This is a genomic window from Allobosea sp. NPDC055332 (assembly GCF_053645455.1).
This window is the reverse complement of record NZ_JBSHMO010000003.1, coordinates 110,470-165,729: the sequence shown is the minus strand read 5'-3', so window position 1 is coordinate 165,729 and position 55,260 is coordinate 110,470. Positions and strand designations below refer to the sequence as shown.

Below are 55,260 nucleotides of genomic sequence, written 5' to 3'. Positions count from 1 at the left end.
GCGGCGGTAGAGCGCATAGACCAGGAGCAACATGCCGCCGCCGATCGAGAACCACCAGAAGGTCATCGGCACGACCGAGCGCTGGGCCTTCTCGCTGGCGAGCCATTGCACCACGAAGCGCATGGTGAACAGGCCCTGCGCGACCACGCCGAGCAGGACCCACCAGTCGACATTGTTGACGAAGACGTCGTGGAAATAATTCCCGATCATGTTCTGCAGGTCGATCAGCATCAGCGCGCCTCCGTCGCGATCTGCGGCACACGCTTGCGGCGCCGGATCAGCCACCAGACGCCGGCGAGGTCGAGGATGCCGACCCAGAGCCGGTCGAAGAAGCCGTAATTCGAGACACCGGTCAGGCGCTGGCGGTCGCGGACCTCGTGATGCAGGACGGCGAAGCCCTCGCGCACGACGAGCGCTGGCATGAAGCGGTGCAGCGCGTCGAAATAGGGCAGTGCCAGATACATCTCGCGCCGGAAGCATTTCAGGCCGCAGCCGGTGTCGCGCGTGCCATCCTTGAGGATGGCGCCACGGACCTTGTTGGCGATGCGCGATTGCATGCGCTTGAAGCCGGTGTCCTTACGGCCGACGCGCTGGCCCTGGACGAGGCCGGCGGATGGGCCGGCGGCCTCGAGCTGCGCCAGCATCGCCGGAATGAAGACGGGGTCGTTCTGACCATCGCCGTCGAGGGTCGCGACGATCGGAGCGTTCGCCGCCCTCACCCCGCTGCGCACCGCCGCCGACTGCCCGCAGGACTGCGCATGACGGACAACCCTCAGCCAAGGCCGCGTCGCGGCCAGCTCGGTGAGCGCCGCGGCCGTGCCGTCGCTCGAACCGTCATCGACATAGATCAGCTCGAAGCTGCCGACGGCTGCGCAGGCGCTCTCGATGTCGCGGACGAGCGGGGCGATGTTGCCCTCCTCGTTCCGTACCGGCACGACGATGCTGATGCGGGGCTGGCCGGCTGAAGGCACGGATTCGGTCACGGATAGAAGTCTTTCTGCATTGCGGCGCGCAAACTGCGTCAAGCGCCGCGGCTGGGCAAGCGCCGATCACTCGCGGACATAGACGCTCATCTCGATGCGCTTGCCGCCATTGAGGTTGAAGCCGGAGATCGTGGTCAGCAGGCGCGGCACCTGTCCCGAGGCGGAAAGCGTCTGGCGGAACCCGTCGAGGAAACGGCCCTCGACCAGCGCCACGCGGCAGCCGGGCTCGCGCAGGAAATTCGCCGCCACGCTTCCATCCGCCCCCATGCGCAGGTCCGTCCCAACCAGGAAGACGAGGCTCGGCTCGCGATAGCCGACGGTCATGACCTGCGGATTCGGGCAGCTCGCGGCCTGCACCGCCTCAGCCAGCCGTGGCGACAGCTTGAGGCCGCGCAGGCTTGGCGAAGCAAGGCCAAAGACACCGGCACTGAGCAGCAGGCTTGCGACCACACCGCGCCAGAGCGCGCCCTCGAACGCGCCCTGGCGGAAGGCCAGGAAGCCGCGGAAGGCGACGATCAGCGCCAGAGCCAGCACTGGCAAGGCGAGCCAGGGCAAGGTCTTGTCGAGCGTCCAGGTGCCGTAGAGCACCACACCGACGAGCGCTGCCGGCACCAGCACGACGAGGAAGGCGGTCAGGTCAGAGCCGCGGCGAAAGCGGTTGATGCCGCCATTGACCAGAGCAAGCAGCAACAGCGCCGTGATCGCCGGATAGAGCGGCAGCACATAATGCGGCAGCTTGGTCGGCACCGCCTCGAAGACGAGCCAGGACGGCACGATCCAGGCGAGCAGGAACAGGATCTGCGGCTCACGGCGCTTCACCCAGGCGAACGGAATCGCCATCGCCGCCATCGCCGCCGACGGCCAATAGGTGCCGAACAACAGCAGTAGATAGAGACCGGGGGGGCCCCAATGCTTCTCCTGGCCCTCCCCGACCTTGCCGAGCATGTCCTTGCCGACGCTCTCGGCGAAAAAGTCGCCGCCGGTCTTGAGCGCGATTGCGACGAACCAGGGCAGCACCACGACGAGGCAGAGGAGCAGCCCGCGGCCCGGCTTCAGCGGCACGAACCAGCGTAGCGAGCGCTCGCGAAGGCTGAGCACGAGCACCGCCAGCCCCCAGACCATCGGCACGATCGGCCCCTTGATCAAAAGCCCGAGCGCCGTCGCCGACCAGAACACCAGCCAGTTGTGACGACTCGGCACGAAGGCGAGCGAGCGGGTCCAGTCGAGCCAGGCACGGGCGAGCGCGCCCATGGTCGCGACCGCGCAGGCTGCCAGCAGGGCGTCGGTCTTGGCGATGCGGGCCTCGACGCCGAGCAGCACGGCGGCGGCCATCAAGGCTCCGCCAAGCAGGGCCAGGCGTGCGCCGACGAAGGCGAGCAACGCCCAATAGGTCAGCAGCACGGTCGCGATCGCGCCGACGAGCGAGGGCAGCCGGTAGAGCCAGATCGTCGTGCGCGCCTGCGGCACGCCGAGCGCCTCGCCCGCCGCAACGCTCGCCGCCTGCAGCCAATAGATGCCGACCGGCTTCTTGTGCCTGGCCTCGTCCTGGAAGCGGATGTCGACGAAATCGCGCGTCTCCAGCATCTGCTTGCTGGCCTGGGCGAAGCGCGGCTCATCGCGATCGAAGGGCTGCAGGCTGGCGAAGCCGGGCAGAAAGGCGGCAAGCGACAACAGGGCAAGCAGCAGGCAGGCGCGCCGATGGCTCGCGGACGCGAAGCTAGCGAGCCGGTCGAGACCGGAGCCGAGCGAGAACATCGACACTCCTTGCGGCCGAACCTTGCGAAGCCCGCATCCTGCGGGTGCGGGCTGGTGGACAGGCGATCAGGTTGGCCGCGGCGCGTTTACGGCCTCGCACCGTTCGCGGCAAGCGCACAGGTGCAATCCGCTTCGACGCAGGCATGGCGCGAAGGCATGTCGGGCCGGCAGTTGAGGCCTGTTTGCGTCCCAATCATGGCGGAACCGACCTGGGAACCCCACATCCTCAGCCGGGTTTGCCTATGCAGATCGCGCGCCGATGTCCGGCCGTTCCGGACAGGCACCAGAAAAGGCATAAGCACAATGAAGATGCCGATCGCCGTTCACACCGACGAAGACTATGAGCGGGCCCAGCAGCGCGTGGCCGAACTCAATGCCGCTCCGGACAGCAAGGACAAAGAACGCGAACTGGAAGCGCTGGCGGACGCCATGCTGGCATTCGAATTGCGCCGCGACGAAGCGCAGGAGTGACAGGGCCAGCCGAGAGGCTGCCGGCCCTCTTCGTGCTCACTCTACCGCTGCGGCTCAAGCCGCCAGCCGACGGCGCCGTCAACCATTCGTTAACCAGAAAATGCAAGCTTGCGTGTCATCCGGGACCTGGGAGACACGCCATGCTGGTGCTGTTGGGAGTATCGCTCGGGCTTGCCTTGTTCCTGTTCGACATGATCCCGGTGCTGGAGTTCGGCCAGCTCACAGGGCAGATCGCAGGAAGTCTCCTGCTCTCATCCACACTCAAGACATGCGCGCTGATCGTCGCCTTGAGCTGCCTCAACGAGTTGATCGCGGATCGCCGGCATGTCTCCGACATGTAGCCTGGTCGGCTGATAACCGGCCAAAACCTGCACTCGGCCAAGTGGCGGCCGAGACAGCGTGACGCCGCCGATAACGGAACCACTCAACCTGCCAGCATGCAATCCGCCAGGCTGTAGCAGTGGCTCGCCTGATAGGCGTTCCGACCCCGGTTCATATGCGTCAGATTGAAAGTCCGAATGGCCCCCAGGACGCGGGGAGCCGCCAGGAAACTGCGGATTGAGGCGGAGCCCCGCACATTGACGCCGAACATGTCGGCGCCGCGCGGGAAGAAATAGCTGACATCTTCCGGCGTCGTGACGCAGTGCTCGAGAAAGGCCTCGTCCACATGGCCCTGTGCGGGTGAACGGTCCGTGGTGAAATCCGAAAGGTGCACCAGGAATCTCGCGCGAATGCCCTCGCCGTCCGCATAGAGCGTGAACAGCTCCATCCAACTCGCATTGACGCGGGTTAGTGGCTTGTCGGACGTCGACGGCAGACAGGAAACCGACCAGTAGTGACGCTCGCTCCTGCGCGGGATGGGGATGCAGTTCTGGCCGTAGAGCCTGAGAATCTCCAGAACGTCCTGCGCCTGCGGCCGACGAAGCAGCTTCTGAAAACGCGTGACGTATTTGAACCGCAGTTCGAGCGACTCCGAGCGCTCGTCGGCGTCGCGCGGGTCGATCTTGCCCTCTATCCAGCTGCGCTGCTGCTCGGGATCCAGGAATTGGCGCAGGCCAGTGGTGCCGCGGCGAGGAAGCGTGCTCAGGTCAGGTGCCATGTGAGATCCATCTGTGCCGGACAGACGCAGCTTTCGGGAACGTTCTTTATCGCAGCGTGCCTGGTCGAGGCATGTCCGCAGCATCGCCCGGGCAGGTGGCGGATCCGAGCTACGCGACGTGCCGGCGCGCCAGAAACAGCTGCTCGAATTCACCCGCAGGAAGCGGCCGGCCGAAATGGTAGCCCTGCCCTTCCTCGCATCCCATGCCCTTAAGGCAATTGGCGGTTTCGATGTCCTCGATGCCCTCGGCGATGATCGACAGGCCGAGGGAACGGCCAAGATCGATCGTCGCCCGCACGATTGCGGCATCGCCACTGTCATTCAGCAGCTGGCGCACGAAGGTCTGGTCGATCTTCAGCGTATCGAGCGGGAACGCCTTGAGGTAGCTCAGGCTGCCATAGCCGGTTCCGAAATCGTCGAAGGCGATCTTGACGCCGCGTGCACGGATCTCGCGAAACGTCTTCCGGGCCGTTTCGGCATCCTCGATCAGAATGTCTTCGGTGACCTCCAGCTCGAGCAGATCCGGGGCGAGCCCGGTTTCGTCGAGCAGCGCGGCGACCGCGTCCTGTAAGTCGCTGCCCTGCAGCTGCGAGGGCGAGAGGTTGACGCCGACCCGGATCGGCGTGCCCGCCTTCTGCCATCGCCGGGACTGCCGGCAGGCCGTGGCAAGAACCCAGTTCGCGACCGCATCGGACAGGGGCGAGTTGTTGAGCACCGGGATGAATTGCCCCGGCGGCACCAGCCCGCGCACCGGGTGGCGCCAGCGGATCAGTGCTTCCGCTCCGATCACGCTCCGGTCCGACAGGAGCACTTGCGGCTGGTAGAACAGCTCGAACTGGTTCTTCTCGAGGGCGACACGGAGCTCTGCTTCAAGTGCCAGTTGCGACGCTATCCTGTCGCGCATGGTCGCTGCGAAGCCGATCGGCTGCTCCTCGCGGGTCGATATGGCTGCCTCGAGCGCCAGATGGGCGTTTCCGATCAAGTGATCGGCGCTCCAGCCTGGTTCGGCGACAGCATAGCCGATGCGCACCGTCACCCGCTGGCGCCATTCGCCAAAGACGAGCGCCGTGGAGCCAAAGTCACGCGCGACGTCATCCGCCACCGCTGCGGCAAGCTCGCTCGGCACGGTCAAGGCGAACTCGTCATCGGCAAAGCGGGCCGCCTGGGCACCGGGCGGCATCAGCACGCGCAGCCGCTCGGCGAATGCGACGAGGACCTGGTCGCCAAATTCGCGGCCATGAATGTCGCTGAGCTGATGGAAGCGGTCGATGCCGATCAGCAGCACCGCCGACGAAGGCGTACCGCCCTTCCCGAACTCCGTCGCAAGGCGCTCCGCGAGGGTATGGCGATTGAGCAGGCCGGTCAGGTCGTCATGCTCCGCAAGATAGCGGATTCGTTCCCGCTCCCGTTGCTTGACGGTGATGTCGCGCAGGACGAGGCCGAGCTGCCGCCCCTCGGTCCCTTCCCAGCTGGAGACGCTCGCTTCCAGGGCGAAGCGCTCACCGCTGCGCCGGAGGCCGACCAGGTCGAGGACGTGATCGTCCGCAGCTTGCATCGCGGCAGCATCGCGCAGACGAGCAAGCTGGGCCGGTGCGAGATCGCCGGAGTCGGCCAGGCAGGCGGTGAAGGGCTTGCCGAGCGCATCCTTTTCCGGATAGCCGAAAATCTTGGCCGCGCCCGGGTTCCAGAAGACGATACGCCCCTGATCGTCGAGGCAGACGAGCCCGTCGCCCAGCGACATCGCGATGCGTTGGAAGCGGCGCTCGGCGATGCCGCGCAGCAGCCCAAGCAGGTCGATTTCATGAAGCGCGATGGCGACCAGATAGGCGCCGAGCAGGAGGTGCCAGCTGCTCGTGTCGACGATGACCGGCCAGTTCGCCTGAATGAGCAGCGCACTGGTCTCCAGCGCGGTCGCCGCCCACAGCACGACGGCAACGCGCATCCCTGCGCTGGTTCGCCGCCAAAGCAGAACCATCCCCGCGAGAATGGCGAGCACTCCGGCGAGCGACAGCGGTAGGCCGGTGCTCTGCAGGTCGCGGCCCTGCAACAGCGATTCGGCTGCCAGAAGCTGCAGCATGGAGCCTGGAATGACGCGGCCATTGGGAACGTTGAAGCGGTCGCCCAATTCGACGGCCGTTCCGGCGACGATGACCTTGCGCCCCTTGAGCCGCGCCAGCGCCTGCGGCTCGCCATCGAGCACCGCCGCATAGGACACAGTCGGAACCGTATCGGTCCTGATGCTGAAATCGATACGGAACGGCGGCCCCTGCTCATCATGGCGACCGACCAGCATCGCGCCGAACGACGGCAAGAACTCACCGATGCGTGCGCCAAGGCCATAGCGGCGCACCAGCCCGTCCGTCTCGGGCAGGACGTTCACCACCGCCGGCCAGCTGTGAGCAGCGAACTCGGGCAGGGGCCGGTTGACGTGCAGTGTCAGCCCGCGATTGAGGTCGCCAGCCCTCTGCTGAAAGGTCGCCAGCACGACGGAGCCACCGGCCTTCGCCAGTGCCTCCGCGAAGGCCGCATCGTCGGCCGGATTGGAGCGGGCGCTGAAGTCGACGTCGAAAAGGATCTCAGTGGCGCCTGCCGCCTCCAGCTGCTCAATCAGCCTGGCATGGTGGCGGCGCGGCCACGGCCAGACACCAATCCGCGCCAGCGAAGGGGCGTCGATCTCGACCAGCGCGATGGTCTCGCTTGCCGGGCGCTTTGGCCACAGGAAACGTTTGTCACTGATAAGATCCGCGAGCGCTGTGGGCAGGCCGACGAGCCAGGCCAACCCAAGCAAGCCCAATGCAACGAGGTGGGGCCGATACAGGGTCACGTCCGTCTGCCACCCCACCGGGTATCGCGATAAATCGACCCGACCTTAGCGCAGAAATGCTGACGATTCCGTCAAGAGGATCAGCGCCCGCCCAGCCTCACTCCGGCGTTCAAAAGGCCGAGGTTCAAGCCGATATTCAAGCCACCATTGCCGTTGCCATTACCGCCGGCATTGCCGTTTCCGTTGCCATTGCCGCCGGCATTGCCATTCCCGTTGCCGTTGCCGCCGGCATTACCATTCCCATTGCCGTTGCCGCCGGCATTGCCATTCCCGTTGCCGTTGCCGCCGGCATTGCCATTCCCGTTGCCGTTACCACCGGCATTACCGTTTCCGTTGCCATTGCCGCCGGCATTGCCATTCCCGTTGCCGTTGCCGCCAGCATTGCCATTCCCGTTGCCGTTGCCGTTGCCGCCAGCGTTGCCGTTCCCATTGCCGTTGCCACCGGCATTGCCATTTCCGGCGCCGTTCCCATTGCCGCGGCCGTTGCCGGTAATCGTCGCAGGACCGCCGCCCCCGCCATTGCCGGAGGCCGCAACACCGTTGGCGTGACCGTTCGCCTGGCCGTTGATGCTTGCCGAAGCCTTCGCGCCAACCGCTCGGGCGGCCTCCGGATTCCCGGTACGCTGGCCATTGCTCGCGGTGCCGACGGCCGGAGACAGCTCTCCGGTCGACCAGAACGTGGCCTGCCCGCGCGCAGCAGAGGCGGCTCCCTCGCCGGCGTTACGGGCCAGCCCCTTGGTCACTGCATGGACGTTGACCTTGGCCTCGCCCAATGTCGCGCCGATGCGCACCGTCCCGCCACTGACGGAAACGGCTTTACCAGAACTTTCGCCGCCACCGGCCCGGCGCTCCTCCCGGCTTGCGCCCGCTGGCGCCGGCAGGCCGTCGCGCGGGACGGAAAGTGGGCGGATCGAGGGGTTACGCGGCGCACCTTGCTGGGTCGGGTTGAATTGTCCGGTGCCCGAGAGCCTGAGGCCGGCTACGCCGCTTCCGGCGGCGCTGGCGGCCTGGCCGGGCTGAACCAGCACGAACTGGCCTGAACGGAAGTCGCTCACCTGGACCTGGCCGCGCTGAACGTCGACCTTGGCGTTGCCCAAGGTCACCGTGACACGGAACTGCGTGCCCTTGACGACGGCGGCCAGAAAGGGGGTCTCGACCTCGAAATGCTGGACGTTCCGCTTTTCCACGTCGAGCAGGATCGAACCCGCCTGCTGGAGGATCGTCGAACGGCCCGAGCCGGCCGTCGTCGGCACCGCGACCTGCGAATTCGCGGAGATCAGCATGCTCTCCGCCCCGCGCACCAGGAGGACACGGCCATTGCGCCCGGTCCGGATCATGTCGCCTGGCTTCAGCGTCGTGGCCTGGCCGAGCGACACCTGCTGCACGCCGGAGCCGGCGATCCAGGCTTCGCCCGAGACCTTGCTGACCTGCCAGATATTGTCCTGGGCGGAAGCCTCGTTCGGGCCCAACGCATGCAAAAGGGCCAGAAGGCCCGCAGCGAAGAGGGTGCGGGTCGCTCGCAGCATGGGTGGGCGGTCTCCGTCCTGGAGGTCGTGCAAAGCCGGCTACCCTGCCTTCTAGCAGGCAGTTCTGAACGCTGGCTTAGCGCAATGCTCTGAAACAGGAGGAGGCGTTAAGTCCCGATTAACCATGTCTCTTTACGGTTTTTGAGCGGGGAAGGCTGGGCAAAAAAGCCCATCAGACGGATGCATGTTCGACATGGCATGGCGGCGAGTGGGCGAGCTGTCCGGCGGTAGTTTGCGGGAGGCAATGCTCCTGCTTTTCATGTGCTCTCCGGTCTTGATCGGGCCTGCTTATGCCCAGGGCGACCGCCGCCCTCCACCGATCCAGCCTGCCGATCAGGGTCTCGAGCAGAAGCGGGTCGAGCGGCTGCAGGAAACCCGGACCGAGATTTCCGTCCCGACGGCCAGATCCGCGCCCGATCAACCGGTCGGCGAAGAGCGGGCGCTGTTCACGCTCGCCGCAGTCAGGATCGAAGGCGGCAGCCCACTTGGCCCCGGCGATATCGAGGCCGCCTATCAGGACCGGCTCGGCAAGCCGATCTCACAAGCAGGTCTCGTCGCCCTCGCGGGCGAGATCAGCAAGCTCCATCGCAGTGCCGGCTATCATCTGACACGCGCGATCATTCCGCCCCAGGACATCAAGGGCGGCATCGTCACGATCCGGATCATTACTGGCACCATCGCCGAGCTCGTGGTGCAGGGTGACGAGGCCAACCGCTTCGGTACGCGCCGCATGCTGGCGCCGATCGCCGAGGAATCGCCGGCCAGGCTGGCGACGCTCGAACGCCAGCTCCTACTCGTCAACGACCTGCCGGGCGTGCGCGTCAAGGACACCACGCTGGAGGAGCTCGGCACCGGCACCGGGCGATTCCGTCTGACCGTGATCCTCGACAGCTGGAGCGTGTTCGTCTCTGCCGGCGTCGACAATGCCGCTTCGAATGCCGTCGGCCCCTGGCAGGCCTATTTCGGCGCCGCGCTCAATTCGCTGATCGTTCCCGGCGATACGCTGGCGGTGAACCTGTCGTCGGTGCCGAGCTCGACGCAAGAGCTCCGCTACGGCCGCATCTCCTATGACGCGCCGCTCGGCAGCGATTGGCTGCGGGTCGGCGTCTCGGCCTCGCGCAGCGTCGTTTGGCCCGGCGATCTGCGCCGCTTCGACCGCGTCCGGTCAGATGCGGAGAATCTGGAGGCCAGGGCGACGGTCGTCGCGCTGCAGACGCAGCGGCAGTCGCTCTCGCTGACCGCCAGTTTCGGCATCAGCAACATCGTCGAGGAGAGCGTCTTCGGCATCAACTATCGCGATCGCCTGCGGATCGCGAGCCTGACCGCCGATTACCGCCTCCGCGACGATTGGCAGGGCACGACCTACGCCACGCTCGGCCTGCGCAAGGGCCTGGGTATCGACGGCGCCTCACATCGCTACGACCCGTTGCTGTCGCGTTTCGACGGCTCGGGCGCCTTCTATGTCGTGCAAGGTGCGCTGACGCGCTATCAGGGCCTTGGCGACAGCTGGTCGATGAAGCTTGCAGCCTCCGGCCAGGTCAGCTCCGAGGCATTGCTGATCTCGCAGCAATTCTATCTCGGCGGCGGGGCTTTCGGCCGCGCCTTCCAGAGCGGCTGGCTTGCCGGCGACAACGGCATCGCCGGCTCGGCCGAGCTGCGCTACGATTACCGGCCCGGCCTGGCCTTCCTCAAGAACATTCAGCTCTTCGGCTTCGTCGAGGGTGGAGCCGTTCGCAGCTATGCGGCACCGAAGGACATCGTCCAGTCGCTCGCTGCGGCGGGTGGTGGTGTGCGCCTGCAGCTCAACGATTCGGTCGAAGCCGGCATCACCGTCGCGGCGCCGCTGAGCTACAACTCACCCAGCAAGGGCGCCCGTGGCGCGGCCGTCCTGCTCTCGCTCTCGACAGTCCTGAAGGCCTGTCCCGAGCGGAGTGAATGGCGCTGCGGGTAAGCGGCGGCCAATCGCTCAGGAAGCCAAGCTTGGGGCTGGGTCAGCGCCATGTGCTTCGCGAAAAGGCATCGTTTCCCCGAGCGCAGGGCGACGCACCGAGCGGCAAGGAAAGGGGTTGGAACGCAACAGCATGCCTTCCCACTCTCAAAGGATACGGAAAATCGCGTAAGCCTTTGATAGATATGGCGAGCCCGACAGGATTCGAACCTGTGACCAGCAGCTTAGAAGGCTGCTGCTCTATCCAGCTGAGCTACGGGCCCTGAAGGAAGCGGCAGGCTTTGGACCTGCCGATTCGCTAAAGCTTCAATGCGTCCACTGGCCAACGCGGTTGAACTTGAAATTATCGGAATAGGCCATGCCGCGGCGCTTGGGCGCGTGCGGCTGCTCGAGACGATAGGCAATGCCGTTGCGGGTCGCATAGGCGACGGCTTCCTCGGCGGTGTCGAACCAGAGCCGGAGCTGGCTCTTCATGTCGCCGGACGAGGTCCAGCCCATCAGCGGCTCGATCTCGCGTGGCCGCTCGGGCTCATACTCCAGCAGCCAGCGACCGGTCTTGGCCGTGCCGGATTGCATCGCGTTGCGCGCCGGCGAATAGATGCGTGCCGTCATGCTTCCCCTCGCCTTCCGGCAAAGCCCTGTCGAGATTGGTCGGGGCACCAGGATTCGAACCTGGGACCCTCTGCTCCCAAAGCAGATGCGCTACCGGGCTGCGCTATACCCCGCCGCCTCGCAAGTGCAATCAATCACTCGCAAATCGGTTCCGCCAGCCATCTCCGAGCCGGCGGATGCGGAACGCAATATCACCAACCGCCCGGTTTGGGAACACGCAGTTCCACTGGGATCGCCCCGGCCGCTCGAATGGACATCCGCGCAACCGCGATCGCCGGGCCGTGGCGAGGTGGCAGCTGTCGCGCAGTCTGCTTCAGCCCATCGCCTCGCGCTGCTTCAGGAGTTCGGTGAGCAGGTCCTGCTGCTCGTTGAGCCGGTTGGCGAGGCTCTCCTCGACGGCTGCCCCGGACGCTCCGGTCGCCTGCTCCATCAGTTCGGAAATGTTCCTGCGGACGATCGCGATTCGATCGTCCAGCGCCACCCGGTCAGCATTCCCCGGCATGTCCTAGTCTCCGTCCTGCCGCTCACAACGCGATCATAGCCGGATCGAGAACACTAGGCGACCGCTCGCGAGGGCGATCGCCGGTCAGAGCGCCTGTTCCCCGCGGCTGGCCGATGCTGCACGTTCCACTGTGCCCGAACGTTGCGGCAAGGTTTCGCCAGGCGATGACGGCGCTCCGAAGATTCGTGTGCCTGCCGCCTGCCCTGCCTCGAACAAGGGGCGCATCTCGTCAGGATCGAAGCGCAGCGGATCCGTCGCCTCCGGCACCGTCTCGGGCAGTGCGACCAGCCGAAACCGCGCTCCCGCCGCCGTGGCCTTGGCCTGCGCTTCCTGCACGGAGCTGTAGAGCAATTGCCGGATGAGCTGGGAGACGCCGCGGCGGGCCAGAGCCAGCGTCGTCGCAGCCGAGCTGCTGACGGCGGCGTCACGGCTGACATGACCGTTGGCGAGCACCCATATCACGCTGCCGCGCCCTGTCCTGCCGAGCATGAAGCTCTCGAATGGCACCGGCGCCTTGACGCCGCCGTCGCTGTGGATCGAAACGGCGCCGCTTCGCCTGTCGCGAATGCGCACCGGCTCGACCAGGCCGGGCACCGCGGCCGAGGCGACGAGGATGTCGACGTAGTGGCTGCGCCGGTCCCCATCGGAGGCCGCGATCGCGCCCATGTCCCAGAACATGGTCTTGCCCGCCGTCATGTCGGTGGTCGCGACATAGAGGCGACGGCCCTTACGGTGCTCGGCCGCAACCTGATCCAGCATGTCGTCGCTGATCAGTTCCAGCAGCAGGCGGCGCAATGGCGCCGGATCGTAGAGGCCGGTGCCGACCAGGGTCTTCAAGCCGTTGGAGCGGAAAACGTCGCGCGTCCGTGTCGTGGTGTAGACCCGCTCCAGCAGATGGTCCCAGTCCGGGCCGAGGAACGCTGCGCTAGCCTGGAGCGCACCTGTCGAGGTCCCGGTAACGACATCGAAGACAGGACGCCTGCCACTCCGGGACCACGCTTGGAGCACGCCAGCCCCGAAGGCGCCGTCGGCGCCGCCGCTGGTCAGAACCAGGACATTGCGGACCGGCGCCCGCCTGGCCGGTTCAGCCGGCGCCGAAGCGGTGGAGGCATAGCGCCCGGCGCTGACGACCGGCTCGCCGGCGTCGAGAACAATGTCGCCCTGGCGGCAGGCAGAGAGGGCGAGCAGAGCCAGCACGGCCGAACGTCGCAAGAGCGCCCTCGTCCAGTCCGCCATCGACAGCCTCCGAGAGCGATCATCTTGACACCGTCAGGATCACGGTTGTCCGCAGCAATTGCGGCTGCGTTGTGACGGATTGCAAAGCCCGTGCCGCTCAGCGCTTGAACAAGGGATGTTCGACCTTGTCGCCCGGCTTGATGCCGAGCTTCTCGGCGATGCCGGCATTGACCTCGAGCACCGAGAGCACCGGTTCGCCGGAGGGGATGGTCCGGGTCGAGAGCGGCTCGGCCCGCTCGGCGATGCGGGCGACCGTGCCGTCGGCGCGGATGAAGAGCATGTCGAGCGAGATGTAGGTGTTCTGCATCCACATCGCGACCGGCTCGACCTGCTTGAAGTCGAAGAGCATGCCACGATCGGCCGGCATGAACTGGCGGTGCATCAGCCCGCGCGCGCGCTGGTCCGGCGTGCGCATCACCTCGACCTGGAAAGCGTGGCGGCCCGAGGCGGTGACGATGGTCAGCGGCTCGAGACCGCCGGCGGGCACATTCTGCGCCTCCGCCGGCTTCGGCACGACCGCAAGGACACCCAGGGCCAGCGCGACGACGGAGGCCAAGCGCAGGAAACGTTCCACAACAGACATCATCGCGCCTCGCGCCAGACAAGCCACCCTGACGCCAGCCTTGCCGCGGCCTCGTGGCGGTTATGCGGCCAATGGCACGAAGCGGTACCGTTTCGTCAAGCTTTTCGCCCAACTCGCGCCTGCGCCATCTTTCTTTCGTCATCGCCTTGCGGCAGGGTCGGCGCCGACTTCCGGCCAAGGACGGGTCTGCTGCCCCATCAGCGAATCCGGCTCTGGCGCCGCCAATCGGAGCTTGGCCCCATTTTCGCCTTGCGGGCCTCGATGCATGCTTCAGGAGATCACCATGACGATTTCGCCCGGCCGACGCCTCGCCAGCTTCCGGCCGTTGTCCACGACCGCCCTGCTGCTTGTCCTCCTTGCCGGCCCTGCCTCCGCCGCCGATCTCCAGCTCGACAACATCAAGCTCGACCTCGGCAAGTTCGTGCTGTCGATCCCGAAGCTGGAGGTGAAGGGCACCTCGCTCGACCGCGACGGCTTCCTCGCCCTATTCCAGGGCGGTGGCGAGAGCGCGATCGCCCGGCTCGGCAAGCTCGACGCCAGTGAGATCAGCGCTCCGACCCTGGTGATGGAGCAGAATTTCGGCCCGCAGAAGCAGGTCACGACCTATCGCAACATCAAGTTCTCCGACATCCGCGAGGGCCGGATCGGGCGCGGCGAATCGAGCGACGGCGCGATCAAGATCGAAGGCGGCGCCACCGGCCCGGTCAGCGGGGAAATCAAGCGCACCAGCTTCGAGACGCTGGACCTGATGCAGATCGCGCGCGTCTTCGCCGAAAAGGCCAAGCCCGGCGAGACGGCGCCGCTGCAGCCGGTCATCGGCAAGATCGAGCAGGACGGCTATTCGCTGGACCTCGGCGAGCAGGGCAAGATGACGGCCGGCAAGGCCTCGCTGCGCGGCTTCAAGGCACGTGTCGCGTCCGAGCCGATGGGCGAGCTCATGACGCGCATCGCCGTGCTGAGCGACGAATCGGAGAAAGCCGCGCGCAATCTCAACAGCAAGGAAGACCCGGCGATCAGCGAAGCGCGCGATCGCAAGCTGCTGCTGGCGATGGCCGATATCTTCGACGCGTTCGACTATGGCAGCGGCGAGCTCCGCGACATCGTGATGGCGCTGAAGTCTCCGCCGAAGCCCGGCGCCAAGCCCGAACCGGTGGACATGCGCATCGCGCGTGTCGCTTTCGGCGAGGACACGCCGGAGAAATCGGGCGTGGTGATCGAGGGCCTGCAGTTCGAGGGCGGTGGCGCCAAGGGCGTGATCGCCTCGCTTGGCTATTCCGGCTTCTCGTTCGAAGGGGTGTTGCGGGAGGTCAAGGCTCTCGGTGACGCCGCCGTCGACCTCAAGACACTCGATTTCCGCCGCTTCATCCCGAAGCTCGGCACGGTCAAGATGAATGGCGTGCAGATGAGCGTGCCGCAGGACGGCAAGCGCGGCCGCCCGGCCGGCGCGCCGATCCAGGTCGGCCTCGGCAGCTTCGAGCTCAAGGCCGGCGACCAGGTCAACGGCATCCCGACCGACATGGCGCTGAGCCTCGACAAGATCACCTTCCCGATCGTCGAGAGCGCCGACAATCCCGCCGCCAAGGACCTGCTGGCGATGGGCTATCGCAATCTCGATCTCTCGGCGAAGCTCGCCCTCGCCTGGCAGGAGGCGAGCAAGGAGTTCGCCATCCGCACGCTCTCGCTCGGCGGCGTCGGCATGGCCAGGCTCGACGCCACCGGCATGCTCGGCAATGTCGGCAAGGAGGTCTTCTCCGGCGACATCGCCCTGGCCCAGGTGGCGCTGCTCGGCGCGACCGCCAAGAATGTCGAGCTCAAGCTGCAGAATCTCGGCCTGGCCGAGAAGCTGATCGAGAACGAGGCGAAGAAGTCCAAGCGCAAGGTCGAGGACGTGCGCCGCGAATACGGCATGATGGCGAGCCTCGGTCTCGCCGCCATCCTCGGCCCGTCGGACGGCGCCAAAGCGCTGGCGAACGCAGTCGCCCGCTTCGTCGCCAAGCCCGGCACGCTGACCGTCAAGGCGACGGCGAAGACGCCGGCCGGGCTCGGGCTCGCCGACGTGATCACGCTCGGCGAGCCGACCGAGATCTTCGAGAAGATCGACGTGCAGGCCACCTCCGAGTGAGGCGGACCGCTTGAGCTCCCGCGACATATCGAGCCCGGACGCCGACTGGCGCCCGGGTGCGCTCGCGATCTGGTGGGCCGGCCTGCCTGCCGGCCCACGTAGCTTCTTGCGGCGCTGGGTCAATCCGAACAATCAGACGCGCATCCATCTGGCGAAGCTCCTGGCGCGTCGGCCCGGGCAGGTCACGGTCGGTGCCTTCACCTATGGCCGGCCCAAGGTCCGCTTCCCCGAGAGCGGCGCGCGCCTCTCGATCGGCCGCTACGGCTCGATCGCCGACGGTGTCGAGATCCTGCTCGGCGGCAATCATCGCACCGACTGGGCGACGACCTATCCCTTCCCTGCTTTGCCGAATCTCTGGCCGGCAGCGCGCGAGATGAGCGGCCACGATGCGACGCGCGGCGACGCCACGATCGGCCACGATGTCTGGCTCGGCTCGCAGGCGATGATCATGTCCGGCGTGACGATCGGCCATGGCGCGGTCGTCGCAGCCCGCGCCGTGGTGACGCGAGACGTGCCGCCCTATGCGATCGTCGCCGGCAACCCGGCCAGGGTCGTGCGGCTGCGCCTGCCGGAGGCGCAGGTCGAGGCCCTGCTGGCGAGCCGCTGGTGGGAGCTCCCGCCGGAGCGCGTCTCCCAGCTTCTGCCGCTGCTGATGTCAGAGCGCATCGACGAGCTCGCAGCGGCGATCAGGCCGGCTTCAGCAAGCGGCGCTTGAGACCGAGCGCCGGCTTCTCGACGAGATACCAGGACAGCGCCGCGACCAGCAGCGTCACGATGAGCGAGGGCGCGAACAGCGTCAGCGCCCCGACCGTCGGAAAGAGCGCGACGAAGGCCTGCTGCACCGGCCAGCCATAGAGATAGACGCCATAGGACAGGTCCGCCGGCGGCTCGCTGCGCCAGCGGGCGAGCGGCGGCGCCAGCGCCAGCACCAGCACGCCCCAGGCGGTGACGAGATAGAGCAGTGCCTTGTAGGCCGGCGTCGCCTGGGACAGGGCCACGACGACGAGCGCGGCGACGAGCCCCGGCAGCGACAGCGGCACCTTCTCGCGCCAGAGATAGATGAGGCCGCCGGTCAGGAAGATCAGCGGCAGGCGCAGCGCCGTCTCGATGCCCTTCGGCCCGTCCGGGGTGAGAATCTCGCGCAGAACCGTCGCGACGACCAGCGCCGCCCAGAGACCGAGCACGATCCGGCGATGCGCCAGCAGGCCGACGAGCCCGATGACCAGCACGCCGAGATAGCAGAGGGTCTCGTATTTCAGCGTCCAGACCGTCCCCATCGGAAAGGTCAGCGGGTTGTCCGAGAAGACGCCGGGCAGAGGCGCCGAGCTCTTGAAGCTGGTCAGCGTGCCGTTGATGAAGCGCCAGAGCTGCGGGTCGGCGAGATAGCTGCGCAGATCAAGCTTGGTCAGCGCGCTGCCCATCAGCAGCGCGACCACGAGCGTCGCCGCGATCAGCCCTGGCGCGATGCGCAAGCTGCGGGCGACGACATAGTCGCGCCAACCGCGCTGCTCGTAGCTCATCGTCACCAGGAAGCCGGAGATGGCGAAGAAGCCGTTGACCGCGTGCTCGCCGAGCGTGAAGCCGGTCGAATGCGCCAGCAACTCGTCCTCGACCTTGCCGGTGGTGACGCTGAGCGCATGCGAGACGACGACCGCGAGCGCCAGCAACAGCCGCAGCAGGCCGAAATGGTTGTGGGGGAGGCTCAGCCCGTCGGCGGCGCTGGCGGCACGCAGGAAGCCCGTCACGCGATGATCTCCGCCTCGTTCAGCCCCTGCCGGGTGAGCGCGCTATGGCCGGCGCGCGCAGCGAGCGCACCGGCGACCGAGCCGGCATGCGCATGCATCTTGTCCTGATTCAAGATCAGGCCATAACCGATTGCCTTGGCGGCGTTTTCGATGGTCTTGCCCAGGCCCGGCACGGGCAAGCCCCATTTGCGCGCCATGTGGTATTCCGACCAGGCGAGGTGCCAGCGCGCCGTAAAGCGCCGCTGCGGCGACGGTGCACTGGAGCGGCCGCGGCCATGGCGGGCGCTGGCACCGTCGACATGGACCAGCGCATGCCCAGCCTCGCGCAGGCGTCGGCAGAGATCGTCGTCCTCGTAGAACAGGAAGATCGCCGGGTCGAAGCCGCCGAGCGCCAGGAAGACCTCGCGCCGCAGCAGGAGGCAGGCACCCGACAGGAAGGGCAGGCAGGCATCGCCTTCCGGCAGCACGATCCGCGAAGCCCGATTGAGGTGGGGCGGCGACAGCAAGGAGCGCGGCTGCAGGAAGACGCGCCCCGAGGGCTCGACGAGACGCGGCGCAAAGGCGGCCGCATCCGGATAGGCTTTGGCCGCCGCAAGCAGGGCCGCGACGGCACCCGGCTGCACTTCGAGGTCCGGGTTGACGATCAGGACGAAGGGTGTCGTCGCGGCGCGTGCACCACGGTTGTTGGCGCGGCCATAGCCCTCGTTGCGCACATTACGCAGAACCTTCGCACCCTGCTGCGCCGCGACCTCGGCGGAGGCATCGGTGCTGGCATTGTCGACGACGACGGTCGCGACCCCCTCGCCCACCAGCGCGGCGAGGCAGGACGGCAGCACCCCGGCGCTGTCGAAACTGACGACGATGGCGGTGACGTCGGCGGCAGAAAAGCTCATGGCCTGCATCTGCGCGGGATGAGCGGCGCGAGGCAAGAGGCGATCAGCGCCGAGCTCCAAGGCGAAGCTCCTGCTGGAGCCGCTCACGCTCATGCGCCTCGCAGCGGCGCGGCGCGTTATAGGACTTCACCGCATAGCTCGCATTGGCAGAGACGAAGCGGCCGCGCTGCTCGGCCGGCAGCCGCGCGATGATGCGGCCGCGATCGACCCTCAGCCCGCAATCATAGGCGCGAGAGACCTGCGCCGCCGTGAACTCGGGCGTGCCCGGCACTGGCCCTGCGGCGACGCAGCCGGCGAGGCTCGCAGCCGCGAACGCGACGAGGCTGGGCTTCAACGCGGTCATGGACGATCAAGGTTCCTCGAAGCGGCCGGCGCGGACATCCTTCATCCTGCCGCGCAGTGCCGCCCGCTCTTCGGCGGTACAGGGCTGCGGACGGACGCCCTGGTTGATCATCTCGGCCTCGGAGACAGAGACATAAGCCGAGCGGGCAGCCGCGAGCTGCTCATCGCTCGTCCCACGCTCTTTTTCGGAAGCGAGGAAGCGGTCAAGCGTCGTGCGCTGCGGCGCGCCGGCCTTACAGGCGATGGCGCGCGAGACCGTCGTCGCCAGCACGGAGGCGCGGCCCGCGGCGGAATCGGCATGGCCGGCGACGCAGGCGCCGAGCGGCAGCGCGACGAAACAGGCGAGCAGCAGCGCTCGCCCGGCAGGCAGGAAGGCCATGGGTCGCTCAGCCTTCCTTTTCGGACAGGTTCACGCGCAGATGCGCTTCGCGCAACTGCTTCGGCGTCGCCGGCGACGGCGCGCCCATCAGGAGGTCGACGGCCTGCTGATTCATCGGGAACAGCGCGACCTCGCGCAGGTTGGTCGCCCCGGCGAGCAGCATGATGATGCGGTCAACACCGGCAGCCATGCCGCCATGCGGCGGCGCACCGTACTGGAAGGCCCGGTACATGCCGCCGAAGCGCTCGATCACCGTCTCCTCGCCATAACCGGCGATCTCGAAAGCCTTCACCATCGCCTCGGGGCGGTGGTTGCGGATGCCGCCGGAGGCGAGCTCGTAGCCGTTGCAGGCGATGTCGTACTGGAACGCCTTGATCGTCAGCGGATCATCTTCGACCAGCGACTTCAGGCCGCCCTGCGGCATCGAGAACGGGTTGTGCGAGAAGTCGACCTTCTTCTCGTCCTCGTTGTACTCGAACATCGGGAAGTCGACGATCCAGGCGAAGGCGAAGGCGTTCTCGTCGATCAGCCCGAGCTCGGAACCGACCTTGTTCCGGGCGCTGCCGGCGAACTTGTAGAACTTGTCGGGATCACCCGCCGCGAAGAAGCAGGCGTCGCCAGCCTTGAGGCCCATCTGCTCGACGATCGCGGCAACGCGCTCGGGGCCGATGTTGTTGGCGATCGGGCCCTGTCCCTCGCCGCCGTCCTTGACCATAAGATAGCCGAGGCCGGGCTGGCCCTCGCCCTGCGCCCAGGAGTTCATCCGGTCGCAGAAGGCGCGCGAGCCACCGCCCGGCGCGGGGATCGCCCAGACGCGGTTCTTCTCGCCCTCGAGGATGCGGGCGAAGACCTTGAAGCCCGAACCGCGGAAATGCTCGGAAACGTCCTGCATCTCGATCGGGTTGCGCAGGTCCGGCTTGTCGGAGCCATACTTGCGCAGCGCCTCGGCATAGGGAATGCGCGGCCAGTTGCGGGTGACGGACTTGCCCTCGCCGAACTCCTCGAAGACACCGGCGATCACCGGCTCCATCGTGGCGAACACGTCCTCCTGCTCGACGAAGCTCATCTCGACGTCGAGCTGGTAGAACTCGCCCGGCAGGCGGTCGGCGCGTGGGTCCTCGTCGCGGAAGCAGGGCGCGATCTGGAAATAGCGATCGAAGCCCGCCATCATCATCAGCTGCTTGTACTGCTGCGGCGCCTGCGGCAGGGCGTAGAACTTGCCCGGATGCAGGCGGCTCGGCACCAGGAAGTCGCGCGCGCCCTCAGGCGAGGACGCCGTCAGGATCGGCGTCTGGAACTCCGAGAAGCCCGACGACTTCATGCGCTGGCGCAGCGAGTCGATTACCCTGGTGCGCAGCATGATGTTGCTGTGCAGCTTGTCGCGGCGCAGGTCGAGGAAACGGTATTTCAGGCGGGTGTCCTCGGGATATTCGAGGTCACCGAAGACCGGCAGCGGCAATTCGGCCGACGGACCGAGCACCTCGAGCGCCGTGGCGAAGACTTCGACGGCGCCGGTGGCGAGGTTGGCGTTCTCGGTGCCGGCGAGGCGCGGCTTGACCTTGCCGTCGATGCGGATGACCCATTCCGAGCGGGCCTTCTCGGCATCGGCGAAGGCGGGCGAATCCGGATCGACCACGACCTGGGTCAGGCCGTAATGGTCGCGCAGGTCGATGAAGAGCACGCCGCCATGGTCGCGGATGCGATGGCACCAGCCGGAGAGGCGCACGGAGGCGCCGATGTCGCTCTCGCGGAGCGCGCCGCAGGTGTGGGAACGGTAGCGATGCAGGGTCACGGGTTCAGCTTTCCGGGCGTCCATGCGGCCGAAGCGGGCGCGCAAGCGATTTGGCGCCGTAACCACACGCGCGCGACGCGGTTGTCAAGAACGCCCGCGACATGGCGCATCGTCATCTGCTAAGAGCGCCGGCCATGAACCTGATCAACACGACCGAAGAGCTGGCCTCGGCCTGCTCCCGTCTCGCCACGCACCCGTTCGTCACGGTCGACACCGAGTTTCTGCGCGAGACGACCTATTATCCGAAGCTCTGCCTGATCCAGATCGCTTCGCCGGACGAGGCCGTGATGGTCGATCCGCTGGCGGAAGGGCTCGATCTCGCTCCGTTCATGGCGCTGATGACCGACCAGAACGTGGTCAAGGTCTTCCATGCGGCCCGGCAGGACCTAGAAATCGTCTGGATGCTCGGCCGCGTGCTGCCGACGCCGCTGTTCGACACACAGGTCGCGGCCATGGTCTGCGGCTATGGCGACTCGGTCGGCTACGAACAGTTGGTCAACGACCTCGCCAAGGCGCGCGTCGACAAATCCTCGCGCTTCACCGACTGGTCGCGCCGCCCGCTCAGCGAGGCGCAGCTGGTCTACGCCGAATCGGACGTCACCCATCTGCGCGACATCTACCTCGCGCTGCAGGCTGATCTCGCCGCCAGCGGCCGCGAGAGCTGGGTCGCCGAGGAAATGGCGGTCCTGAATTCGCCGGGAACCTATGAGGTCAAGCCCGAGAACGCCTGGCAGCGGCTCAAGGGACGCTTGCGCAAGCCGAAGGAGCTGGCAGTGCTGATGGAGCTCGCCGCCTGGCGCGAGCGCGAAGCCCAGCATCGCGACGTGCCGCGCCAGCGCGTGCTCAAGGACGATGCGCTGATGGACATCGTCCAGCGCGCCCCGCGTTCGGCCGAGGCGCTCGGCGAACTGCGCTCGGTGCCGAACGGTTTCGAGCGTTCGCGTGCCGGCGGCGAGGTGCTGGCCGCAGTCGAGCGGGCGCTGGCGATCGACCCGCGCAGCCTGCCCCGGCTGGAGCGCGAGCGCGGCCGGCCGGGCAACGGCGCCGTGCTCGACCTGCTCAAGGTGCTGCTCAAGGCGACCGCCGACGCCGAGCGCGTCGCGCCGAAGATCATCGCCTCCAGCGACGATCTCGAGGAGATCGCCGCCAATGACGAAGCCGACGTGCCGGCGCTGCACGGCTGGCGCCGCGAGATCTTCGGCGAGAGGGCGCTGGCGCTGAAGAACGGCTCGCTGGCGCTCCGGATCGTGCACGGGCGGGTGACGGTCGGCTAAGGGACCGCTGCCGAGGCGGTTGTCCTCGGCTATTCCGCAAGCGGGACTTGTCCGCCTGGAGGGAGCTGGGGTCTGCTGCGGTCGTTTGAGCGCTGGCAGGTGGCTGGCAGATTCTCGGGGGCGACGTGTTCATCCTGTTCCATCAATTGCCGCTGACGGCGATGTTCCTCGCCGTTCTGGCATTGAGCGTCGCGGCCTGCTGGCTCCTGATCGGCCTCGTGCGCTTCGCCGTTCCGCGTCTCGGCTACCGGCTCGGCGAGCCGCTGCCGATCCGCGATTCGATCATCAACACCTGCGGAGCGCTGTTCGCGCTGATCGTCGCCTTCTCTGCCGCCGGCATCTGGAACGACGCCGTGTCGGCGCGAACCGCCGTGCAGCGCGAAGCGGATGCGGTCGAGACCGCGCTCACCTTGTCCGTGGTGCTGCCAGAGGAGACCCGGTCCGAGTTTATCGGCGGGCTGCAGGCCTATCTGCGCGAGGTCGTCGCGGTCGACTGGCCGGCGATGGCCAGGAGCATGCCGCTCAGCGATGTGGTTTTCGACCAGTCGGAGAAGCACTTGCTCGGCGCCATCCAGCTGGTCTCGCGGCTGAATGTCACCGCCGCCTACTCGCCGTTGCTCAACCAGCTCCTAGAGACCCGCCACGCCCGGCTCGCGCGACTGTCCGCCTCGGTCGCCGGCGTCACCTGGGCGCAATGGTGCGCGATGTGGCTGATCTCGACGACGACCCTGCTCTCGATCATCATCTGCAACAGCCACGCCTTGCGCATGCAGATCGTGGCCGCGCATCTCTATGTGCTGGTCGTCTCGGCCGCCTATTTCGTCATCCTGGCGCATGACCGGCCGTTCGTCGGCCGGATCTCTATCCAGCCGACGGCGTTCCAGAGTTTGATCACGCGCTAGATCGGGTCCTGGCGTTCAGCGGATATCGATCTCGCGCCCGAGCAGCTTGGCGAGCTGCTTCAGACGCCCGGTCACACGCTCGCTCGCCAGCGACTTCAGATCGTCAGGCAGGCGCAGGACGAGCCGGCTGTCGATGCAGGTCAATGGTGCCCGCGGCAGGATGCCGGGCATGCCGGCCGAGATCAGATAGGCGACCCTGAAGGCCGCTGCGAGGATGTGGATGCGTTCGAGCAGGCGCGTCGTCAGGAGCCGCCGCAATCCTTCCGCCGCCGGAGCCGAGGCCTTCAGGCCGGCATAGCGATAGAACGCCGTCAGCGCGAGGAAGGCGCGGCCGGCGTGGTCGACGCCGCTGAACGAGGCATGGGCGATGACGTTAAGCGTCTGCTCGCCGCGATAATCGGGATGGGCGCGCCAGCCGATATCGGAGAGCAGGCAGGCGGCGAGCTGCAGCCGCTGCAGCACCGGATCGTCATGCGGATAGGCGCCGGCGACGAGCTTCTCGGTCCAGGCGATCAGATCGGCAGCATGGCGCGGGTCGCGGGCGCGCAGCTGGTTGTAGTCCTCGGCGCCGCGCAGCAGCGCGTCGGCGGTGCGCTCGCTTTCGTCGAGCTGTTCGTGCAGCAGGCCTTCGCGGACGCCGTTGGCGGAGATCACGACATTGCGCGGACGGCCGCGCTTGATGATCTGGTCGAGCACCAGCGCGCCATAGGCGAGCAACGGGCGGCGGGCGGAGGAGACCGCCTCGATCGCCTCCAGCATCGACGCGTCGGCGCGCTCGACCAGGCGGACAAAGTCGCTCGCCTCGCGGGCCGGCACGATGTAGCCGTGCATGACGTTCAGCGGATATCCGGACTGGCGCTGATGCAGGGTCGCGAGCGCGCGCCAGGTGCCGCCGACGGCATAGAAATCGCGCCCGCGCATGGCGGCGAGCTGCGGGTGATGGTCGAGATCGTCGCGGACGATCTTCTCAGCCGCCTTCATCGAGTTCTTTGAGCGGTCAATCAACGCCAGGCCGCCAAGGGGCAGGCTGATCCCCTCCCCGACCTTGCCGCCGTCGACCGCGATGAGTTCGAGCGAGCCGCCGCCGAGGTCGCCGACGACGCCGTGCGGCTGATCGAAGCCGGAGATCACCCCGAGCGCCGAGAGATAGGCCTCGCGATCACCCGAGATCAATTCGATCGGCTGGCCGACCGCGGCCTCGGCGCGCGCGATGAAGTCGGGCCCGTTCGAGGCATAGCGGGCTGCTGCCGTAGCGATGACCCTGAGCTGCCCGACATGCATCGCCTCGCAGAGGATGCGGAAGCGCACCAGCGCCGACAGCGCCTTGTCGATCGCATCCTCAGCCAGCATGCCGGTCGAGGCGACCTGCCGGCCGAGCCCTGCCATCTCCTTCTCGTTGAAGACCTGCGCGGGAGCCCGCGACAGATCCTCATAGACGACGAGACGGACCGAGTTCGAGCCGATGTCGATGATCGCGACGGTGTCGCCGACGCTCAGCCGGCCGGACGCCTGTTCAGGCCTTCTTGCCGGCGCGACGGGAGAGGCTTCGCGGGCTCGAACTCGAGAGAGATTTTCCACGACCAGACAGGCTCGGATTCGTCATGAAATACTTGTGGGCGTTGAACGACTCTTCGGCCGATGGCGGGACAATGCGTCGCGAGCCGCCATCGGGCAAGATGGTCCAGCTCTGTTCGTTGTCGAGAAAGTTCGCCAGCATGATCTGCTCGAGCATCTGCTGGTGGACCGTCGGGTTCAGGATCGGCGTCAGTGCCTCGACGCGGCGGTCGAGGTTGCGTGGCATGAGATCGGCGGAGGAGATGTAGAGCTTGGCCTTGGCCGAGGGCATGCCGTGGCCGGCGCCGAAGGCATAGACGCGGGTGTGCTCGAGGAAGCGCCCGACGATCGACTTGACGCGGATATTGTCGGAGAGACCCGGCACGCCCGGCCGCAGGCAGCAGATGCCACGCACGACGAAATCGATCTGCACGCCGGCCTGGCTGGCGTCGTAGAGCGCGTCGATGATCTCGGGATCGACCAGCGAGTTGCACTTGCCCCAGATCGCGCCCTTGCGGCCGGCCTTCACATGCGCGACCTCCTCGGCGATGTCGTCGAGCAGGCGCTTCTTCAGGTTCACCGGCGAGACCGCCATGCGCTCCAGCTCAGCCGGCTCGGCATAGCCGGTGATGAAGTTGAAGATGCGGGCGACGTCCTGCGCCATCACCGGATCGGCGGTGAAGAAGGAGACGTCGGTGTAGATGCGCGCCGTGATCGGGTGGTAGTTGCCGGTGGCGATGTGGCAGTAGGTCACGAACTGCCCGGCCTCGCGGCGCACCACCATCGAGAGCTTGGCGTGGGTCTTGAGCTCGATGAAGCCGTAGACGACCTGGACGCCGGCGCGTTCCAGATCCTTGGCCCAGCGGATGTTGGCCTCCTCGTCGAAGCGGGCCTTGAGCTCGACCAGCGCGGTCACCGACTTGCCGGCCTCGGCCGCTTCCGCCAGAGCCTGGACGATCGGCGAGTTCGAGGAGGTGCGGTAGAGCGTCTGCTTGATCGCGACCACATTCGGGTCGCGCGCCGCCTGCTGCAGGAACTGCACGACGACGTCGAAGCTCTCATAGGGGTGATGGACGATCAGGTCCTTCTGGCGGATGGCGGCGAAGCAGTCGCCGCCATGCTCGCGGATACGCTCGGGAAAGCGGGCATTATAGGGCTTGAACTTCAGGTCCGGCCGGTCGGCGCCGACGAGCTGGGACAATTCGTTCAGGGCGATCATGCCATCGACGACCACGACCTCGTCGGGATCGACCTTGAGCTCGCGGATGATCATGTCGCGCAGATGCGCCGGCATGTCGGCATGGAGCTCCAGCCGGATGACGACGCCGCGGCGGCGCTGCTTCAGCATGGTCTCGAAGACGCGGACGAGATCCTCGGCCTCCTCCTCAATGTCGAGATCGGAGTCGCGGATGATGCGGAAGGAGCCGGTGCCCTTGACCTCGTAGCCGGGGAAGAGCTTGCCGATGAAGAGCGCGACCAGGTCTTCCAGCATGATGAAGCGCTGGACACCCTCACGGGCGAGGTCGGGCAATTCGATGAAGCGGTCCATCTTGACCGGGACACGGATCAGCGCGTCGAGCGCGCGCCCGTCGCTGACACGCTCCAGCGCCAGCGCGATGGTGAAGCCGAGATTGGGGATGAACGGGAAGGGATGGGCCGGATCGATCGCCAACGGCGTCAGCACCGGGAAGACATAGTGCAGGAAGCGGTCTTCCAGCCAGATGCGATCCTGCGCGCCGATATCGGCCGGCCGCAGCAGCACGATCCGGTTCGCCTCCAGATCGTGCTTGAGCTCGGTCCAGCGGGTCTGCTGGTCGCTCGTCAGAGCGTGAACACCCTCGCCCAGCGCCGTGAGCTGCTCGGCAGGGCTAAGGCCATCCTGGCTCGGCGTCACGACGCCGGCCTTGAGCTGCTCGCGCAGGCCGGAGACGCGGACCATGAAGAACTCGTCGAGATTGTTCGCCGAGATCGAGAGGAAGCGCAGCTGCTCGAGCAGCGGATGGTTGCGGTTGGAGGCCTCCTCCATCACGCGCCGGTTGAACTGCAGCCAGGACAATTCCCGGTTCATGAAGCGCTTCGGCGACTGCCGCAGCGCCTCGTCGAGATGAAGGACCACTTCTGCCGCCACCGGGGCCGCAGCCTTGAGGACCGGTGCTTCCGCCACATCCTGGGTCATGCGCTTTGCTCTCGCTGTCGACGCTGCTCGTGCCACTGCCGATCCTGTAGCTCTGCTCTGTGTCGTTTTGCTTGCAGCCGCAGTAGCCGCGCCGATCTTGAAGCCACCGTAGCGTGACGGTTCGATGACAAGCGAGACGCAAACGTCATGAACGACCCGCGTCAGCGGATGCCGGGGCCTTCAGCAGGCCGGTAAGGAAAAGATCGAGCGACCGCTCCATTACGTTCTCGGCCTCGTCTTCCGTCACGCCCCAGCTCGGGAACTGGCCGTCGATCAGCATGCGCGCCAGGCCGTAGACCAACGCGCGACCGGTGATCTGGATCAGAGCGGGATCGTCGACGCGCAGGAGCCCGCGCCGCGCCGCTTCCTCGAGCAAACTCACCATCTGCGCCTGGATCTGGGCGTTGTCCGCACCCAGCGAGGCCGAACCGGCAAAATCGATGGCGCGGCGCGAGGAGATGATCTCGAAATGCGTCGGGTTTCGCCGGGCCCAGTCGAGGAAGGCCTTGCCGATGGCGCGAATCCGCCGGATCGGATCGTCGCTGGTCTCGCGTTGGAGCGAAGCGGCGATCTCGGCCCGGAAGCGTGCCATCGCCTCCTCGGCTACCGCAGTCATCAGCGCCACCTTGTCGGGAAAGTGGCGGAACGGGGCTGCGGGCGAGACCCCGGCACGGCGCGCCACCTCCCGGATGCTGACGGCGTCGAGCCCGCCTTCGGCCGCGAGCGCCAGGCCCTCCGCGATCAGCACCTCGCGCAGATTACCGTGATGATAGGTCGAGGCGCTCGCCGCGCTCCCGCCCGCCCCTGTCCGACTCGCTTTCGTCGTGCCCATCGCCGCGACCCTAGACCAGTTTCCCGGCCGGCAGCAGCCGCGCCGGGCCGCCAGGCATCGTCATCACGATCATGTAATCGCCGATTACATTCCATTGCCCCACCGTTCTCGATATGTAATCACTGATTACATATCGAGCCACTCAGGGGAGAAGCGTGATGTCGAACGAAAACAGGCGCAGTCCGGCTCTTCCGGCCGGCCTGGAAGGCTGGCCGCTACTGGGCGCGCTCGCTGCGATCCTGACCATCGCAGCCCTCGCCGCGTTTGCTTCCGCCGGCGGCAGCGAAGGCATCCGCATGGCGATCCGGCTGACGGCGCGGACCTCGCTCGCCCTCTTCCTCCTCGCCTTCACTGCCTCCGCCCTGTTTCGCATCTGCCCGAATCCGTGGACCCGCTGGCAATTGCGCAACCGGCGACAGCTCGGCCTCGGCTTCGTGGTCTCGCACCTGCTGCACGCCATCGCGATCATCGCGCTCGCCGTGACCGACCCGACGCTGTTCGCAGCGCTGGGCGGGTCGAGCATGCTCGTCGCCGGCGGCAGCGCCTATCTCGTCATCGCGGCGATGGCAGCGACCTCCTTCGACCGGACGGCTGCGCTGATCGGCCCGGCCGCCTGGCGCCGGCTGCATCTGTTCGGCGCCTGGTACCTCTGGCTGAGCTTCATGGTCACCTTCGGCAAGCGCGCCCAGCTGGACATGGCCTACTGGCCTTTCATGTCCGCGCTGCTCGGCGCCTGCGCGCTGCGCCTCATCGTCAATCGCCTGTCATTTCCTGTGCTGCGGCGCTGAGGGCGCTTGCACCAGCCCCGCCCCTGCTGTTTGGTCGGCATGCGAATCCCGCATGCCTTCAAACCGGTCCAGAGAGCCAACTTGTCCGAGCACCAGCACGCCGACCATGGCGATATCGTCTATCCCTCCGCCATCCCCTTCGTGCTGGCCCATCTCGCTTGCTTCGGCGCACTCTGGAGCGGCGTCAGCGCGACCTCGCTCTGGCTCGCCTTCGGCCTCTACTGGCTGCGCATGTTCGCGGTGACCGGCGGCTACCACCGCTATTTCTCGCACCGGACCTACAAGACCAGCCGGATCGGCCAGTTCGTGCTCGCCCTCCTCGCCCAGTCGACGGCGCAGAAGAGCGTGATCTGGTGGGCCTCGAAGCACCGGCACCATCACCGTTTCTCCGACACCGAGCACGACGTGCACTCGCCGGTGCTGACCTCGTTCTTCTACTCCCATGTCGGCTGGATCTTCAGCAACGGCCACGACCGTTGCGACACCTCGACTGTCACCGACCTGACGCGCTTTCCCGAGCTTAACTTCCTGCACCGGTTCGAATTGCTGCCGGCGGTCGCGCTCGCCCTGATCTGCTTTGCCATCGATGGCTGGAGCGGCCTGTTCGTCGGCTTCTTCTGGTCGACGGTCGCGGTCTACCACGGCACCTTCTGCATCAACTCGCTGGCCCATGTTCACGGCGACAAGGACTATGTCACCGGCGATGAGAGCCGGAACAACTGGTGGCTGGCCATCATCACCATGGGCGAAGGCTGGCACAACAACCACCACGCCTATCAGTACAGCGTCCGCCAGGGTTTTCGCTGGTGGCAGTGGGATCCGACCTACTATCTCATCCTGGGTCTGTCGAAGCTTCGCCTGGTCTGGGACCTGAAGGCGCCGCCGCAGGCAGTGGTCGAGCGCTCGCAGGCGCTGCCGCCGCGCGTGATCGAGCGTTCGGCCGAGCGGCTTGCCGCATCCGTCCCGGTGGAGCGCATCGTCCAGTCCTTGCGCGACGCCTATGCCAGCGCGCCCGGCCTGCCGGAGCTGCATCTGCCTGAACTGCATCTGCCGACGCTGACGCTGCCGGAGTTCCGCGAGGCCCTGGCTGCGATGCAGGCCCGCGCCGGCGAGCGCCTGCACGCCGTCCAGGCGCAGGCGCAGGACGCGATCGCGCAGTGGCACATGCCGAGCCTGCCGAGCCGCGAGGAGCTGGCCGAGAAGGCCGCCGCCATGTTCGTCAAGACACCCTCGCTCGATGCGATCGCGGCGCGGGCGCACGATCTCCTGATCGAGACCATCCATGCCCGCCTGACCGGGACGGCGGCTACGGCAAAGGCCTAAGGCCTCACTCCTCGGGGAATAGCGAGGCGACGACCTCGGTGGCCATGGCGCGGGTGACGCGCCGGCCACGCTCGAGCGAGAGCTTGTCGATGGCGTCGACGAGATCGCGCGCCGCGGCGAAGGAGCGCTCCATCCGGAGCGCCAGCGCCTCGATCGTGCCGGTGTCGACGATGAGCTGGCGGTCGACGAAGAGCTTGACCAGCAGAGCGCGCAGGAGCGCATCGTCCGGCGGTGCGATCTCGGCCTGCGGCGCTAGGCGCAGACGCGAGAGCAGGTCCGGCACCTTCAGCCCCCATTGCCCCGGCTCGGTCCGCGCGGTCAGCAAGACGGAGGCGCCGCGCGCCCTGGTGGCATTGAGCAGATGGAACAGCGCCGGCTCGTCGAGCGGAGCACGGTCGCAATCCTCGATCACCAAAGCGCCGCCGGAAGCCAGATGCGGCACCTTGGCCTCGTCCAGCTCGTCTGCGGACAGCGTCCAGGCATGGGCGCGCGCCGCCCAGATCGCGGCCAAATGGGTCTTGCCCGCCCCTTCCGGGCCGACCAGGCGCAGCCAGGAGGCGGGCCAGCCCGGCCAGCTCTCGATCAACCCGTAGGCCTGCTCGTTCGAGGGACCGACGAGGAAATCCTCGACGCCGTGCCGGCTGTCGACCGGCAGGTCGAAGGCGAGCTGACGAGGTTTCACCGGCGGCTCACGGCTCGACATGGGTCTTGGTCGCCGGGCCGGTCTGGCCACGGTAGTAAGGGCTGGCGAGGTACTGCCGCAGCACGAAGCGGGCGAGCACGCCGATGATCGCCGCCAGCGGCACGGCGAGCAGCAGGCCGACGAAGCCGAAAAGCGAGCCGAAGGCGAGCAGCGCGAACATCAGCCAGACCGGATGCACCCCGATCGAGTCGCCGACGAGCTTGGGCTGCAGGATGTTGCCCTCGATGAATTGGCCGATGGCGAAGACGGCGAGCGTCAACAGCGGCATCGTCCAGTCCGGCCAGAACTGCACGGTGGCGACGCCGACCGAGAGCACGAGCCCGGTCAGCGAGCCGACATAGGGGATGAAGGAGAGGAAGCCGCTGATGATGCCGATCAGCGCACCGAAATTGACGCCAACCAGCGACAGGCCGACCGCATAGAACGTCCCGAGCAGCAGGCAGACCAGCGCCTGCCCGCGCAGGAAGCCGGCGATGGCCGTGTCCATCTCGTGGAGCAGGCCGCGGATCGTCTCGCGATGGTCGAGCGGCAGCCAGCTGTCGACCGTCGCGACCATGCGGTCCCAGTCGGCCAGCAGATAGAAGGCGATGACGGGGGTGAGCACCAGCAGCGAGAACACGCCGATGATCGCCGTACCGCCCGACCAGAGCGAGCCCAGCAGCTTGCCGACCCAGCTGGTCGCCTCGCCGACGAGGTTGCCGAGCGAGCTCTGGGCATCCTGGGCCAGCTTGGCGCCACCGAAGCGCTCGATCAGCGGCGCTCCGCGCTCCATGATCAGCGCCTGGAGCTTTGCGGCGTCACCCGGCAGGCGCGCGACCAGGCCAGCGAGCTGCTGGCTCAGCAGCGGGGCGAGCAGCACCAGCCCGGCGATGAAGACGAGCAGGAACAGGCAGAGGATGGCGATCGTCGCGGTGAGGCGGCTGAGGCCCCAGCGCTCCAGCCGGTCGGCCAGCGGATCGAGCAGATAGGCCAGCGCCAGCGCCGCGATGAAGGGCAGCAGCACGTCCCGGAACAGCATCAGCGCGAGCACGAGGACAGCGAGGGCAAGCAGCCAGAAGAGCAGTTGACGCTGAAGACTCATGCACTCGCCTCTACATGACCTATGGCGCCTGATTATGGTGATCCACCCCGGATCATCCAAGCTTCTGGATCAGCCCGCCATGTGCCGCAGCCAGAGCGCGAGGTAGGCGCCCATCGAGGCGAGCGTCAAGGCCGCGACGACGATCTGCGCCGCCGGCATGATCGCACTAGCGTCGATCTCGAAGGATTTCGAGCCGAGCACGAGAGCGGCAAAGACGAGCTGGGCCGCAGTGTTGAGCTTGCTGACGACGATGGGCGCAATCGTCACCGGCTTTTCCATCAGCCAGGACAGGATCACCGCCGTGACGATCATCAGGTCGCGCGAGACGACGACGATCACCAGCCAGACCGGGATGATACCGACAATGGCGAGGGTGATGTAGATCGAGACGATCAGCGCCTTGTCGGCGAGCGGATCGAGATAGGCGCCGAGCTCGCTCTTCATGTCGAAGCGCTTGGCGATGAAGCCGTCGATCGCGTCGGAGACGCCGGCCGCGACGAAGAGGAAGAAGGCCTCGTCCCAGCGGGCATTGACGATCATGACGATCACCAGCGGCACCAGTATCAGCCGGGCGATGGTGATCAGGTTCGGAAGCGTCATCGCGGGAGACCTGCCGAAAGAATCGCAGCTCAGGGTAGAACATGGGCGGGAGAAGTGCGAAACGCTTTCGCGGAAGGGCTTGCCCCCCGCCCTGCCCTTGCCTATTCGCTCGCGCAGCATGAGCAGTATCTGGTCAGGTCGAAGCGACCTGATCCGCAAAACAGGCTCTAAGGAGCGAAGCCGATGACCAAACCGGGCGCCAACGGGCTGACCTATGCGCAGGCGGGCGTCGACATCGATGCCGGTAATGCGATGGTTGATGCGATCAAGCCGCTGGTGCGCTCGACGCGCAGGCCCGGCGCCGACGCGGAGATCGGCGGCTTCGGCGGATTGTTCGACCTGAGGGCCGCCGGCTTCAGCGACCCGATCCTGGTCGCGGCCAATGACGGCGTTGGCACCAAGGTCAAGATCGCGATCGAGAGCGGCCGGCATTCGACCATCGGCATCGACCTCGTCGCCATGTGCGTCAACGACCTCGTCGTCCAGGGCGCCGAGCCGCTGCTCTTCCTCGACTACTACGCCACCGGCAAGCTCGACCCGAAGGCCGGCGTCGAGATCGTCCGCGGCATTGCCGAGGGCTGCCGCCAGGCCGGCTGCGCCCTGATCGGCGGCGAAACCGCCGAGATGCCGGGCATGTATGCCGGCAACGACTACGATCTCGCCGGCTTCGCCGTCGGCGCCGCCGAGCGCGGCACGTTGCTGCCGCGCGCCGATGTCGTCGCTGGCGACGTCGTGCTCGGCCTGCCCTCCTCCGGCGTGCACTCGAACGGCTATTCGCTGGTCCGCCGCATCGTCGCGCTCTCGGGCCTCGCCTGGGATGCGCCCGCCCCGTTCGCTTCGAACAAGACGCTGGCCGAGGCGCTGCTGGAGCCGACCAGGATTTATGTGAAGAGCCTGTTGCAGGCGCTGAAGGCGGCGCCCGGCATCAAGGCCCTCGCCCACATCACCGGCGGCGGCTTCCCCGACAACATCCCGCGCGTGCTGCCCGATGATCTCGGCGTCGCGATCGACTTGCCTGCGATCAGCGTGCCGCCGGTGTTCGGCTGGCTCGCGAAGATCGGCGGCGTCGCCGAGCGCGAGATGCTGCGCACCTTCAACTGCGGCATCGGCATGATCGTCGTGGCCCAAGCCGCGCAGGCCGATGCGGTCATGGCAGCGCTGACCGAGGCCGGCGAAAAGCCGGTGCGGCTCGGCGAGGTCACGGCGCGCGGTGCCGACGAGGCCGTCACCTATCGCGGGAAGCTCGCCCTGTGAGCACGGCAAGGCGGGTTCGGACCGCGATCCTGATCTCCGGGCGCGGCTCGAACATGATCGCGCTGATCGAGGCGGCCAAGGCTGCGGACTTCCCGGCCGAGATCGCGCTGGTTGCAGCCAACCTGCCGGATGCAGGCGGGCTGGAGCGGGCGGCAGCTGCCGGCATCGCCACCATCAGCGTCGACCACCGCCCCTTCGGCAAGGACCGCGAGGCTTTCGAGCGGGCGCTCGACACGGAGCTGCGGGCGCACGGGATCGAACTCGTCGTGCTCGCCGGCTTCATGCGGGTGCTGACGCCCTGGTTCGTGACGCGCTGGCAGGGCCGGATGATCAACATCCACCCTTCGCTGCTGCCCGATTTCCGCGGCACCCACACCCATGCCCGCGCGCTCGAAGCGGGCGTCGCCGAGCACGGCTGCACGGTTCACTTCGTCGTGCCCGAGCTCGACGGCGGCCCGACCATCCTGCAGGCGAAAGTGCCAGTGCTGCCCGGCGACGACGAGGCGAGCCTGTCGGCCCGCGTGCTGGAGCAGGAGCACAGGATCTATCCGGAGGCGCTGGCGCTGGTGGCATCGGGGGCAGCCAGGCTGGAAGACGGGGTGGCGGTCGGCGCCTGAAATCCAAGCGTCATTCTCGGGCGCAGCGAAGCGCAGACCCAAGAATCTCATGACGAAAAGACGCTGACCAGAGCCTCCGCGGGCCTGCGATGCTCGGGGCAAGCCCGAGCTTGATGCGTGCCCTATGGCTACTGCACCACCACCGCCTCTCCCTGCAGGGCCTGCTGCTCCATTGCCCGCCTGGCCGCGGCCTCCTGCTCCTCCTTCTGCCAGCGCCGGAACAGGTCGGCACGGCGGGCCGGATAGCGCTCCTCGCGGGCGGTGAGCTCGGCGATGCGATCGGTGCGGAAATGGCGGAAGGCCTGCCGGAGCTCGCACCAGGCGATGACGACACGGACCCGGTCGAAGAAGGTCATGCCGATCGGCCAGATCATCCGCCGCGATTCGGCGCCGGCCTCGTCGCGATAGGCGATGTCGAGCTTGCGGCCATTGCGGATCGCGGCCCGGATCGCGGCAGCGTCGACCTGGTCGACGATCGCCGAATCCTTGCAATAGGCCGGCGCGAACAGCGCGCCGTCGAGCAGGATCGGCCGCAAATGCGGTGGCAGCACCGCCGCGACCTTGGCGACGACGTCCTCGGCGGCGCGCGCCAGCGTCGGATCGGCGCGCTCGGAGAGCCAGCGCATGCCGACGAGCACTGCCTCGATCTCGTCGGGCGAGAACATCAGCGGCGGCAGGTCGAAGCCGGCATCGAGGACATAGCCGATGCCGGCTTCGCCGCGTACCGGTACGCCCTGGCGCAACAGCGCGGCGATGTCGCGATAGACGGTACGGACCGAGACATCGAGCTCGGAGGCAAGTGTCTCGGCCGTGACGGGGCGACGCCGGCGGCGCAGTCCCTGGATCAGATCGAGCAAGCGTTCAGCGCGCTGCATGGCGTAGTTCCGCTGATAGGAAGATGGCGTAAGGTGATCTTGCTCTACTCGCCCTGACATCAAATGTCAGGAGTGTGGCAGCAGCATTCTGCATACCGAACTCATAATTAAGCGGGGCGACATGCTGGAACTTCACGTATTCGGGCCCGCTTTCGGTCAGCCCGACCCGAGCCCGTTCTGCATGAAAGGCATCATCCTGATGGAGATGTCCGGCCTGCCCTACACCCGTGTGCGCGGCAATCTGCAGAAGGCGCCGAAAGGCAAGTTCCCGGTGCTGCGCGACGGCGACAAGATCGTACCGGACACGACCTTCATCCGCATGCATCTGGAACAGGCGCACGGGATCGACTTCGACAAGGGCCTCTCAGCCGAACAGCGCGGCACCGCCTGGGCAGTCGAGAAGATGCTCGAAGACCACATGTACTGGATGGTGGTGCAGGAGCGCTGGGCCAATCCCGCCAATTTCGACCGCGGACCGCGCCGCTTCTTCGATCCGGTGCCGGCGCCGCTCCGGCCGCTGGTCGTCGCGATGATCAAGCGCAAGATTCAGCGCAATCTGCAGGGCCATGGCATCGGCCGGCACAGCGACGCCGAACGGCTCGTGCTGGCACGGCGGGCGCTCGATGCGCTCGCCGGCATCCTCGGCGGCAATCCCTATCTCACCGGCCCCGACCCGAGCGGCGCCGACGCGACGCTCGGCGCCTTCATGATCGCCGGGCTCTGCGAGATCTTCGATTCGCCGATCCGGGGCGCGCTGCAGGAGCACGCCAACCTTGTCGCTTATGCCGGCCGGATGCGCGAGCGCTATTTCAAGGACCAGGCAATAAAGGCGGCGTGAGCCGCCCGTCGCTCAAGGCCGCTTCAGCTTGCAGCGGTCGATGAACTCATAGCCCTTCTCGCGGGCCGTGTCGTTGAAGTAGCCGGTGTCGCGGAAAGCCTGGAGCTCGTCCTTGGTCATGGCGTTGACCGTGCCCTTGGCGTAGCAGCTGCACGGGGTGTGCACCGCCTCGCGGGTCGTGTTCATCAAGCGCGACTGGGTGATCAGGCAGGCGTCGAAGGCGCGCAGCTGGATCATATAGGGCGTCAGGTTCTTCGCCGTCGGATCCGGTGGCGGCAGCGCGCTCGTGCTGCCGGCAGCCAGCGCCGCACCGGCGGACATCAACAGGGACAACCCAGCGGCCCAGACGACCGCACCAACCCGCCGCTTCATCATTGTTCGCACTGTCCGTTTCCGCGGCTCGAGCCCGGGAGACCCGAATCTCCCCTCGACAGGCCATGCCGTCGCCCGAGCCCGGATGGTCCATAGGCCCGGTGAAAAAGCAATGACGCAAAGGTCACACCGCCTTGCGAATCCAGACCTTATTGTCGTGGAAGGCGGCGCCGCCATAGGGCGCGGGCGAATCCGCGCCGGTAATGGTGTTGATGCCGCGCCCGCCGCGATGGGCGCCGTTCGGCCAGATCGATTCGGCGATGACGACCCCGCGCACCAGCCCGTCGAACAGCACCGCATCGAGCTCGACCGTACCGCGCCGGTTGCCGACCGTGACATGGTCGCCGGCGGCGACGCCGAGCGCCGCCGCATCGGCCGGATGCAGCATCAGTGTCGGCATGCCCTCCTTCTTCTGCGAGGTCGGTGTCTCGGTGAAGCTGGAGTTCAGGAAATTGCGCGCCGGGCTGGTGGCGAGCCGGAACGGATGCTCGGCATCGGCCTGCTCGATCACGGCCCAATGATCGGGCAATGAGGGCAGCGTCTCGTGCGGGCCGACGAGGCCGGCATTGCTGTTTGGCACCTTGGTCCAGTCCGGCTTGAAGCGGAACTTGCCATCCCGCCAGCCGAAGCCCTTGAGATAATGCGCCGTCTCGAAATCCGGCTGGATGTCGATGAAATCATTGGCGACCAGCTCTTCGAGCGTACCGCGGCCGGTCTCCTGCAAGGTCCAGTCGACGATCTCGCGCGGGCTCATCGTGAAGCCGCGATGCTCGGCGCCGAGACGCTGGGCCAGCGCGCAGATCACCTCATGGTTCGAGCGGCATTCGCCGGGCGGGTCGACAAGCTTGCCGCCCCACATGATGTGCTGGTGGCCACCGCCCTGGTAGAGGTCGTCATGCTCCATGAACTGCGTGGCCGGCAGCACGATGTCGGCCATCTGCGCGGTCTCGGTCATGAACTGCTCGTGCACGACGGTGAAGAGATCGTCGCGGGCAAAACCGCGCTTCACCAGCTCCTGCTCGGGTGCGACCGAGACCGGATTGGTGTTCTGGATGAACAGCGCCTTGACCGGGCCGCCCTGGCGCAGCGCCTGCGCATCGCCGGTGAGCACGCGGCCGACCTGCGACTGGTCGAGCTGGCGGACATTGCGGTCGATCTTGTCGAGCCCCTCGATCAGGCCCTTGCGCCATTTGTAGATGCCGCTGTTCGAATGGAAGGCGCCGCCGCCCTCATACTGCCAGGCGCCGGTGACGGTCGGGATGCAGGAGGCGGCGTGGATGTTGACCGAGCCGTTGCGCTGGCGGGCGAAGCCGTAGCCGAGCCGGAAGAAGCTCTTCTTGCGAGTACCGACGAGCGTAGCGAACTCCTCGATCTCGCCGACGCTGAGGCCGGTAATCGCCGCCGCCCATTCCGGCGTCCGGGTGGCGAGATGGGCCTCGAGCTCCTCCGGGGCATCGGCGAAGCGGGCGAGATAGTCGCGGTCGGCATGGCCGTCGCGGAAGAGCACATGCATGACCGCACAGGCGAGCGCGCCGTCCGTGCCGGGCTTGAGCACGAAAGGAAGATCGGCCTGATCGAGGGTGGCGTTGCGATAGATGTCGATCGCGACGATCTTGGCGCCCCGCTCCTTCCGCGCCTTGATGGCGTGGTGCATGACGTTGACCTGGGTGTGCACCGGGTTGGTGCCCCAGATCACCACGCAGTCCGACTTCGCCATCTCGCGCGGATCGGGCCCGGCGAGCTTGCCGGTGCCGGCGATGAAGCCGGTCCAGGCCGTGGTGGTGCAGATCGTCGAGTACTGGCCGGAATAGCGCTTGGCGTGGCGCAGGCGGTTGATGCCGTCGCGCATCACCAGCCCCATGGTGCCGGCATAGTAATAGGGCCAGACCGCCTCGGCGCCATGCTCGGCCTCGATCGCCAGGAAGCGCTTGGCGATCTCGTCCAGCGCCTCGTCCCAGGAGATCCGCTCGAAGGCGCCGGAGCCCTTCGGCCCTGTGCGGCGCAGCGGGTGCAGCAGCCGGTCGGGATGATGGATGCGCTCGGCGTAGCGGGCGACCTTCGCGCAGATCACGCCGTCGGTATAGCTCTGGCGCTTGTTGCCGCGGACCCGGCCGATCGTCTTGCCGTCGATGACCTCGACCTCGAGCGAGCAGGCCGAGGGGCAGTCATGCGGGCAGACGGAAGGCCGGCGCGCGATGAGGGGAAGCTCTGTCATGTCCCTTTCCTAGAACAGGTCCAGGATCGGCGGAAGCGGCGCGGTTGCATTGCTCTGCTGCGACGAGGCAGGGTGCTGGTCACCGGCGGCTGGGGATTCGGCCGGGCGATCAGCCATATGGGTAGCGTTGTCGCAGGCAGCGGCCCGTCAACTCCGGGTTAAGACTAATGATTCAGTTTGCACGTATCCGAGTAGTCCAAGGCGCTCTGGCGCCGGAGTTCTGACGATGCGTTGCGTTGCGTTCCTTGCCGGCCTTGCGGCCGCCTGTCTTTCCCTGGCGCTGGGCGCGCCGGCGAAGGCCCAATCCTCGCAGTACAGCCAGTACACCTCGCCGGAGCCCGTGCAGAACTGGCATCTGACGCTCGGCGCCGGCCTGCGCTACCAGCCCGACTATATGGGCTCGAACGACTATGTCTTCCGGCCGCGACCGATCATCTCGCTGGCACGCGGCACCAAGAGCACCTGGTGGACCTCCGAGGACGACGCGATCAGTATCGGCTTCTTCTCGGGCAAGGCCTGGCGCGTCGGCTTCTCCGGCAACCTGCTCTGGGAGCGCAAGGCAGACACCAATCCGGCGCTGCTCGCCATGGGCGTGCCGAACACCAAGTTCGGCGCCGAAGCCGGCGCCTTCGTCGAGTTCTACCCGACATCCTGGCTGCGCACCCGCGTCGATCTGCGCCGCGGCATCGTCGCCCATGAGGGCTTGGTGGCGGAGGCCAAGGTCGATGTCTTCCAGCGCATCGGCGCCTGGTCGCTCGGTATTGGCCCGCGCATGACGGTCGTGAGCTCGGACTATGTCCGCACCTATTTCGGCGGCACCGTCGCCGGCAATGGCGGGCTCCTGCGCCGCTACAATGCCGGCGTGCTTTCGGTCGGCGCGATCGCGCAGGCGACCTATCACTGGTCGGACAAGCTGCAGACCACCGCCTATGTCGAGTACAAGCGCCTGATGAGCGACGCGGCCAGCGCGCCGATCGTCAAGGCCTTCGGTGACCGCGATTCCGTCACCTTCGGCATCTCCGCGAGCTACGCCTTCGACCTCGGCTTCTGAGGCGCTTCGGCCGGGCAAAGAAAAGGGCGGGCCCATCGGACCCGCCCTTCCTGTTTCCGGAATGCGGAAATCGGCTCAGCCGACGATCTCGTTGCCAGCGAAGAACTGCGCGATCTCGATCGCGGCGGTCTCCGGCGCATCCGAGCCGTGCACGGTGTTCTCGCCGACCGACTGGGCGAAGAGCTTGCGGACGGTGCCGTCGGCAGCATTGGCCGGGTTGGTCGCGCCCATCACCTCACGATACCTGGCGATCGCGTCATCGCCTTCGAGAACCTGCACGACGACCGGGCCGGAGGTCATGAACTCGACGAGCTCACCGAAGAAGGGGCGCTCCTTGTGGACGGCGTAGAAGGTCTGCGCCTGCGCGGTGGTCATCTGGATGCGCTTCTGCGCGACGATGCGCAGACCGGCCTTCTCGATGACCGCGTTGACCGCGCCGGTGAGATTGCGCTTCGTCGCATCGGGCTTGAGAATGGAGAAGGTACGCTGGACAGCCATCGTTGAGATCCTTGCGGGAAAATCGGGGAATGCGGCGCGCTTATAGCGGCGCCCTCCCCGGGCCACAAGGCTGCGAAGACCTTGTCGGCGTACGATCCGCCGCTATGATCCGCGGCATGATCACCGCGACCGCCCTCGTAATCCTGATGTCGACGCACCTGGAAGGGTGTGCGGGATCGGCATTGCGCTAAGCGCACCGCGATCATCCCCCACAAACCCTGCCGCGGCGAGCAGGGTTCGATGGAATTCCGCTCTCCCGGTTGTCTCGGAGAGCAGACATGCCACTGACAAGAGCCGATCAACCCGACAATGCGAAACAGCCACCTGGCTCCAGCCGGCTGCTGATCCGGGCTGCGCACAGCGATGACCTCGCGGCACTGACGGCGCTGGTCAATCTGCCGCGCTTTCGTGCCGGGACTTTGCGCCTGCCCTATCAGCGGACCGAGGTGACGCGGCGCTGGCTGGAGGATCCTGATGCCGACGGGCTCAACATTGTCGCGCTCCGCGACGGCGAGCTGATCGGCCAGGCCGGCTTCGCGCGCTATCGCGGCCGCCGGGCACATGTCGCCTATATCGGCATCGGCGTGCATGACGATCATCATGGAGCCGGCGTCGGCACGGCGCTGCTCGGCGAACTCGTCGACGCCGCCGACAATTGGTTCGGCCTGAAGCGGCTCGAACTGACGGTCTATGCCGACAATGCGGCGGCGATCGCGCTCTACCGCAAGTTCGGCTTCGAACCGGAAGGGCTCCTGCGCGCCTACGCCTTCCGCGCCGGCGCCTATGCCGATGCGCTTACGATGGCGCGGCTGCGTGCCTGACCCTCAGTGCCGGGTCAGGAAGCGGCGCGCCTCGCGCAGGGCTTCGGCTGCCTCGTCGCGGCTCATCTCCAGTGCCAGCTCGCTGCGGTGAGCGGCGGCACGGACGCAGCCCTTGGCGAAGGCGACGTTGAACCAGGTCTGCGCGGCGACCAGATCGACCGGCCCGGAGCGGCCTGACGCATGCATCAGCCCGAGCTCGTAATATGCATCCGCCGAGGCTTCCATCGGGATCGCCAGCGAGGCCGGGATCGCGCTCATTTCCATGCGTGCCATGACAAACTCTCCCTGTTTTCCTTCGATGCCAGCCCGTTTGGAGGCCGCGGCTTGTGAGGAGAGGTTCAGGCCGGGCGGTAAAACAACCCGCTAAATTTTGAGATGAATCGAAGCTCAACGAGTCGCAAACGAGCGGTTAAAGCAAGATTCGATTCAGGCTCCCGCGTCGAATCCGACAATGATTTCAAGCGATTCCGAATTCGACGCCGACTGGTGCGTCAACTTGCGATTCACCTTGCCCCAAGGTCAGCATGGCGAGCGGGCCTTCACGAAGAGCCATCTTGGAAGCTGGCGCGGCTTCGGATATGGTTTACATCTGAACCATCTGAGCGACGAAGATCGCCAGCAACGAGGAGGAACGCCATGGCCATTCGCCTGACCATTACTGCCGCCGGCCTGCTGCTCGCTTTCGCCGTGCCCGCTTCGGCGCAGGACGTCACCGGCACCTGGTTGCGCGACAGCGGCGCATCCAAGGTCCGCTTCACCAAATGCGGCGAGGCGATGTGCGGGACGATCTCCTGGCTCAAGGATGCGAGCGGACCGGCCAAGCTCGGCCAGCGCATCTTCTACGACATGAAGCCGGCCAGCGCCGGCAAATGGAACGGCAGCGCCTTCAACCCCGAGGACGGCAAGACCTATTCCGGCACGATGTCGCTCTCCGGCGACACGCTGACCACCGCCGGCTGCGTCATGGGTGGGCTGATCTGCCGCTCGGTGAAGTGGTCGCGCAGCAACTGAGGCGCGCCTCAGATATTGCTATTCGTCATGGTCGGGCTTGTCCCGACCATCCATGTCTTCGCTCCCAATAGCGAGTGCGGTGTTCAAGGCGTGGATGCTCGGCACAAGGCCGAGCATGACCGACCGTGCACCGTCTGATCAGCGCGCCTTCTGGCCGAACAGAACAGCCTTTTCCTCGGGCGTGCTGATCCCGGCGGGATTGCGCAACTCCTCGGCGACGGCAATGCCGCGCTTGACTGCGGGGCGAGCCAGAACCGTATCGAGCCAGCGCCCGACATTCGGGAACTGCTTGATGTCCTGGCCCTGGCGCTCCCAGCCACGGGCCCAGCCCACGCAGGCCATATCGGCGATCGAATAGTCGTCGCAGATGTAGTCGCGGCCTTCGAGGCGCTTGTTCAAGACGCCGTAGAGCCGATTGGCCTCATTGGTGTAGCGCTCGATCGCGTAGGGCACCTTCTCCGGCGCATAGATGCGGAAATGGTGGGTCTGGCCGAGCATCGGGCCGAAGCCGCCCATCTGCCAGAACAGCCATTCGTCGACCGCGACGCGGCCGCGCTCGTCCCTGGGATAGAACTTCCCGGTCTTGCGGCCGAGATATTGCAGGATCGCGCCGGATTCGAAGACCGAGATCGGCTTGCCGTCCGGCCCATCGGGGTCGACGATCGCCGGCATGCGGTTGTTCGGCGAGATCGCCAGGAATTCCGGCTTGAACTGGTCGCCCTTGCCGATGTTCACCGGGATGACGGTGTAGGGCAGTCCGGTCTCCTCGAGCATGATGGTGATCTTCCAGCCGTTCGGTGTCGGCCAGTAATGGAGATCGATCGGCTTGCCCTGCACTGCTGACATGTCCCAGTCCTCGCGGGTTATTACGGGTCGCCGGGACATCTAGGTCTCGACCGGCACTCCTGTAAGAACCAGTCCCGCGCGCTCCACGCGGACGCGGCATGCAGACTGCGCGGTCACAGCTCCAGCTTGAAGCCCTCATGGCTCTGGTCGAAACCGAGGCGGCGATAGAAGCGGTGCGCCGCCTCGCGCGATTTGTTCGAGGTCAGTTCGACCAGGCCGGCGCCATTCTGGCGGGCGAACTCGACGGCGTGGGCGACCATAGCCTCGCCGATGCGCCGGCCGCGCAGAGCCGGATCGACATGGACGCTTTCGAGCTTGGCACGCTTGCGGCCACGGTTGATCAGTCCGGGGATCAGCGTGACCTGCAAGGTCCCGACGACCTTGCCCTCGAGCTCGGCGACGAAGAGCGTGTTGTACTGGCTGGCGGCGACCTCATCGAAAGCATCGAGATAGGAGGGGTGAGCCGCCTCCTGCGCGATCTCGTCATCACTGCGGGTCTGTTTGGCCGAGCCCTGCATGATCAGCCAGGCGATACGCGCGGCGTCCTCACGGTGCGCCTCGCGCATGGTGACGCCGGAAAGGGCGGCGGTCTCGGTCATCGTCGTCTCCGTCGGGAATTGGCCAGGCAAGCCCCTCAGATCATCACCAGGCGCTTGGCCATGATCAGGGTGTTGGGGGTATCCTCGCGCCCATCGAAGCGGGCCTGGCGCTGCAGGAAGAAGCCCATGCGCTCGTAGAAGGCGATCGCCAGCTCGTTCTGGCTCTCGACCTCGAGCCGCGCCACCGGTGCCTCGGGAAAGCAGGCGAGTGCGACCTGCAGCAGGGTACGGCCGATGCCCTCGCCCTGTCGCGCCGGCGCAACATAGAGCCGCGTCAGCATCGCCGCCCGGTCGGGCTCGCGGCGGGCCGAGGCGGTGCCGACGATCTCCTCGCCCAGGAGCGCGACCAGGAAGACGCCGCTGTCGCGACCGAGCTGAGCCGCGAGCGCATCGAGCGAATGCCAGGCATTGGTGATCTGCGCGACCCGCTGCCAGCCATAGATGCCGTCATAGGCATCGTGCCAGGTCTCGACCAACAGCGAGCGGACCGCCGGCAGATCGGCGGCGAGCGCATCGCGGATGATCAAGTCCTTTGGCGTCACTCGATTCCCAGCTTCTTCTTCAGGATCTCGTTCAGCGCCTGCGGGTTGGCCTTGCCGCCCGAGGCCTTCATCGCCTGGCCGACGAACCAGCCGAGCATGGTCGGCTTCAGCTTGACCTGCTCGACCTTGTCCGGATTGGCCGCGATGATCTCGTCGACCGCCTTCTCGATCGCGCCGGTGTCGGTGACCTGCTTCATGCCGCGGGCCTCGACGATCTCGCGGGGATCGCCGCCTTCGGTCCAGACAATCTCGAACAGATCCTTGGCGATCTTGCCGGAGATCACCCCCTCACCGATCAGGTCGACGAGGCCACCGAGCTGCGCTGCCGAGACCGGCGAGGCCGAGACGTCCTTGCCTTCCTTGTTGAGGCGACCGAACAGCTCGTTGATCACCCAGTTGGCTGCGGCCTTGCCGTCGCGCCCCTTCGCCACCGCCTCGAAATAGTCGGCCTGATCGCGCTCGGCGACGAGCACCGAGGCGTCATAAGGCGAAAGCCCGTACTGCGCGATGAAGCGGCCCTTCTTGGCGTCGGGCAGCTCCGGCAGCTGCGCCTTCAGCTCGGCGATGAAGGCATCGTCGAATTCGAGCGGCAGCAGGTCCGGATCGGGGAAGTAGCGATAGTCGTGCGCCTCTTCCTTCGACCGGAGCGAGCGGGTCTCGCCCTTGCCGGGGTCGTAGAGGCGGGTCTCCTGGTCGATCGTGCCGCCATCCTCGAGGATGCCGATCTGGCGACGGGCCTCGACCTCGATCGACTGGCCGATGAAGCGGATCGAGTTGACGTTCTTGATCTCGCAGCGCGTGCCGAAGGGCGCGCCCGGCTTGCGCACGGAAACGTTGACGTCGGCACGCAGGTTGCCCTTTTCCATGTCGCCATCGCAGGAGCCGATATAGCGCAGGATGGTGCGCAGCTTGGAGACATAGGCCTTGGCCTCGTCGGCCGAGCGCAGGTCCGGCTTGGAGACGATCTCCATCAGCGCCACGCCCGAACGGTTGAGGTCGACGAAGCTCATGGTCGGATGCTGGTCGTGCATCGACTTGCCGGCATCCTGCTCGAGATGCAGGCGCTCGATGCCGACGCTGATCTGCTCGGTCGGCGAGAGATCGACCGCGATCTCGCCCTCACCGACGACCGGATGCTTGTACTGGCTGATCTGGTAGCCCTGGGGCAGATCGGGATAGAAATAGTTCTTGCGGTCGAAGACCGAGCGCTTGTTGATCTGGGCGTTGAGGCCGAGCCCGGTGCGGACCGCCTGACGGACGCATTCCTCGTTGATCACCGGCAACATGCCCGGCATCGCCGCGTCGACCAGACTGACATGGGCGTTCGGCTCGCCGCCGAAGGCGGTCGAGGAACCGGAGAACAGCTTGGCGTTGGAGGTGACCTGCGCGTGGATCTCGAGGCCGATCACGATCTCCCAGTCGCCGGTCGCACCCTTGATCAGCTTCTTGGGGTCGGCGGGGCGGACATGCGCATTCATGAGACGACTTCCACGAGATGTTGCTGCTGACGCTGGCGCGCGCGTCCTTCAGGTAGAGCTTCGGCCCGCCGCCAGCAAGCATCCGTTGCGCCGGTTTTGCGTGGCCCACGGCGACAATGGGCGGCTGAGGAAGAAAATAGCATCGAAATTGTCGAGTGAAGAAACTTGACAATCGTCAGTCCGATGGAGTTGTTGCGCATTGGCCGGAAACCGTGAAGGTTGCGCCGCGCCCGCATTTTCGGAGTTTCACATGATCCGCCGCTCCAGCCGGGCCCTCGTTGCCCTGGCGGCCCTGCTTCCGGTCCTCTCAACCGAGGCCCTCGCCCAAGGTGCGCCGCCGGCTCCGCCGGTTACCGTCGCGACCCCGCTCGCCAAGCGCGTCACCAACTGGGACGAGTTCACCGGCCGCTTCGAGGCCAGCGAACAGGTCGAAGTCCGCGCCCGCGTCTCCGGCTTCCTCGATTCGGTGCATTTCCGCGACGGCGACCTGGTCAAGGCCGGCGACCTGCTCTTCACCATCGACCAGCGGCCCTACAAGCTCGCCGTCGATGCCTCGCGAGCAGAAGTCGCGCGTGCCAAGGCGCAGGTCGACCTCAACCAGAACGAGGTCGAGCGCGCCGAGGCGCTGACGCAGAACCGCACGATCACCGCCCGCGACATCGACCAGCGCCGCGCCAACCTCAACGGCGCCATCGCCAGCCAGCAGGCGGCCGAGGCCAATCTGAAGACGGCCGAGCTCAACCTCGAATGGACGCAAGTTCGCGCTCCGCTTGCCGGCCGCGTCTCGAACCGGCGTGTCGACCAGGGCAACCTGATCGCCGGCGGCCAGTCGGGCGCGACGCTCCTGACCACGATCGTCGCGGTCGACCCGATCAAGTTCGTCTTCGACGCCTCCGAGGCCGACTATCTGCGCTATACGCAGTCTCAGGATTTGCGGAAGCCTGGCACGCCGGTGCGCGTGCGGCTTTCGAGCGAAACCAAATGGGACCGGGAAGGCAAGATCGACTTCGTCGACAACGCGCTGAATGCGCGCTCGGCGACGATCCGCACCCGCGCCGTCTTCCCGAATTCCGACGGGCTGCTGACGCCGGGGACCTTCGGGCGCCTGCGGCTCTTCGCCGGCGAGGCCGACGCCTTGCTGGTGCCGGATGCGATCATCGTCTCGGACCAGGCCAACAAGATCGTCCTGACGGTCGGCGCCGACAACAAGGTGGTGCCGAAGCCGGTCCAGCTTGGCGCGATCAGCGACGGGCTGCGCGTCATCACCAAGGGCCTGACCCCGGCTGACAAGGTGATCGTGACCGGCATCGCCAACCCGATGGTGCGGCCGGGCGTGGCCGTGACCCCGCAGCCGACCGAAATCAAGGCGGCCGCCGCCAACTGACGGCCTGAGAAGGTCGTAACGAGCGCGGACGGTATCCTCCGTCCGCCCTGCCCTTTTTGGCCAGGACCAGAGCATGTTCCGCTTCGCCCATTTCTTCATCGACAGGCCGATCTTCGCGACCGTGCTCTCGGTGCTGCTGACGATCGCTGGCGCCATCACGCTGCGCACCCTGCCGATCGCCGAATACCCCGAGATCGCGCCGCCGACCGTCACGATCACCGCGAGCTATCCGGGCGCCTCGGCCGAGGTCGTCGCCTCGACGGTGGCCGCGCCGATCGAGCAGGAGGTCAACGGCGTCGACGACATGCTCTACATCTCGTCGCAGTCGACCGGCGACGGGCGCGTGACGATCAACGTCGTCTTCAAGGCCGGCACCGACGTCGACCAGGCCCAGGTGCTGGTGCAGAACCGCGTCTCGGCGGCCGAGCCGCGCCTGCCGCAGGAGGTTCGCACCCTCGGCCTGCAGGTCCGCAAGGCCTCGCCGGACTTCCTGATGGTCATCCACATGCTGTCGCCGGACGGCTCGCGCGACCAGCAATACGTCTCGAACTACACGACGCTCAACGTCAAGGACGTGCTGACCCGCGTCGAGGGCGTCGGCGATGTCCAGGTCTTCGGTGCGCGCGACTATTCGATGCGCGTCTGGCTCGACCCGGCCAAGGTCGCGGCACGTAACCTGACCGCCGGCGACGTCGTCGCGGCGATCCGCGCCGCCAACATCCAGGTCGCGGCGGGCGCGATCAACCAGCCGCCGGCGAAGTCGGACGGGGCTTTCCAGCTTTCGGTCAACACGCTCGGGCGCCTGACCAGCATCGACGAGTTCTACAACATCGTCGTGCGCTCGGATGCCGATGGCGGCACGATCCGCGTGCGCGACATCGCCCGGGTCGAGCTCGGCGCGCAGGACTATCTGTCGAACTCCTATCTCGATAACAAGGAGGCCGTCGCGATCGGCGTCTTCCAGCGCCCGGGCACGAACGCGCTGGCGGCCTCCGAGGCGCTGATCAAGACGATGCAGACGCTGTCGAAGAGCTTCCCGGCCGGCGTCGAGCACACCATCGTCTACAACCCGACGGAGTTCATCAGGGAATCCGTCTCGGCCGTGGTCACGACGCTGCTCGAGGCGATCGTGCTCGTCGTGATCGTGGTGATCCTGTTCCTGCAGACCTGGCGCGCCGCGATCATCCCGATCATCGCGATCCCGGTCTCGCTGGTCGGCACATTCCTGATCATGAGCGCGGTCGGGATCTCGTTCAACACGATCTCGCTGCTGGCGCTCGTGCTCGCCATCGGCATCGTCGTCGACGACGCGATCGTCGTGGTCGAGAACGTCGAGCGCTACCTGGCGCAGGGAATGAGCGCGGTCGATGCGGCGCACAAGACCATGGACGAGGTCGGCGGCGCGCTGCTCGCGATCGCGCTCGTGCTCTGCGCCGTGTTCATCCCGACAGCCTTCATCACCGGCCTGCAGGGGACCTTCTACCAGCAGTTCGCGGTGACGATCGCGGCCTCGACGGCAATCTCGTGCTTTGTCTCGCTGACCCTGTCGCCGGCTCTGGCGGCGATCCTGCTGAAGCCGCACAGCCATGAAGAGCCCAGGGGTTTCCTGGCGATGCTGAGCGCGCCGCTGCGCTGGTTCTTCAAATACTTCAACAAGGGCTTCGACTGGCTCTCGCACGCTTACGGCTCGGTGACCTCGCGCCTGATCCGTTTCGGCGTCATCATGCTGCTGGTCTATGCCTGCCTGATCGCGGTGGCGGGACGGCAGCTCGCCGTTGTTCCAACGGGCCTGGTGCCGCAGCTCGACCGCGGTTACTTCATCGCCGTCTTCCAGCTGCCGCCCGGCTCCTCCTTGCCGCGCACCGACGCGGTCATCCGCAAGGCGACCGATATCCTGCTGTCGCGGCCGGGCGTCGCCCACGCCGTCGCCTTCGCCGGCCTCGACGGCGCGACCTTCACGCTGGCGCCCAATGCCGGCGTCGCCTTCGTCACGCTCACGGACTTCAAGGAACGGGCGAAGCAGGGGCTCACCACCCAGGGTATCCTCAACGATCTGCGTACCCAGCTCTTCGGGATCGGCGAAGCATTCGCCCTGATCATCGAGCCGCCGGCGGTTCCCGGCATCGGCAATGGCGGCGGTCTCAAGGGTTATGTCCAGGACCGCGGTGGCAAGGGTCTGGCAGCGCTGGAAGGCGCGACCTGGGCCGTGGCTGGAACCGCCGGACAGTCTCCCGGCATCCAGCAGCCCTTCACCCTGTTCTCGACCAGGACGCCGCAGATCTACGCCGACATCGACCGCACCAAGGCCGAGATGCTCGGCGTCCCCGTGACGCGCGTGTTCGAGACGCTGTCGGTCTATATGGGGTCGGCCTATGTCAACGACTTCAATATCCTTGGCCGTACCTTCCGGGTCACGGCCCAGGCCGACAACCCCAACCGCCTCGACATCCGCGACGTCGCCGATCTGAAGACGCGCAATGCCGATGGCGAGATGGTGCCGATCGGCTCGGTCGCGACCTTCTCCGATACCACCGGCGCCTATCGCGTGCCGCGCTACAACCTCTATCCGGCAGCCGAAGTGCAGATGTCGATGGCGCGCGGCTACTCGACCGGACAGGGCATCGCGGCGGTTGAGAAGATCGCGAGCCAGGTTCTGCCGGCCGGTTTCGGCTTCGAATGGACCGAGATCGCGCTGCAGGAAAAGCTCGCCGGCAACACCGCGATCATCGCCTTCGGCCTCGCCGTCGTCTTCGTCTTCCTCTTGCTGGCGGCGCTGTACGAGAGCTGGACCTTGCCGCTGGCGGTCATCCTGATCGTGCCGATGTGTATCCTCGCGGCGATGATCGGCGTCGACTACAAGAACTTCGACCGCAACGTTCTGGTCGATATCGGCCTCGTCGTGCTCGTCGGCCTCGCGGCGAAGAACGCGATCCTGATCGTCGAGTTCGCCAAGCAGGCCGAGGACGAGGGCATGAGCAGGCGCGATGCCGCGATCGCCGCGGCCAGGACCCGCCTGCGGCCGATCCTGATGACCTCGCTCGCCTTCATTCTCGGCGTGCTGCCGCTGACGATCTCGATCGGCGCCGGCGCGGAAATGCGCCAGGTGCTCGGCATCGCGGTGTTCTCGGGCATGATCGGCGTCACCCTGTTCGGCCTGCTGTTCACCCCGGTGTTCTACGTCGTGGTGCGCTGGCTCGCCGCGCTCGGCGGCGAGAAGAAGCCGGCCGAGCCGAAGCAGGCCGCGCCGCAGGCGCATCACTGACAGGTCAAAACAAGGCCCCGCCACCAGGCGGGGCCTTTTTCTTCGCCATGCCGGGTCGGGGCGAGCCTCGCCAGTCGGGGTTGCGTCGGCAACCGCTCAGTTCTGCCTGATCTTCGAGCCCTTGATCACGACGTCCGAACTCGCCGTCGCATTGATCTTGCCGCTCGCCCGGATCGTCACGTCCTTGCCCTTGAGATCGACGGAACCATCCTTCTTCAGGTTGAGCGCCGCCGACCCTGCATCGAGCAGGATGCTGTCGGCCGCCTTCACCACCAGCGCCTTGCCACTGGCAATCTCGAAATCCTTGCTGCTGTCGAGATCGATGCTGACGGCGGCGGCGACTTCGAAGGCCCGCGTCGCCAGGCTGATCTCGCGGTTGGCAGCCATGCTGAGCGCAGTTCCGGCAATGAGGCCGATGCCGGTGCCGGCCGTCGTCCGCATGCCGGCCCCGACATTGACGACATAAGCCGCGCCGACCGCCGTGCGGAAATTGCCACCGACCGTCAGGGCCAGCTCGGAGCCGACGTTGACGGTGCAGGTGCCGCCGACGGTGATGGATAGCCCGGCCGGGGCCGTGATCGCGACCGCACCGCCGCGCCCGACATTGAAGGCCTGCAGCAGGGCTGCGAGTTGCGCCTCGAGTGCGGCGACCCGCCGGCTCAAGGCCTCGACGTCCGGCGTAGCCATGAGCGCGTTCCCCTTCTTTTTCGCGCGACCGACACAATCTACCACGAACCTCTGCGGCGCGCGGCGCCGCTATCCCTTTGCGCCATGCAACCAAACTGGCTCCATCGGCGTATCAGGACATCGCATCGACAAGGCCCGATCGAGTGACTGCACGCCCTGCCCTGCTCTGGTTCCGCGATGATCTGCGCCTCTCCGACAATCCAGCCCTGAGAGCTGCGATCGACCATGGCCCGCTGGTTTGTCTCTACGTGTTCGACACCTCCACGGATCGCCGGCCGCTCGGCGGAGCCGCGCGCTGGTGGCTGTCGCGCTCGCTGCGGGCACTGTCGGAGGCCATCTCGGCGAAAGGCGGCGAGCTGCTGATCCTGCGTGGCGATCCGGCCGAGCTGCTGCCTCGTATCGTGCGCGAGGCCGATGTCGGACACGTCGCCTGGAACCGGCGCTATGACGGCGCTGCGGTCGCGCTCGACAAGGCACTGAAGGCCGCGCTCACCGAGGCAGACGTCACGGTCGAGAGCTTCAACGCCAACCTGCTCAACGAGCCCTGGCAGGTGAAAACCAAGGCGGATGGCCCGTTCAAGGTGTTCACGCCCTATTGGCGCGCGGTGCGCGAAAACGGCGAGCCGGCAGCGCCGCTTCCTGCACCCACCCGTCTGAGCAAGGCGACGCTCCCGGCGGCGCTGCGCCAGCAGGCACTCACGGTCACGGATCTCGCTCTGGAGCCGACTGCACCCGATTGGTCGGGCGGGCTGCGCGACGCCTGGACGCCTGGTGAAGACGGGGCGCAGGAGCGACTAGCCTCCTTCCTCGATGAGACGCTCAAAGGCTATCGCGACGGGCGCGACCGACCGGACAGGCGCTCGACCTCGCAGCTGTCGCCGCATCTGCGGTTCGGCGAGATCAGCCCCCGCCAGATCTGGCACGCGACGAAAGCAGCGCTGGAGACTGGCAACACGCCGGGTTCGGCCAGCGATGCCGAGAAATTCTTCAGCGAGATCGGCTGGCGCGAGTTCTCCTACCACCTGCTGTTCCACAATCCCGGCCTCGCCAGCGTCAACTATGATCGCCGCTTCGATGCGATGTCCTGGGAGAAGGACGAAGCCGGCCTGGCAGCCTGGCAGAAGGGAATGACCGGCTATCCGATCGTCGATGCCGGCCTGCGCGAGCTCTGGCAGACAGGCTGGATGCACAACAGGGTGCGGATGATCACGGCCTCCTTCCTGATCAAGCACCTGCTGACCGACTGGCGCGCCGGGGAGGCCTGGTTCTGGGACACGCTGGTCGACGCCGACCCGGCGAACAATCCGGCAAGCTGGCAATGGGTCGCCGGTTCCGGCGCCGATGCGGCGCCCTATTTCCGCGTGTTCAATCCGGTGACCCAGGGCGAGAAATTCGATCCCAAAGGCGCTTACGTGCGGCGTTTCATCCCCGAACTGGCAGAGCTCGACGACAAGTTCATCCATCGTCCGTGGGAAGCACCGGCGAGTGTACTGAAGCAGGCTGGGATCGCGCTCGGCCAGGACTATCCGAAACCGATCGTCGCGCTCGATTTCGGCCGCCGGCGCGCTCTCGACGCCTTTGCCGCCCTTCGATCGGAACAGCCTCCGCAATGATCGCCTCCACAGCCTCCTTCGTCACGCGTGCCTCGCTTGCTGCCGATCTCGCCGCACTCGGCCTCGCCCCAGGCGACGCGGTCATGGTCCATGCCGCCGTAAGCAGGGTCGGCCGCCTGCTCGATGGGCCCGACACGATCATTGCCGCCCTGTCCGAAACCGTCGGGACGAGCGGCACCGTCCTCGCCTATGCCGACTGGGAAGCGCGGTACGAGGATCTGGTCGACGAAGACGGCCGCGTTCCGCCGCAATGGCGCGACCATATCCCGCCATTCGACCCGCAGCGCTCGCGCGCCATCCGCGACAATGGCGTTCTGCCGGAGTTCCTGCGGACGACGCCGGGCGCGCTGCGCAGCGGCAATCCCGGCGCCTCCATCGTCGCACTCGGGGCGAAGGCGGAGTGGTTCACTGCCGATCACCCGCTCGATTACGGCTATGGCGAGGGCTCGCCGCTCGCAAAGCTGGTCGAAGCCGGCGGCAAGGTGCTGACGCTCGGGGCTCCGCTCGACACGCTGACTCTGCTGCACCATGCCGAGCATCTGGCTGATATCCCCGGCAAGCGCGTCCGGCGGATCGAGGTACCGCTGGCGACGGCGACGGGTGTCCAATGGCGCATGGTCGAGGAATTCGATACCGGCGACCCGATCGTGGACGGGCTGTCGGAGGATTATTTCGCGGAGATCGTCACGGAGTTCCTCGCCGGCGGCCGGGGCCGGCGGGGACTGATCGGCGCCGCTTCATCCGTGCTGGTCGACGCGGCGGCGATCACCGCCTTTGGCGTCAACTGGCTCCAGGCACGGTTCGGATCGCCCTCGCCTCGAGTCTGAGCTTCATCACCCAAGCCGTTGGAAAAGAGTCGTCCCCGGCTATACCGCCCCATCGCGGCGACCGCCGCGGTGATCGCCGGCCAGCCTGCGCATCGCCCAGAAATAGACCGGGTAAGGCAGCAGCCGCATTCCTTTCATCAGCCAGGCGAGACGGCGGGGGAAGACAATCTCGAAGCCGCCCCGGGCGAAACCATCGGCGATGCGGATCGCCGCCTCTTCATGCGAGACCATGAACGGCATCGGGAAACTGTTGCGCTGGGTCATCGCCGTGTCGACGAAGCCGGGATTGACCAGTTGCAGGCGGATGCCACGCCGCTCGCAATCGAACCTCAGCGCCTCGCAGAGGTGAATGGCCGCAGCCTTCGAGGCGCCGTAGGCCGCTGCGCCCGGCAGACCGCGATAGCCCGCCAGCGAGGCATTGACCGCGATCTGGCCCTTGCCGCGCGACGCCATGCGCTCGGCGACAGCCGCAGCACCGCGCACGACACCGAGAAAGTTGACGGCGAAGACCTGCTCGAAAGCCGTGACATCGACAAGGCCCGGCCCATTGCGCGGAGCGATGCCCGCATTGAGAAAGGCCAGCGCGATCGGCCCATGCACGCTCTCGATCCCGTCGACGACCGCTGCCATCGCCGCCGGATCCGCGACATCGCCGGCATGGGCGACGATCCGGCCCGGCAGCCCATCCGCACCGAGCGCCAGCGCCTCCAGCCTGTCGAGCCGGCGCGCGGTTGCGGCGACCGTCCAGCCACGCCGCGCCAGCTCGAGCGCCACGGCCGCGCCGATGCCGGAGCTCGCCCCGGTCACCCAGGCGACACCGTCCTGCGGCTCGATGCGCGGCATGGTCATGTCTTGATCGGGCCTCCTTGCCGCGGCAGTCCTGCGCCGGACCCTAGTGATGGGAAGCCCGCAGCGGAAGCCCCGCCGGCAGCGCACCCGCTTGGCTACCCACCGTCTTTTCCGCGCCGGCCTCGCCTGCGATAGTTCGGGCGATGAAGGAGATCGCGATGCCGACCGAGTTGCTGTTCCGAAACGACGCCTATCTGGCCGAGACCCCCGCAACCGTCGTCGCGATCAACGAGCGCGGCGGCATCGAGCTCGACCGGACCGTATTCTACGCCACCGGCGGCGGCCAGCCGGGCGATGCCGGCATCCTCGTCCGCAATGACGGCACCGAGATCACGATCGGCACGGCGATCTACAACCCCGAGGACAAGAGCCGCATCCTGCATGTCCCGCTCGAAGGCCAGATGGCGCCCGCCATCGGCGAGGCACTGCTCGCCAGGCTGGACTGGGAGCGTCGGCTGAAGCGCATGCGCATCCACACCGCGCTGCATCTGCTCAGCGTCGTCCTGCCCTATCCCGTCACCGGCGGCGCGATCGGGGACGGCGAAGGGCGGCTCGATTTCGACATTCCCGAAGGCGGGCTCGACAAGGCGGAGCTGACCGAGAAGCTCTCGGCGCTCGTGGCGAAGAATGCCGCGATCACGGAACGCTGGATCACCGACGAGGAGCTCGATGCCAATCCGGGCCTGGTCAAGACGATGTCGGTCAAGCCGCCGCGCGGCTCCGGCCGGGTCCGGCTGGTCTCGATCGAAGGCATCGACCTGCAGCCCTGCGGCGGCACGCATGTACGCAACACCTCCGAGATCGGTGCGGTCGCCGTCACCGATGTCGAGAAGAAGGGCAAGCAGAACCGGCGTGTGCGCATCGCACTCACCTGAGCTTTCCGTCATAACACCCTGAAAACAGAATCTTTCGAGGACGCGCCCATGGCCCGCAACGACATCTTCGTCTCCACGCAATGGCTGGCCGAGCGGCTCGACGCACCCGACATCGTCGTGGTCGAGGGCTCGTACTACCTGCCGGCCCAGAAGCGCGACGCCAACGCCGAATATCTGCAGCAGCGTATCCCGGGCGCAGTGCGCTTCGACATCGACGTGGTGAAGGACAAGGATTCGAGCTTGCCGCACATGTTGCCGCGGCCGGATGCCTTTGCCGCCGCGGTCGGCGCCATGGGCATCGGCGATGGCATGCGCATCGTCGTCTATGACGGGCTCGGCCTGTTCTCGGCGCCGCGGGTGCGCTGGACCTTTCAGACCTTCGGCGCCAAGGACGTGGTGATCCTCGAAGGCGGCATGCCGCAATGGCTGGCCGAAGGCCGGCCGGTCGAGGACGGCGCACCGCGACCACGCGCACCGCGCAGCTTCACCGCCAGGCTCGACCATTCCGCCGTCGCCGATGCCGCCGACATCGCACGCGCCATCGAGAACAATTCGGCCCAGGTCATCGATGCGCGCGCCGCCGATCGCTTCCGCGGCGAGGCGCCGGAACCGCGCGCCGGCCTGCGTTCTGGCCACATCCCCGGCTCGCTCAACGTGCCTTCGTCGGCTCTGGTGGCGGACGGCAAGCTCAAGTCGCCCGA

General features: G+C 66.8%; 53 protein-coding genes and 2 tRNA genes (2 of these 55 cut by a window edge). 21 read left to right on the top strand and 34 right to left on the bottom strand.

Annotated features, from left to right (window positions below; translation table 11 throughout):
- From ACWIGM_RS17170 to ACWIGM_RS17160, 3 genes are all read right to left on the bottom strand, one after another.
- Nucleotides 1-231, bottom strand: the 5' portion of a protein-coding gene (locus ACWIGM_RS17170) for a lipid-A-disaccharide synthase N-terminal domain-containing protein (protein ID WP_454027174.1). It extends 114 nt beyond the left edge of the window; the window shows 231 of its 345 coding nt (coding positions 1-231); its start codon is at nt 229-231; its stop codon lies off the left edge, out of view.
- Nucleotides 231-983 (bottom strand): glycosyltransferase family 2 protein, encoded by a 753-nt coding sequence (locus tag ACWIGM_RS17165; protein ID WP_454027173.1) that lies wholly within the window; start codon nt 981-983, stop codon nt 231-233. The genes ACWIGM_RS17170 and ACWIGM_RS17165 overlap by 1 nt, the downstream gene beginning before the upstream one ends.
- 66 nt (nt 984-1,049) lie before the next feature.
- On the bottom strand, nt 1,050-2,738 hold the full coding sequence (locus tag ACWIGM_RS17160) for an ArnT family glycosyltransferase (protein WP_454027172.1): 1,689 nt from the start codon (nt 2,736-2,738) through the stop codon (nt 1,050-1,052).
- Between the two features lie 303 nt (nt 2,739-3,041).
- Between ACWIGM_RS17160 and ACWIGM_RS17155 the strand changes: the two genes are divergently transcribed.
- Together ACWIGM_RS17155 and ACWIGM_RS17150 are read left to right on the top strand one after the other, a co-directional pair.
- Entirely contained in the window at nt 3,042-3,209 is a 168-nt protein-coding gene (locus tag ACWIGM_RS17155) for a hypothetical protein (protein WP_454027171.1), read from the top strand.
- 140 nt (nt 3,210-3,349) lie between these two features.
- Nucleotides 3,350-3,550: a hypothetical protein gene (locus ACWIGM_RS17150; protein WP_454027170.1), complete on the top strand. Its 201-nt coding sequence runs from the start codon at nt 3,350-3,352 to the stop codon at nt 3,548-3,550.
- A gap of 83 nt (nt 3,551-3,633) precedes the next feature.
- Here the strand turns inward: ACWIGM_RS17150 and ACWIGM_RS17145 are convergent, their stop codons facing one another.
- The 3 genes from ACWIGM_RS17145 to ACWIGM_RS17135 all read right to left on the bottom strand — a co-directional run bounded on the left by ACWIGM_RS17145 (nt 3,634) and on the right by ACWIGM_RS17135 (nt 8,658).
- Complete coding sequence (locus ACWIGM_RS17145; protein WP_454027169.1) at nt 3,634-4,308, bottom strand: hypothetical protein; 675 nt, start codon at nt 4,306-4,308, stop codon at nt 3,634-3,636.
- Nucleotides 4,309-4,417: 109 nt separating this feature from the next.
- The gene (locus ACWIGM_RS17140; RefSeq protein ID WP_454027168.1) at nt 4,418-7,132 is read right to left on the bottom strand and encodes an EAL domain-containing protein; all 2,715 of its coding nucleotides are present in this window, start codon (nt 7,130-7,132) and stop codon (nt 4,418-4,420) included.
- Nucleotides 7,133-7,212: 80 nt separating this feature from the next.
- Nucleotides 7,213-8,658, bottom strand: a complete 1,446-nt coding sequence (locus ACWIGM_RS17135; protein WP_454027167.1) for a FecR domain-containing protein — start codon at nt 8,656-8,658, stop codon at nt 7,213-7,215.
- Nucleotides 8,659-8,902: 244 nt separating this feature from the next.
- Here ACWIGM_RS17135 and ACWIGM_RS17130 point away from each other — a divergent pair, with 244 nt between their 5' ends.
- Nucleotides 8,903-10,609, top strand: coding sequence for a ShlB/FhaC/HecB family hemolysin secretion/activation protein (locus tag ACWIGM_RS17130; protein WP_454027166.1), 1,707 nt, complete (start codon nt 8,903-8,905; stop codon nt 10,607-10,609).
- Between the two features lie 183 nt (nt 10,610-10,792).
- Here the strand turns inward: ACWIGM_RS17130 and ACWIGM_RS17125 are convergent.
- From ACWIGM_RS17125 to ACWIGM_RS17100, 6 genes are all read right to left on the bottom strand, one after another.
- Nucleotides 10,793-10,869: transfer RNA gene (locus tag ACWIGM_RS17125), tRNA-Arg, on the bottom strand.
- Nucleotides 10,870-10,912: 43 nt separating this feature from the next.
- The gene (locus ACWIGM_RS17120; protein WP_326873943.1) at nt 10,913-11,218 is read right to left on the bottom strand and encodes an ETC complex I subunit; all 306 of its coding nucleotides are present in this window, start codon (nt 11,216-11,218) and stop codon (nt 10,913-10,915) included.
- A 36-nt stretch (nt 11,219-11,254) separates the two neighbouring features.
- Nucleotides 11,255-11,331 (bottom strand) — tRNA-Pro (locus tag ACWIGM_RS17115).
- Between the two features lie 200 nt (nt 11,332-11,531).
- Nucleotides 11,532-11,720, bottom strand: a complete 189-nt coding sequence (locus ACWIGM_RS17110) for a hypothetical protein (RefSeq protein ID WP_454027165.1) — start codon at nt 11,718-11,720, stop codon at nt 11,532-11,534.
- Nucleotides 11,721-11,804: 84 nt separating this feature from the next.
- Nucleotides 11,805-12,956 carry a patatin-like phospholipase family protein gene (locus tag ACWIGM_RS17105; protein WP_454027164.1) on the bottom strand — a complete coding sequence of 384 codons (1,152 nt, stop codon included), beginning with the start codon at nt 12,954-12,956 and terminating at the stop codon, nt 11,805-11,807.
- Nucleotides 12,957-13,053: 97 nt separating this feature from the next.
- The gene (locus ACWIGM_RS17100) at nt 13,054-13,542 is read right to left on the bottom strand and encodes a DUF192 domain-containing protein (protein ID WP_454027163.1); all 489 of its coding nucleotides are present in this window, start codon (nt 13,540-13,542) and stop codon (nt 13,054-13,056) included.
- 280 nt (nt 13,543-13,822) lie between these two features.
- On the opposite strand from ACWIGM_RS17100, the gene ACWIGM_RS17095 reads away from it, so the two are divergent.
- Nucleotides 13,823-15,661 (top strand): hypothetical protein, encoded by a 1,839-nt coding sequence (locus ACWIGM_RS17095; protein ID WP_454027162.1) that lies wholly within the window; start codon nt 13,823-13,825, stop codon nt 15,659-15,661.
- A 106-nt stretch (nt 15,662-15,767) separates the two neighbouring features.
- Nucleotides 15,768-16,376 (top strand): CatB-related O-acetyltransferase, encoded by a 609-nt coding sequence (locus ACWIGM_RS17090; RefSeq protein ID WP_454028015.1) that lies wholly within the window; start codon nt 15,768-15,770, stop codon nt 16,374-16,376.
- On the opposite strand, the gene ACWIGM_RS17085 is transcribed toward ACWIGM_RS17090, so the two are convergent.
- Genes ACWIGM_RS17085 through aspS form a run of 5 tightly spaced genes read right to left on the bottom strand, consistent with a single transcriptional unit; the run spans nt 16,348 to nt 20,806 of the window.
- Nucleotides 16,348-17,406 carry an acyltransferase family protein gene (locus ACWIGM_RS17085; protein WP_454027161.1) on the bottom strand — a complete coding sequence of 353 codons (1,059 nt, stop codon included), beginning with the start codon at nt 17,404-17,406 and terminating at the stop codon, nt 16,348-16,350. The genes ACWIGM_RS17090 and ACWIGM_RS17085 overlap by 29 nt on opposite strands.
- Nucleotides 17,403-18,299, bottom strand: a complete 897-nt coding sequence (locus ACWIGM_RS17080) for a glycosyltransferase family 2 protein (protein WP_454027160.1) — start codon at nt 18,297-18,299, stop codon at nt 17,403-17,405. The genes ACWIGM_RS17085 and ACWIGM_RS17080 overlap by 4 nt, the downstream gene beginning before the upstream one ends.
- Nucleotides 18,300-18,342: 43 nt before the next feature.
- Entirely contained in the window at nt 18,343-18,642 is a 300-nt protein-coding gene (locus ACWIGM_RS17075) for a hypothetical protein (protein ID WP_454027159.1), read from the bottom strand.
- A gap of 6 nt (nt 18,643-18,648) precedes the next feature.
- Nucleotides 18,649-19,020 carry a hypothetical protein gene (locus ACWIGM_RS17070; protein ID WP_454027158.1) on the bottom strand — a complete coding sequence of 124 codons (372 nt, stop codon included), beginning with the start codon at nt 19,018-19,020 and terminating at the stop codon, nt 18,649-18,651.
- 7 nt (nt 19,021-19,027) lie between these two features.
- A complete protein-coding gene (gene aspS / locus ACWIGM_RS17065; protein WP_454028014.1) occupies nt 19,028-20,806 on the bottom strand; it encodes an aspartate--tRNA ligase in 1,779 nt (592 codons plus the stop codon).
- A gap of 140 nt (nt 20,807-20,946) precedes the next feature.
- On the opposite strand from aspS, the gene rnd reads away from it, so the two are divergent.
- The gene (gene rnd / locus ACWIGM_RS17060) at nt 20,947-22,086 is read left to right on the top strand and encodes a ribonuclease D (RefSeq protein WP_454027157.1); all 1,140 of its coding nucleotides are present in this window, start codon (nt 20,947-20,949) and stop codon (nt 22,084-22,086) included.
- Nucleotides 22,087-22,211: 125 nt separating this feature from the next.
- Nucleotides 22,212-22,988: a bestrophin-like domain gene (locus tag ACWIGM_RS17055; protein ID WP_454027156.1), complete on the top strand. Its 777-nt coding sequence runs from the start codon at nt 22,212-22,214 to the stop codon at nt 22,986-22,988.
- A 15-nt stretch (nt 22,989-23,003) separates the two neighbouring features.
- Here ACWIGM_RS17055 and ppx read toward each other — a convergent pair whose 3' ends face one another.
- From ppx to ACWIGM_RS17040, 3 genes are all read right to left on the bottom strand, one after another.
- On the bottom strand, nt 23,004-24,566 hold the full coding sequence (gene ppx, locus ACWIGM_RS17050; protein ID WP_454027155.1) for an exopolyphosphatase: 1,563 nt from the start codon (nt 24,564-24,566) through the stop codon (nt 23,004-23,006).
- Nucleotides 24,502-26,718: an RNA degradosome polyphosphate kinase gene (locus ACWIGM_RS17045; protein ID WP_454027154.1), complete on the bottom strand. Its 2,217-nt coding sequence runs from the start codon at nt 26,716-26,718 to the stop codon at nt 24,502-24,504. Before ACWIGM_RS17045 ends, ppx begins: the two co-directional genes overlap by 65 nt.
- Nucleotides 26,719-26,863: 145 nt before the next feature.
- Entirely contained in the window at nt 26,864-27,550 is a 687-nt protein-coding gene (locus tag ACWIGM_RS17040) for a TetR/AcrR family transcriptional regulator (RefSeq protein ID WP_454027153.1), read from the bottom strand.
- Between the two features lie 158 nt (nt 27,551-27,708).
- On the opposite strand from ACWIGM_RS17040, the gene ACWIGM_RS17035 reads away from it, so the two are divergent.
- Nucleotides 27,709-28,338 (top strand): hypothetical protein, encoded by a 630-nt coding sequence (locus ACWIGM_RS17035; RefSeq protein WP_454027152.1) that lies wholly within the window; start codon nt 27,709-27,711, stop codon nt 28,336-28,338.
- 81 nt (nt 28,339-28,419) lie between these two features.
- Nucleotides 28,420-29,661, top strand: coding sequence for an acyl-CoA desaturase (locus tag ACWIGM_RS17030; protein WP_454027151.1), 1,242 nt, complete (start codon nt 28,420-28,422; stop codon nt 29,659-29,661).
- 4 nt (nt 29,662-29,665) lie between these two features.
- On the opposite strand, the gene ACWIGM_RS17025 is transcribed toward ACWIGM_RS17030, so the two are convergent.
- From ACWIGM_RS17025 to ACWIGM_RS17015, 3 genes are all read right to left on the bottom strand, one after another.
- Nucleotides 29,666-30,364, bottom strand: a complete 699-nt coding sequence (locus ACWIGM_RS17025) for a P-loop NTPase family protein (protein WP_454027150.1) — start codon at nt 30,362-30,364, stop codon at nt 29,666-29,668.
- Nucleotides 30,351-31,445: an AI-2E family transporter gene (locus ACWIGM_RS17020; RefSeq protein WP_454027149.1), complete on the bottom strand. Its 1,095-nt coding sequence runs from the start codon at nt 31,443-31,445 to the stop codon at nt 30,351-30,353. Before ACWIGM_RS17020 ends, ACWIGM_RS17025 begins: the two co-directional genes overlap by 14 nt.
- A gap of 69 nt (nt 31,446-31,514) precedes the next feature.
- The gene (locus tag ACWIGM_RS17015) at nt 31,515-32,045 is read right to left on the bottom strand and encodes a CDP-alcohol phosphatidyltransferase family protein (protein WP_454027148.1); all 531 of its coding nucleotides are present in this window, start codon (nt 32,043-32,045) and stop codon (nt 31,515-31,517) included.
- A gap of 183 nt (nt 32,046-32,228) precedes the next feature.
- On the opposite strand from ACWIGM_RS17015, the gene purM reads away from it, so the two are divergent.
- Nucleotides 32,229-33,299 (top strand): phosphoribosylformylglycinamidine cyclo-ligase, encoded by a 1,071-nt coding sequence (gene purM, locus ACWIGM_RS17010; protein ID WP_454027147.1) that lies wholly within the window; start codon nt 32,229-32,231, stop codon nt 33,297-33,299.
- Nucleotides 33,296-33,916: a phosphoribosylglycinamide formyltransferase gene (purN, locus tag ACWIGM_RS17005; protein ID WP_454027146.1), complete on the top strand. Its 621-nt coding sequence runs from the start codon at nt 33,296-33,298 to the stop codon at nt 33,914-33,916. Before purM ends, purN begins: the two co-directional genes overlap by 4 nt.
- Before the next feature lie 128 nt (nt 33,917-34,044).
- Here purN and ACWIGM_RS17000 read toward each other — a convergent pair whose 3' ends face one another.
- A complete protein-coding gene (locus ACWIGM_RS17000) occupies nt 34,045-34,791 on the bottom strand; it encodes a helix-turn-helix transcriptional regulator (protein WP_454027145.1) in 747 nt (248 codons plus the stop codon).
- A gap of 181 nt (nt 34,792-34,972) precedes the next feature.
- Between ACWIGM_RS17000 and ACWIGM_RS16995 the strand changes: the two genes are divergently transcribed.
- Nucleotides 34,973-35,629, top strand: coding sequence for a glutathione S-transferase family protein (locus ACWIGM_RS16995; RefSeq protein ID WP_454027144.1), 657 nt, complete (start codon nt 34,973-34,975; stop codon nt 35,627-35,629).
- A gap of 12 nt (nt 35,630-35,641) precedes the next feature.
- Here ACWIGM_RS16995 and ACWIGM_RS16990 read toward each other — a convergent pair whose 3' ends face one another.
- Nucleotides 35,642-36,001 (bottom strand): hypothetical protein, encoded by a 360-nt coding sequence (locus ACWIGM_RS16990; RefSeq protein ID WP_454027143.1) that lies wholly within the window; start codon nt 35,999-36,001, stop codon nt 35,642-35,644.
- A 124-nt stretch (nt 36,002-36,125) separates the two neighbouring features.
- Complete coding sequence (locus ACWIGM_RS16985; protein WP_454027142.1) at nt 36,126-38,216, bottom strand: molybdopterin-dependent oxidoreductase; 2,091 nt, start codon at nt 38,214-38,216, stop codon at nt 36,126-36,128.
- Between the two features lie 226 nt (nt 38,217-38,442).
- On the opposite strand from ACWIGM_RS16985, the gene ACWIGM_RS16980 reads away from it, so the two are divergent.
- The gene (locus tag ACWIGM_RS16980; RefSeq protein WP_454027141.1) at nt 38,443-39,267 is read left to right on the top strand and encodes a MipA/OmpV family protein; all 825 of its coding nucleotides are present in this window, start codon (nt 38,443-38,445) and stop codon (nt 39,265-39,267) included.
- Nucleotides 39,268-39,342: 75 nt separating this feature from the next.
- Here the strand turns inward: ACWIGM_RS16980 and ndk are convergent, their stop codons facing one another.
- The gene (ndk, locus tag ACWIGM_RS16975; RefSeq protein ID WP_454027140.1) at nt 39,343-39,765 is read right to left on the bottom strand and encodes a nucleoside-diphosphate kinase; all 423 of its coding nucleotides are present in this window, start codon (nt 39,763-39,765) and stop codon (nt 39,343-39,345) included.
- 278 nt (nt 39,766-40,043) lie between these two features.
- Here ndk and ACWIGM_RS16970 point away from each other — a divergent pair, with 278 nt between their 5' ends.
- Nucleotides 40,044-40,586, top strand: coding sequence for a GNAT family N-acetyltransferase (locus ACWIGM_RS16970; RefSeq protein ID WP_454027139.1), 543 nt, complete (start codon nt 40,044-40,046; stop codon nt 40,584-40,586).
- A 3-nt stretch (nt 40,587-40,589) separates the two neighbouring features.
- Here the strand turns inward: ACWIGM_RS16970 and ACWIGM_RS16965 are convergent, their stop codons facing one another.
- Nucleotides 40,590-40,859, bottom strand: a complete 270-nt coding sequence (locus ACWIGM_RS16965; RefSeq protein WP_454027138.1) for a sel1 repeat family protein — start codon at nt 40,857-40,859, stop codon at nt 40,590-40,592.
- Between the two features lie 363 nt (nt 40,860-41,222).
- On the opposite strand from ACWIGM_RS16965, the gene ACWIGM_RS16960 reads away from it, so the two are divergent.
- The gene (locus ACWIGM_RS16960; RefSeq protein ID WP_454027137.1) at nt 41,223-41,597 is read left to right on the top strand and encodes a DUF2147 domain-containing protein; all 375 of its coding nucleotides are present in this window, start codon (nt 41,223-41,225) and stop codon (nt 41,595-41,597) included.
- 138 nt (nt 41,598-41,735) lie between these two features.
- Here ACWIGM_RS16960 and ACWIGM_RS16955 read toward each other — a convergent pair whose 3' ends face one another.
- The 4 genes from ACWIGM_RS16955 to gatB all read right to left on the bottom strand — a co-directional run bounded on the left by ACWIGM_RS16955 (nt 41,736) and on the right by gatB (nt 45,062).
- On the bottom strand, nt 41,736-42,443 hold the full coding sequence (locus ACWIGM_RS16955; protein ID WP_454027136.1) for a glutathione S-transferase N-terminal domain-containing protein: 708 nt from the start codon (nt 42,441-42,443) through the stop codon (nt 41,736-41,738).
- Nucleotides 42,444-42,556: 113 nt separating this feature from the next.
- Entirely contained in the window at nt 42,557-43,042 is a 486-nt protein-coding gene (locus ACWIGM_RS16950; RefSeq protein WP_454027135.1) for a GNAT family N-acetyltransferase, read from the bottom strand.
- A gap of 35 nt (nt 43,043-43,077) precedes the next feature.
- Nucleotides 43,078-43,584 carry a GNAT family N-acetyltransferase gene (locus tag ACWIGM_RS16945; protein ID WP_454027134.1) on the bottom strand — a complete coding sequence of 169 codons (507 nt, stop codon included), beginning with the start codon at nt 43,582-43,584 and terminating at the stop codon, nt 43,078-43,080.
- Nucleotides 43,581-45,062, bottom strand: coding sequence for an Asp-tRNA(Asn)/Glu-tRNA(Gln) amidotransferase subunit GatB (gatB, locus tag ACWIGM_RS16940; RefSeq protein WP_454027133.1), 1,482 nt, complete (start codon nt 45,060-45,062; stop codon nt 43,581-43,583). Before gatB ends, ACWIGM_RS16945 begins: the two co-directional genes overlap by 4 nt.
- 250 nt (nt 45,063-45,312) lie before the next feature.
- On the opposite strand from gatB, the gene ACWIGM_RS16935 reads away from it, so the two are divergent.
- On the top strand, nt 45,313-46,446 hold the full coding sequence (locus ACWIGM_RS16935; RefSeq protein WP_454027132.1) for an efflux RND transporter periplasmic adaptor subunit: 1,134 nt from the start codon (nt 45,313-45,315) through the stop codon (nt 46,444-46,446).
- A 73-nt stretch (nt 46,447-46,519) separates the two neighbouring features.
- On the top strand, nt 46,520-49,708 hold the full coding sequence (locus tag ACWIGM_RS16930; RefSeq protein ID WP_454027131.1) for an efflux RND transporter permease subunit: 3,189 nt from the start codon (nt 46,520-46,522) through the stop codon (nt 49,706-49,708).
- A gap of 96 nt (nt 49,709-49,804) precedes the next feature.
- Here ACWIGM_RS16930 and ACWIGM_RS16925 read toward each other — a convergent pair whose 3' ends face one another.
- On the bottom strand, nt 49,805-50,395 hold the full coding sequence (locus ACWIGM_RS16925; RefSeq protein ID WP_454027130.1) for a DUF2345 domain-containing protein: 591 nt from the start codon (nt 50,393-50,395) through the stop codon (nt 49,805-49,807).
- 143 nt (nt 50,396-50,538) lie between these two features.
- Between ACWIGM_RS16925 and ACWIGM_RS16920 the strand changes: the two genes are divergently transcribed.
- The gene (locus tag ACWIGM_RS16920) at nt 50,539-52,008 is read left to right on the top strand and encodes a cryptochrome/photolyase family protein (RefSeq protein ID WP_454027129.1); all 1,470 of its coding nucleotides are present in this window, start codon (nt 50,539-50,541) and stop codon (nt 52,006-52,008) included.
- On the top strand, nt 52,005-52,835 hold the full coding sequence (gene aac(3), locus ACWIGM_RS16915) for an aminoglycoside 3-N-acetyltransferase (RefSeq protein WP_454027128.1): 831 nt from the start codon (nt 52,005-52,007) through the stop codon (nt 52,833-52,835). Before ACWIGM_RS16920 ends, aac(3) begins: the two co-directional genes overlap by 4 nt.
- 39 nt (nt 52,836-52,874) lie before the next feature.
- Here the strand turns inward: aac(3) and ACWIGM_RS16910 are convergent, their stop codons facing one another.
- Nucleotides 52,875-53,684 (bottom strand): SDR family NAD(P)-dependent oxidoreductase, encoded by an 810-nt coding sequence (locus ACWIGM_RS16910; protein WP_454027127.1) that lies wholly within the window; start codon nt 53,682-53,684, stop codon nt 52,875-52,877.
- A 158-nt stretch (nt 53,685-53,842) separates the two neighbouring features.
- Here ACWIGM_RS16910 and ACWIGM_RS16905 point away from each other — a divergent pair, with 158 nt between their 5' ends.
- Nucleotides 53,843-54,559, top strand: a complete 717-nt coding sequence (locus ACWIGM_RS16905; protein WP_454027126.1) for an alanyl-tRNA editing protein — start codon at nt 53,843-53,845, stop codon at nt 54,557-54,559.
- A 48-nt stretch (nt 54,560-54,607) separates the two neighbouring features.
- On the top strand, nt 54,608-55,260 hold the 5' portion of the coding sequence (gene sseA / locus ACWIGM_RS16900; protein WP_454027125.1) for a 3-mercaptopyruvate sulfurtransferase. Its footprint extends 202 nt past the window's final position; the window shows 653 of its 855 coding nt (coding positions 1-653); it begins with the start codon at nt 54,608-54,610; the stop codon falls past the right edge of the window.

Excerpts from the sequence above, each read along its gene's own strand:
- ACWIGM_RS17160 (WP_454027172.1), bottom strand. The coding sequence starts at position 2,738 with ATGTTCTCGCTCGGCTCCGGTCTCGACCGGCTCGCTAGCTTCGCGTCC.
- ACWIGM_RS17155 (WP_454027171.1), top strand. The coding sequence starts at position 3,042 with ATGAAGATGCCGATCGCCGTTCACACCGACGAAGACTATGAGCGGGCC.
- ACWIGM_RS17150 (WP_454027170.1), top strand. The coding sequence starts at position 3,350 with ATGCTGGTGCTGTTGGGAGTATCGCTCGGGCTTGCCTTGTTCCTGTTC.
- ACWIGM_RS17145 (WP_454027169.1), bottom strand. The coding sequence starts at position 4,308 with ATGGCACCTGACCTGAGCACGCTTCCTCGCCGCGGCACCACTGGCCTG.
- ACWIGM_RS17135 (WP_454027167.1), bottom strand. The coding sequence starts at position 8,658 with ATGCTGCGAGCGACCCGCACCCTCTTCGCTGCGGGCCTTCTGGCCCTT.
- ACWIGM_RS17130 (WP_454027166.1), top strand. The coding sequence starts at position 8,903 with ATGCTCCTGCTTTTCATGTGCTCTCCGGTCTTGATCGGGCCTGCTTAT.
- ACWIGM_RS17120 (WP_326873943.1), bottom strand. The coding sequence starts at position 11,218 with ATGACGGCACGCATCTATTCGCCGGCGCGCAACGCGATGCAATCCGGC.
- ACWIGM_RS17110 (WP_454027165.1), bottom strand. The coding sequence starts at position 11,720 with ATGCCGGGGAATGCTGACCGGGTGGCGCTGGACGATCGAATCGCGATC.
- ACWIGM_RS17105 (WP_454027164.1), bottom strand. The coding sequence starts at position 12,956 with ATGGCGGACTGGACGAGGGCGCTCTTGCGACGTTCGGCCGTGCTGGCT.
- ACWIGM_RS17100 (WP_454027163.1), bottom strand. The coding sequence starts at position 13,542 with ATGATGTCTGTTGTGGAACGTTTCCTGCGCTTGGCCTCCGTCGTCGCG.
- ACWIGM_RS17095 (WP_454027162.1), top strand. The coding sequence starts at position 13,823 with ATGACGATTTCGCCCGGCCGACGCCTCGCCAGCTTCCGGCCGTTGTCC.
- ACWIGM_RS17080 (WP_454027160.1), bottom strand. The coding sequence starts at position 18,299 with ATGAGCTTTTCTGCCGCCGACGTCACCGCCATCGTCGTCAGTTTCGAC.
- ACWIGM_RS17075 (WP_454027159.1), bottom strand. The coding sequence starts at position 18,642 with ATGACCGCGTTGAAGCCCAGCCTCGTCGCGTTCGCGGCTGCGAGCCTC.
- ACWIGM_RS17070 (WP_454027158.1), bottom strand. The coding sequence starts at position 19,020 with ATGGCCTTCCTGCCTGCCGGGCGAGCGCTGCTGCTCGCCTGTTTCGTC.
- rnd (WP_454027157.1), top strand. The coding sequence starts at position 20,947 with ATGAACCTGATCAACACGACCGAAGAGCTGGCCTCGGCCTGCTCCCGT.
- ACWIGM_RS17045 (WP_454027154.1), bottom strand. The coding sequence starts at position 26,718 with ATGACCCAGGATGTGGCGGAAGCACCGGTCCTCAAGGCTGCGGCCCCG.
- ACWIGM_RS17040 (WP_454027153.1), bottom strand. The coding sequence starts at position 27,550 with ATGGGCACGACGAAAGCGAGTCGGACAGGGGCGGGCGGGAGCGCGGCG.
- ACWIGM_RS17035 (WP_454027152.1), top strand. The coding sequence starts at position 27,709 with ATGTCGAACGAAAACAGGCGCAGTCCGGCTCTTCCGGCCGGCCTGGAA.
- ACWIGM_RS17025 (WP_454027150.1), bottom strand. The coding sequence starts at position 30,364 with ATGTCGAGCCGTGAGCCGCCGGTGAAACCTCGTCAGCTCGCCTTCGAC.
- ACWIGM_RS17020 (WP_454027149.1), bottom strand. The coding sequence starts at position 31,445 with ATGAGTCTTCAGCGTCAACTGCTCTTCTGGCTGCTTGCCCTCGCTGTC.
- ACWIGM_RS17015 (WP_454027148.1), bottom strand. The coding sequence starts at position 32,045 with ATGACGCTTCCGAACCTGATCACCATCGCCCGGCTGATACTGGTGCCG.
- purM (WP_454027147.1), top strand. The coding sequence starts at position 32,229 with ATGACCAAACCGGGCGCCAACGGGCTGACCTATGCGCAGGCGGGCGTC.
- ACWIGM_RS17000 (WP_454027145.1), bottom strand. The coding sequence starts at position 34,791 with ATGCAGCGCGCTGAACGCTTGCTCGATCTGATCCAGGGACTGCGCCGC.
- ACWIGM_RS16995 (WP_454027144.1), top strand. The coding sequence starts at position 34,973 with ATGAAAGGCATCATCCTGATGGAGATGTCCGGCCTGCCCTACACCCGT.
- ACWIGM_RS16990 (WP_454027143.1), bottom strand. The coding sequence starts at position 36,001 with ATGAAGCGGCGGGTTGGTGCGGTCGTCTGGGCCGCTGGGTTGTCCCTG.
- ACWIGM_RS16985 (WP_454027142.1), bottom strand. The coding sequence starts at position 38,216 with ATGACAGAGCTTCCCCTCATCGCGCGCCGGCCTTCCGTCTGCCCGCAT.
- ACWIGM_RS16980 (WP_454027141.1), top strand. The coding sequence starts at position 38,443 with ATGCGTTGCGTTGCGTTCCTTGCCGGCCTTGCGGCCGCCTGTCTTTCC.
- ndk (WP_454027140.1), bottom strand. The coding sequence starts at position 39,765 with ATGGCTGTCCAGCGTACCTTCTCCATTCTCAAGCCCGATGCGACGAAG.
- ACWIGM_RS16970 (WP_454027139.1), top strand. The coding sequence starts at position 40,044 with ATGCCACTGACAAGAGCCGATCAACCCGACAATGCGAAACAGCCACCT.
- ACWIGM_RS16965 (WP_454027138.1), bottom strand. The coding sequence starts at position 40,859 with ATGGCACGCATGGAAATGAGCGCGATCCCGGCCTCGCTGGCGATCCCG.
- ACWIGM_RS16960 (WP_454027137.1), top strand. The coding sequence starts at position 41,223 with ATGGCCATTCGCCTGACCATTACTGCCGCCGGCCTGCTGCTCGCTTTC.
- ACWIGM_RS16955 (WP_454027136.1), bottom strand. The coding sequence starts at position 42,443 with ATGTCAGCAGTGCAGGGCAAGCCGATCGATCTCCATTACTGGCCGACA.
- ACWIGM_RS16950 (WP_454027135.1), bottom strand. The coding sequence starts at position 43,042 with ATGACCGAGACCGCCGCCCTTTCCGGCGTCACCATGCGCGAGGCGCAC.
- gatB (WP_454027133.1), bottom strand. The coding sequence starts at position 45,062 with ATGAATGCGCATGTCCGCCCCGCCGACCCCAAGAAGCTGATCAAGGGT.
- ACWIGM_RS16935 (WP_454027132.1), top strand. The coding sequence starts at position 45,313 with ATGATCCGCCGCTCCAGCCGGGCCCTCGTTGCCCTGGCGGCCCTGCTT.
- ACWIGM_RS16930 (WP_454027131.1), top strand. The coding sequence starts at position 46,520 with ATGTTCCGCTTCGCCCATTTCTTCATCGACAGGCCGATCTTCGCGACC.
- ACWIGM_RS16925 (WP_454027130.1), bottom strand. The coding sequence starts at position 50,395 with ATGGCTACGCCGGACGTCGAGGCCTTGAGCCGGCGGGTCGCCGCACTC.
- ACWIGM_RS16910 (WP_454027127.1), bottom strand. The coding sequence starts at position 53,684 with ATGACCATGCCGCGCATCGAGCCGCAGGACGGTGTCGCCTGGGTGACC.
- ACWIGM_RS16905 (WP_454027126.1), top strand. The coding sequence starts at position 53,843 with ATGCCGACCGAGTTGCTGTTCCGAAACGACGCCTATCTGGCCGAGACC.